General features: G+C 55.3%; 50 protein-coding genes and 1 tRNA gene. 21 read left to right on the top strand and 30 right to left on the bottom strand.

Going from position 1 to position 56,083, the window contains the following annotated elements; all coding sequences use genetic code 11:
• The first annotated feature begins 472 nt into the window (after positions 1-472).
• Positions 473-793: a trp operon repressor gene (locus M0Q23_07685; GenBank protein ID MCK9528505.1), complete on the top strand. Its 321-nt coding sequence runs from the start codon at positions 473-475 to the stop codon at positions 791-793.
• Positions 794-839: 46 nt separating this feature from the next.
• On the opposite strand, the gene M0Q23_07680 is transcribed toward M0Q23_07685, so the two are convergent.
• Positions 840-1,703: an RluA family pseudouridine synthase gene (locus M0Q23_07680; protein MCK9528504.1), complete on the bottom strand. Its 864-nt coding sequence runs from the start codon at positions 1,701-1,703 to the stop codon at positions 840-842.
• Between the two features lie 284 nt (positions 1,704-1,987).
• Here M0Q23_07680 and xth point away from each other — a divergent pair, with 284 nt between their 5' ends.
• Positions 1,988-2,776, top strand: a complete 789-nt coding sequence (gene xth / locus M0Q23_07675) for an exodeoxyribonuclease III (GenBank protein MCK9528503.1) — start codon at positions 1,988-1,990, stop codon at positions 2,774-2,776.
• Between the two features lie 9 nt (positions 2,777-2,785).
• Positions 2,786-3,247, top strand: a complete 462-nt coding sequence (locus tag M0Q23_07670) for a hypothetical protein (GenBank protein MCK9528502.1) — start codon at positions 2,786-2,788, stop codon at positions 3,245-3,247.
• Here M0Q23_07670 and M0Q23_07665 read toward each other — a convergent pair.
• Complete coding sequence (locus tag M0Q23_07665) at positions 3,241-4,599, bottom strand: diadenylate cyclase (protein ID MCK9528501.1); 1,359 nt, start codon at positions 4,597-4,599, stop codon at positions 3,241-3,243. The two genes, M0Q23_07670 and M0Q23_07665, sit on opposite strands and share 7 nt — an antisense overlap.
• A gap of 196 nt (positions 4,600-4,795) precedes the next feature.
• Between M0Q23_07665 and M0Q23_07660 the strand changes: the two genes are divergently transcribed.
• From M0Q23_07660 to M0Q23_07645, 4 genes are all read left to right on the top strand, one after another.
• A complete protein-coding gene (locus tag M0Q23_07660) occupies positions 4,796-5,890 on the top strand; it encodes a bifunctional oligoribonuclease/PAP phosphatase NrnA (GenBank protein MCK9528500.1) in 1,095 nt (364 codons plus the stop codon).
• Entirely contained in the window at positions 5,887-7,251 is a 1,365-nt protein-coding gene (locus M0Q23_07655) for a glycosyltransferase family 4 protein (GenBank protein MCK9528499.1), read from the top strand. The genes M0Q23_07660 and M0Q23_07655 overlap by 4 nt, the downstream gene beginning before the upstream one ends.
• The gene (gene glgP, locus M0Q23_07650) at positions 7,248-11,555 is read left to right on the top strand and encodes an alpha-glucan family phosphorylase (protein ID MCK9528498.1); all 4,308 of its coding nucleotides are present in this window, start codon (positions 7,248-7,250) and stop codon (positions 11,553-11,555) included. Before M0Q23_07655 ends, glgP begins: the two co-directional genes overlap by 4 nt.
• Before the next feature lie 63 nt (positions 11,556-11,618).
• Complete coding sequence (locus M0Q23_07645) at positions 11,619-14,318, top strand: glycogen/starch synthase (protein MCK9528497.1); 2,700 nt, start codon at positions 11,619-11,621, stop codon at positions 14,316-14,318.
• Positions 14,319-14,345: 27 nt separating this feature from the next.
• Here M0Q23_07645 and M0Q23_07640 read toward each other — a convergent pair whose 3' ends face one another.
• From M0Q23_07640 to M0Q23_07625, 4 genes are all read right to left on the bottom strand, one after another.
• Complete coding sequence (locus M0Q23_07640; GenBank protein MCK9528496.1) at positions 14,346-15,587, bottom strand: glycosyltransferase; 1,242 nt, start codon at positions 15,585-15,587, stop codon at positions 14,346-14,348.
• A 109-nt stretch (positions 15,588-15,696) separates the two neighbouring features.
• Complete coding sequence (locus M0Q23_07635) at positions 15,697-17,142, bottom strand: replication-associated recombination protein A (protein MCK9528495.1); 1,446 nt, start codon at positions 17,140-17,142, stop codon at positions 15,697-15,699.
• 105 nt (positions 17,143-17,247) lie between these two features.
• Positions 17,248-17,502 carry a hypothetical protein gene (locus M0Q23_07630; GenBank protein MCK9528494.1) on the bottom strand — a complete coding sequence of 85 codons (255 nt, stop codon included), beginning with the start codon at positions 17,500-17,502 and terminating at the stop codon, positions 17,248-17,250.
• A gap of 82 nt (positions 17,503-17,584) precedes the next feature.
• A complete protein-coding gene (locus M0Q23_07625) occupies positions 17,585-18,949 on the bottom strand; it encodes a TrpB-like pyridoxal phosphate-dependent enzyme (protein MCK9528493.1) in 1,365 nt (454 codons plus the stop codon).
• A 272-nt stretch (positions 18,950-19,221) separates the two neighbouring features.
• Here M0Q23_07625 and gltX point away from each other — a divergent pair, with 272 nt between their 5' ends.
• The 5 genes from gltX to M0Q23_07600 all read left to right on the top strand — a co-directional run bounded on the left by gltX (position 19,222) and on the right by M0Q23_07600 (position 25,062).
• On the top strand, positions 19,222-20,682 hold the full coding sequence (gene gltX, locus M0Q23_07620; protein ID MCK9528492.1) for a glutamate--tRNA ligase: 1,461 nt from the start codon (positions 19,222-19,224) through the stop codon (positions 20,680-20,682).
• 26 nt (positions 20,683-20,708) lie between these two features.
• Positions 20,709-22,037, top strand: coding sequence for a phosphoribosylamine--glycine ligase (gene purD / locus M0Q23_07615; GenBank protein ID MCK9528491.1), 1,329 nt, complete (start codon positions 20,709-20,711; stop codon positions 22,035-22,037).
• Positions 22,038-22,075: 38 nt separating this feature from the next.
• A complete protein-coding gene (purH, locus tag M0Q23_07610) occupies positions 22,076-23,641 on the top strand; it encodes a bifunctional phosphoribosylaminoimidazolecarboxamide formyltransferase/IMP cyclohydrolase (GenBank protein MCK9528490.1) in 1,566 nt (521 codons plus the stop codon).
• A 279-nt stretch (positions 23,642-23,920) separates the two neighbouring features.
• The gene (gene purE / locus M0Q23_07605; GenBank protein MCK9528489.1) at positions 23,921-24,424 is read left to right on the top strand and encodes a 5-(carboxyamino)imidazole ribonucleotide mutase; all 504 of its coding nucleotides are present in this window, start codon (positions 23,921-23,923) and stop codon (positions 24,422-24,424) included.
• Positions 24,421-25,062 carry an L-threonylcarbamoyladenylate synthase gene (locus M0Q23_07600; GenBank protein ID MCK9528488.1) on the top strand — a complete coding sequence of 214 codons (642 nt, stop codon included), beginning with the start codon at positions 24,421-24,423 and terminating at the stop codon, positions 25,060-25,062. The genes purE and M0Q23_07600 overlap by 4 nt, the downstream gene beginning before the upstream one ends.
• Before the next feature lie 41 nt (positions 25,063-25,103).
• Here M0Q23_07600 and M0Q23_07595 read toward each other — a convergent pair whose 3' ends face one another.
• The 4 genes from M0Q23_07595 to M0Q23_07580 all read right to left on the bottom strand — a co-directional run bounded on the left by M0Q23_07595 (position 25,104) and on the right by M0Q23_07580 (position 28,153).
• Positions 25,104-26,021 carry a zinc-ribbon domain-containing protein gene (locus tag M0Q23_07595; protein MCK9528487.1) on the bottom strand — a complete coding sequence of 306 codons (918 nt, stop codon included), beginning with the start codon at positions 26,019-26,021 and terminating at the stop codon, positions 25,104-25,106.
• A complete protein-coding gene (gene hpt / locus M0Q23_07590) occupies positions 26,018-26,566 on the bottom strand; it encodes a hypoxanthine phosphoribosyltransferase (protein ID MCK9528486.1) in 549 nt (182 codons plus the stop codon). The genes M0Q23_07595 and hpt overlap by 4 nt, the downstream gene beginning before the upstream one ends.
• A gap of 50 nt (positions 26,567-26,616) precedes the next feature.
• A complete protein-coding gene (locus M0Q23_07585) occupies positions 26,617-27,447 on the bottom strand; it encodes a hypothetical protein (protein MCK9528485.1) in 831 nt (276 codons plus the stop codon).
• A gap of 94 nt (positions 27,448-27,541) precedes the next feature.
• Positions 27,542-28,153: a SagB/ThcOx family dehydrogenase gene (locus M0Q23_07580; GenBank protein ID MCK9528484.1), complete on the bottom strand. Its 612-nt coding sequence runs from the start codon at positions 28,151-28,153 to the stop codon at positions 27,542-27,544.
• Positions 28,154-28,330: 177 nt separating this feature from the next.
• Between M0Q23_07580 and M0Q23_07575 the strand changes: the two genes are divergently transcribed.
• From M0Q23_07575 to M0Q23_07545, 7 genes are all read left to right on the top strand, one after another.
• A complete protein-coding gene (locus tag M0Q23_07575; GenBank protein MCK9528483.1) occupies positions 28,331-29,674 on the top strand; it encodes an NAD(P)/FAD-dependent oxidoreductase in 1,344 nt (447 codons plus the stop codon).
• A gap of 87 nt (positions 29,675-29,761) precedes the next feature.
• Entirely contained in the window at positions 29,762-31,900 is a 2,139-nt protein-coding gene (locus M0Q23_07570) for a sigma 54-interacting transcriptional regulator (GenBank protein MCK9528482.1), read from the top strand.
• A 317-nt stretch (positions 31,901-32,217) separates the two neighbouring features.
• Positions 32,218-33,222, top strand: a complete 1,005-nt coding sequence (locus M0Q23_07565; GenBank protein MCK9528481.1) for a hypothetical protein — start codon at positions 32,218-32,220, stop codon at positions 33,220-33,222.
• Positions 33,223-33,227: 5 nt separating this feature from the next.
• A complete protein-coding gene (locus tag M0Q23_07560; protein MCK9528480.1) occupies positions 33,228-34,025 on the top strand; it encodes a ketoacid-CoA transferase in 798 nt (265 codons plus the stop codon).
• 124 nt (positions 34,026-34,149) lie between these two features.
• Positions 34,150-35,238 (top strand): TRAP transporter substrate-binding protein DctP, encoded by a 1,089-nt coding sequence (gene dctP, locus M0Q23_07555; protein ID MCK9528479.1) that lies wholly within the window; start codon positions 34,150-34,152, stop codon positions 35,236-35,238.
• A gap of 70 nt (positions 35,239-35,308) precedes the next feature.
• Complete coding sequence (locus M0Q23_07550) at positions 35,309-35,824, top strand: TRAP transporter small permease subunit (GenBank protein MCK9528478.1); 516 nt, start codon at positions 35,309-35,311, stop codon at positions 35,822-35,824.
• Complete coding sequence (locus M0Q23_07545) at positions 35,821-37,146, top strand: TRAP transporter large permease subunit (GenBank protein ID MCK9528477.1); 1,326 nt, start codon at positions 35,821-35,823, stop codon at positions 37,144-37,146. Before M0Q23_07550 ends, M0Q23_07545 begins: the two co-directional genes overlap by 4 nt.
• 231 nt (positions 37,147-37,377) lie before the next feature.
• Here M0Q23_07545 and M0Q23_07540 read toward each other — a convergent pair whose 3' ends face one another.
• Entirely contained in the window at positions 37,378-37,692 is a 315-nt protein-coding gene (locus M0Q23_07540; protein ID MCK9528476.1) for a hypothetical protein, read from the bottom strand.
• Between the two features lie 111 nt (positions 37,693-37,803).
• Here M0Q23_07540 and rpsT point away from each other — a divergent pair, with 111 nt between their 5' ends.
• Positions 37,804-38,073 (top strand): 30S ribosomal protein S20, encoded by a 270-nt coding sequence (rpsT, locus tag M0Q23_07535; GenBank protein MCK9528475.1) that lies wholly within the window; start codon positions 37,804-37,806, stop codon positions 38,071-38,073.
• Here the strand turns inward: rpsT and lptE are convergent.
• The 19 genes from lptE to M0Q23_07440 all read right to left on the bottom strand — a co-directional run bounded on the left by lptE (position 38,070) and on the right by M0Q23_07440 (position 55,082).
• Positions 38,070-38,588, bottom strand: coding sequence for an LPS assembly lipoprotein LptE (lptE, locus tag M0Q23_07530; protein MCK9528474.1), 519 nt, complete (start codon positions 38,586-38,588; stop codon positions 38,070-38,072). The genes rpsT and lptE overlap by 4 nt on opposite strands.
• A gap of 39 nt (positions 38,589-38,627) precedes the next feature.
• Positions 38,628-41,213, bottom strand: coding sequence for a leucine--tRNA ligase (leuS, locus tag M0Q23_07525; protein ID MCK9528473.1), 2,586 nt, complete (start codon positions 41,211-41,213; stop codon positions 38,628-38,630).
• A gap of 497 nt (positions 41,214-41,710) precedes the next feature.
• On the bottom strand, positions 41,711-43,165 hold the full coding sequence (locus M0Q23_07520; protein MCK9528472.1) for a TrkH family potassium uptake protein: 1,455 nt from the start codon (positions 43,163-43,165) through the stop codon (positions 41,711-41,713).
• Entirely contained in the window at positions 43,162-44,526 is a 1,365-nt protein-coding gene (trkA, locus tag M0Q23_07515) for a Trk system potassium transporter TrkA (protein MCK9528471.1), read from the bottom strand. The genes M0Q23_07520 and trkA overlap by 4 nt, the downstream gene beginning before the upstream one ends.
• On the bottom strand, positions 44,526-45,098 hold the full coding sequence (locus M0Q23_07510) for a hypothetical protein (GenBank protein ID MCK9528470.1): 573 nt from the start codon (positions 45,096-45,098) through the stop codon (positions 44,526-44,528). Before M0Q23_07510 ends, trkA begins: the two co-directional genes overlap by 1 nt.
• A complete protein-coding gene (nusB, locus tag M0Q23_07505) occupies positions 45,088-45,522 on the bottom strand; it encodes a transcription antitermination factor NusB (protein ID MCK9528469.1) in 435 nt (144 codons plus the stop codon). Before nusB ends, M0Q23_07510 begins: the two co-directional genes overlap by 11 nt.
• Before the next feature lies 1 nt (position 45,523).
• Positions 45,524-45,988 (bottom strand): 6,7-dimethyl-8-ribityllumazine synthase, encoded by a 465-nt coding sequence (gene ribE / locus M0Q23_07500; GenBank protein ID MCK9528468.1) that lies wholly within the window; start codon positions 45,986-45,988, stop codon positions 45,524-45,526.
• 64 nt (positions 45,989-46,052) lie between these two features.
• Positions 46,053-47,252: a bifunctional 3,4-dihydroxy-2-butanone-4-phosphate synthase/GTP cyclohydrolase II gene (locus tag M0Q23_07495; GenBank protein ID MCK9528467.1), complete on the bottom strand. Its 1,200-nt coding sequence runs from the start codon at positions 47,250-47,252 to the stop codon at positions 46,053-46,055.
• A 31-nt stretch (positions 47,253-47,283) separates the two neighbouring features.
• The gene (locus tag M0Q23_07490) at positions 47,284-47,916 is read right to left on the bottom strand and encodes a riboflavin synthase (GenBank protein MCK9528466.1); all 633 of its coding nucleotides are present in this window, start codon (positions 47,914-47,916) and stop codon (positions 47,284-47,286) included.
• 17 nt (positions 47,917-47,933) lie between these two features.
• Entirely contained in the window at positions 47,934-48,449 is a 516-nt protein-coding gene (gene nrdR, locus M0Q23_07485; GenBank protein MCK9528465.1) for a transcriptional regulator NrdR, read from the bottom strand.
• Positions 48,446-48,889, bottom strand: a complete 444-nt coding sequence (locus tag M0Q23_07480; protein MCK9528464.1) for a cytidine/deoxycytidylate deaminase family protein — start codon at positions 48,887-48,889, stop codon at positions 48,446-48,448. Before M0Q23_07480 ends, nrdR begins: the two co-directional genes overlap by 4 nt.
• A gap of 94 nt (positions 48,890-48,983) precedes the next feature.
• Positions 48,984-50,234: a serine hydroxymethyltransferase gene (locus M0Q23_07475; protein MCK9528463.1), complete on the bottom strand. Its 1,251-nt coding sequence runs from the start codon at positions 50,232-50,234 to the stop codon at positions 48,984-48,986.
• An 83-nt stretch (positions 50,235-50,317) separates the two neighbouring features.
• The gene (gene rpiB, locus M0Q23_07470; GenBank protein ID MCK9528462.1) at positions 50,318-50,761 is read right to left on the bottom strand and encodes a ribose 5-phosphate isomerase B; all 444 of its coding nucleotides are present in this window, start codon (positions 50,759-50,761) and stop codon (positions 50,318-50,320) included.
• Positions 50,758-52,017, bottom strand: coding sequence for a beta-ketoacyl-ACP synthase II (gene fabF, locus M0Q23_07465; protein ID MCK9528461.1), 1,260 nt, complete (start codon positions 52,015-52,017; stop codon positions 50,758-50,760). The genes rpiB and fabF overlap by 4 nt, the downstream gene beginning before the upstream one ends.
• Positions 52,018-52,020: 3 nt before the next feature.
• On the bottom strand, positions 52,021-52,272 hold the full coding sequence (gene acpP / locus M0Q23_07460; protein MCK9528460.1) for an acyl carrier protein: 252 nt from the start codon (positions 52,270-52,272) through the stop codon (positions 52,021-52,023).
• Positions 52,273-52,391: 119 nt separating this feature from the next.
• The gene (locus M0Q23_07455) at positions 52,392-53,150 is read right to left on the bottom strand and encodes a beta-ketoacyl-ACP reductase (GenBank protein MCK9528459.1); all 759 of its coding nucleotides are present in this window, start codon (positions 53,148-53,150) and stop codon (positions 52,392-52,394) included.
• Between the two features lie 3 nt (positions 53,151-53,153).
• On the bottom strand, positions 53,154-54,089 hold the full coding sequence (gene fabD / locus M0Q23_07450) for an ACP S-malonyltransferase (protein MCK9528458.1): 936 nt from the start codon (positions 54,087-54,089) through the stop codon (positions 53,154-53,156).
• Positions 54,090-54,352: 263 nt separating this feature from the next.
• The gene (gene rpmF / locus M0Q23_07445) at positions 54,353-54,529 is read right to left on the bottom strand and encodes a 50S ribosomal protein L32 (GenBank protein ID MCK9528457.1); all 177 of its coding nucleotides are present in this window, start codon (positions 54,527-54,529) and stop codon (positions 54,353-54,355) included.
• A 7-nt stretch (positions 54,530-54,536) separates the two neighbouring features.
• Entirely contained in the window at positions 54,537-55,082 is a 546-nt protein-coding gene (locus M0Q23_07440) for a DUF177 domain-containing protein (GenBank protein ID MCK9528456.1), read from the bottom strand.
• A 590-nt stretch (positions 55,083-55,672) separates the two neighbouring features.
• On the opposite strand from M0Q23_07440, the gene M0Q23_07435 reads away from it, so the two are divergent.
• Positions 55,673-55,747, top strand: a tRNA-Glu gene (locus tag M0Q23_07435).
• Positions 55,748-56,083 lie beyond the last annotated feature (336 nt).

The following is a 56,083-nucleotide window of genomic DNA, read 5'->3' as shown; positions in this document are numbered from 1 at the left end:
CTTCCATGCGTTTGATGGCCCGGTTTTTCTCCATTGAGGTTGACAGTGCTATGTCGGCAAAGGTGAAATTGACTTTCATGTTTTTGAAGCCCATGGAATTCTCCCAAGAGTGAGTTTTATGGGCGAACTATGGCAGGAAAACGTTTGAATGTCAAGTCATATTAGTATGATAGCTTTGAATAGCATAGTTTTTCAGGGCCTATGTGAACGTGAAGGAAAGGGATAATGAGGGAGTTGTGCAAAGGTCTCATGATACATTACCCGGAGTCATGACGCCCTTGTGGACAAGCATTCTTTATGCTAATGCATTGTAATAGCTGATCCTTCGGATTAACCCCCCGTGGAGTACGCGGCCGCCATACCGTCCGGGGGAACTATGGAGCGCGACACAGGACTACAGTGTGACCGCGGGGCCTGCTGGTGGGAGTGCCTGTGAATGGCCCGGTTGGTTCGCTGGTTTCAGGGAATGATCATGTCGGAGAAAGAACTTGTAGAAATAGTCGCCGGTATTACTGACGTGGGCGAAATGGAGCGCTTTCTTCATGAAATATTGACTGATAAAGAACGCCATGTGCTGGCCCTGCGATGGAAACTTCTCAAGGACCTCCATGCCGGCAGGACACAACGGAGCATAGCGGCGGACTATCGGATCAGTCTGTGCAAAATAACCAGAGGATCCAAAATTCTCAAAGAACAGGAATCGATCATCCGCCGGATTCTCGATGAGCGCGGTTCGAAAACACCCCCCCCGAGCGGACGGGACGGAGATGGAGGAGGGTATCAATCTTCCTGAAAGATGTCTCGCTCTTCAGGGTGTGCCGCCGAGCCGTAAAGATCTTTTACAAAGCCGTCGCGTTTGACGGATCAAGCGGTTTTTTTCGAGGCCACGCAACATAGTCCTTCCTATGGCCCGTGAAGGGACATTGGAACTGCAAAGAAGAAGCCTCCAGTTGGAGACCCTCACGGTTTTTGTTTCCCCGCCCGTACCGGGGGTCTCCCATGACAGGAAAGCCGAGCATGTCAAAATGCCGGCGGATCTGGTGGCGGCGACCGGTTCGGAGAAGGATCGCCACTTCTGAAGTCTGCCGTTTTTCGTCACAGGCAATGACTCGAAATTCCGTCACGGCGGGCTTGCCGTCCAGGGGCCTGTCTATGGTTCCACAGGTTCCTTCCTGACCGATGTTTCCCCGAAGAATAGCCCGGTACTCCCTGCGGACGGCATTTTTTCGGAGGAGGCCCGACAGGGCGGCCGCGGCTCCTTTGTCGTGAGCGATGAGAACGAGACCAGCGGCCTCCCGGTCAAGCCGATGGACGGGAAGAGCGGGACGGGGCGGACGGAAATGGAGTTCAGCCTGACGCAGAAGGGTACAATGGTCACCGAACCGGGTTCCCTGGGTCAGGAGACCCGGGGGTTTGTACCAGACACTGTACCGTTGTTCGTCAGCCACGCACCGGGCCCGCGGGGGAACGAGCCCGAGAAGGGCTTCATCATACCGGAATTCCAGGCTGTCTCCCCGCTGAAGTTCGAACCCCGGGTCACGCAGCCGGAATGCTTTCCGGCCCCGTCTTTGAAACCACAGGGCGCCCTTGAGCAGGGCGTCGTCGACCTGTTCCCGGGACAGCCCCGACAGGGACGACAAAACGTCGCCCAGGTGCCGACCGCCATCCGATTCTATGGTTTTTGTAAGTCTGAATGTGCCCATGGCTTCACAGGGGATGGCCTCGTCACTCGATCATGAAAACGAAGATGCTCCCGCGGTACCACCCGCACGGGAGAGGCCGTCAGGATTCCCACCGTATCCAGTCTTTTCCCGGGACTTTTACTATCACCTGCCGGGGAAAACAAGGAATTTTCCTTTCCGGGAGCCGCTTCATGCCGGCGTTTTTTCTTTCATTGATGTCACACTGATGGTACAAAGAAAAATTCCACTGCGTTATAAACATTCCGTACGGCCTGTGACGGAAAGAATCGGCCGGGAGAAAAAACATGAAGTCCTTTCGCGTCGCAACGTTTAACGTCAACTCGATTCGAGCCCGTCTTCACATCGTTCTTCCCTGGCTTGAGAAGCATCGACCCCGCTTTTTGTGTCTGCAGGAAACGAAAGTTGCCGACGAAGCCTTTCCTTCCGAAGAATTCGGCAAAGCAGGATATCATGTTATTTTCAGGGGTGCTAAACGCTATAACGGCGTGGCCATCGCCTGTCTCGACAAACCGGTTTCAGTTTCCTTTGGTTTCGATGACGACGGTCCCCCTGACGAAGATCGTATCATTCAGGCAACCTATGATGACGGCGTCACGGTTCTGAATCTTTATGTCCCCCAGGGGAGGGACCGGGAACATCCCCAGTTCGATTACAAGCTTGTGTGGTTTGAACGCCTGGTGCGATATCTTGAACGCTGCGCTTCGCCGGAAGAACCGCTTGTTCTATGCGGTGATCTCAATGTCGCCCGGGACGGAATCGACGTCCATGACCCGAAACGTCTCCTGGGGCATGTCGATTTTACACCGGAAGTCTGGGACCGGTTTGACCGTCTGCTTGCCTGGGGGCTGGATGACATATTCAGGAAGCACAATCGGGGTGTCGAAAAACAATTCACGTATTTTGATTACCGGGTTCCGGGCGCGCTGGATCGTCAACTGGGCTGGCGGGTCGACCACATTCTCGCCACCCCGCCTCTCGCGGCCCGATCGCAGGGAAGTTGTATAGACCTTGAGCCGAGAAGGATGGAAAAACCGTCGGACCACACGATTCTCGTGGCGAAATTCTCGAAATAGGAGTGTCTGATGGCGGAAAAACGATATGCTGAACGCACAAATCGTGCGCATGATCCAAAGGGGTCGCGCTACGAAATGAACCAGCGGGTCAAGATGGTTCTTGTCAGACACGGTGTGAATCTGACCCTTCTGAGATGGTCCAGTTCGCAGAAAACAACCTATTTTTACGGAACACTGAAGAAGGATACCGATGAGGACTTCACCGTTCAAACCCTGGAAGCGCTGGTCAAGGAACTCTTCCACATGCCCCGGGGGCACCGGGTTCGATTCTATCTTGACAACTGGGACATAGGTTCCGATGCGGAAGCCTTGAGAATAACCAAAAAGAAAAAACCCGTCGAGACGGATACTCTGGCTGAACGGGCCGGGACGACGGTCTTCATCCACGATGCCGCACGGTACCGGAGGTATCCGGCGGAACGGAAAGAGCCTGAAAAACCGGAACAGGAGTCCGGTGATTCTGATCACTGAATGCCCTGTTCCAGGTTTGCTTTCGGTTCCACCCTGACGGTTACCGTCACCGACGGGATTCTTCTGTCCGGAAAGGACAGGTTGCCCTGCTGTATTATCTTAGGTGACAGTCGCGTGGTTGTCTTGATCGGGTCCAACTGAATCGCTTCGGTGCTGACCTGGAGATCAGAGGGGCTGTGCCGTGTGGCCAGGACTTTTACCGTTTCAGGGGACACGTCGATACCTTTCAGTACCAGGTTTTCGTCGAGGGCGCCCGAGGTTGGAACATGGATCGGGACGTCCCGGGGGACAAGCTTATAGGCCGTCAAAACAAGTGACTGCGGCTGAATGTCCGCCACGGAGAGATTTGAAGGATGTACAATGCTGCGGTTGTTCAGGGGAATCACCTGCTGTCCCTCCACAACGGCCGACATGTCGACAAGCATCCCCAGGGAGGCTGTGTCAAGAAGATCGAAGGCTTGCTTGGATCCCGTGAATGATACCGCTGTCTCCCGCGGTTCCTGGCTTTCAATGGTCCAGTCCGCCGGGAGGTTCCGGTAGGAGACGGGGATAACGAAATCCCGCCGGATGATTTCCGTCTGAAATCCAAAGGCAAGCCACAGTATTGCCGCGAGACCCAGGGCGATCCCCTTTTCCCAGGTGTTGGAACTCAGCCATCTCCACCTGCTTTTTTCCGGGAGGCGGAGGGATTGGCTTCCATAGAACGTTTCGATTTCATGTTTGATCAGTTCATGATTCCACAGAGGATGAATTGAGCCGGCCTGGGCAATGGATATGGTGCCCCGTTCTTCGGACACCACAATGCACAGGGCGTCGGTCAGTTCGGAAAGACCCAGGGCCGCCGTGTGCCTGAGCCCCATGCCTCCGATTTTCTTGCTGTTTTTTGAAAGAGGGAGGTGGCAGCCGAAAAGTTCGACATGATCCTTGTCGATAATGACGGCACCGTCATGTCCGGGGGAATTGGTGTCAAAAATACTTTCCAGCAGAGCTGTGCTGATCATGCCGCCAAGGGGTATTCCCCCTTCGATGTGGCGATCCAGATGATCACGTCCTTTGATGATTATCAGTGCTCCTCTCCGTTGCCGGGCCAACCGCATGATTGCGGTGACCAGGTGTTCAACGGGGGCGTTCAGCATGGGGCTTCCCGCTGTGCGGGGTCTCCAGATTGCCAGTCGTTCAAAGAAACGGCGCAGATCCTCCTGGAAAATAATGATCATAATGATAAGAAAAACGGCAAAAAAACCCCGCAATACGTACTCTGTCAGGTACATGTGGAAAAAACGGGACACCATGTACACCACGCTCAGGATGATGATGCCGAAAAAAACAAAGCGGGAAGCCGTTTTCTTCAACCAGATGAGAATACCGTAGGTCAGTACGGCAATAACTCCGATGTCGAGAATGTCCGATACCCTATGGTATTGAAGAGATGCAGGAGGTATTCTTTCACGATTGACTCCCTTTCATATTCCACGTTATAGTATGCGCCATAGGTTTCGTGTTGACAAATGAAAAATTCTTCCCTCTGGCGTGAAAGGAAACAGGCTCATGGCCCCGGACCAGGGAACGGTGGAAGGTCCTGCCCATAACCTGCTTGGCATGGCCTCGGGTAAGCGCTCCATTCTCATCGTGTGTCACAACAATCCGGATCCGGACAGCATGGCAGCCGCCCAAGCCCTCAAGACCATCTTCCTGAGTCAAAACCATAAGAGAAAAGTCGTCATCGGCTATGGCGGAATCGTCGGCAGGGCTGAGAACCGCCAGATGATACGCCGGCTGAAAATAGAGATTACCCCCATCAGAGATATTGATTTCAAAAAGTTTTCCCTCGTCTGTCTTGTGGACAGCCAGCCCCGGACCGGTAACAACGATATCCCGCGGACGGTGATCCCCCACGTTGTCATTGACCACCACCCCCTTCGGCCGGCCACGAAAAAGAGTCCATTGTACGATGTGCGGCCGGGATACGGAAGTTCTTCAACGATCCTGACGGAGTACCTCATAGAGCTTGGCCTTGTGCCGGACCGCAGACTTGCGACGGCACTGTTTTACGGGCTCAAGACCGATACGGGGGGGCTGAGCCGCTCGGTGACGAAGCCCGATCTTGCCGCCCTCAACTACCTGTTGCCCCTCACGTCCCCCCGCACCCTTGCGGCCATTGAAACTCCCCCTGTTCCAAAAGGTTATTATCTCAAGTACGTGGAGGCCATAGAGAATGCCGTTCTCTATCAGGACGTCATCGTCACAGACCTCGGCAGGCTCAACAATCCTGAAATTGTGGCGGAGATGGCCGACTTTCTCTTGAGAATGGAGACAATCCGGTGGGTTCTTGCCTTCGGTGAATACCGTGACGAACTGATTTTATCGGTGCGAACCTCACGTAAAGGCTGGTGGGCCGGCAAGATCGCCCTGCGCCTCGTGCGGGGAATAGGTTCCGGAGGAGGGCACGAAAGAGCCGCCGGAGGCACTGTTCTTTTCGGGAAGATGTCCCGGGAGGAACGCAACAGAATAACGGGACGGCTGGTGGGCCGTTTTCTGAAAGCGGTGGTGGGGTCCGCGGGAGTTCCGGGGAAACCGCTTTTTGCCGGTCGATCCCAGGAGGGTCCCCCGGAGACGAATAACAGCGGCAGGGAAAGAAAATGAAAATCCTCATGTTCGGCTGGGAATTTCCTCCTTCCATCAGCGGCGGGCTGGGAACGGCCTGCCGGGGCCTCACGGAGGGGCTCCTCAACCAGGGCGCGGGCATTCTCCTCGTTGTGCCTCAAACCGTGAAAGGACGACACCACGAATCCCTGAGGGTCATCGACGGGAGAGTATCGGTGCCCCTTGACCGGAACGATATGCCGCTGTCCGGGACGCCCGTTGGCGAGGTGCTGGAACGGTCCGTGGGAAGTCTCCTTGCCCCCTATATGACGGAGGAATCCTATCGGGATGCCCATGACCGTTCCCGGGAGACGGAGGGAATGGAGAACGGGTCCGACAATGATCTCGAGGCTGAATACCGGTACGGATCGAATATGCATGAGGAAGTGTATCGCTATGCCCGGATCGCCCGAACCATTGCCCGCGCTGAAGATTTCGACATCATCGCCGCCCATGACTGGATGACCATACCTGCGGGAATGGCGGCCCGGGAGGTTTCGGGAGTTCCGCTGGTCATCCATATCCATTCCCTGGAACCGGACAGAAGCCCGTTGCGGGTTAACGAGGTCATGTACGGTATTGAACGTTTCGGCATGCTTGCGGCGGATCACGTTATCGCCGTCAGTCACTATACAAAAAAGAAAATTGTGGAACAGTACGGGATCGCGGAACAGAAAATATCGGTGATCCACAATGCGGCACTACCGCTTATGCAGTCCGGGGAGCGGTGGGAAATGCGGGCCGAGAAAGCGATAAAGCCTCAGCGGCGGGGAAGAAACGTACTGTTTCTGGGGAGGGTGACGGGCCAGAAAGGACCCCGGTATTTTCTTGACGCGGCCCAGAAGGTTCTTGCGGAAGATCCGGACATCCGTTTCATCGTGGCAGGGTCCGGTGATATGATGGGAATGATGCGGCAGGGTGTCCATGACAGAGGGATCGCCGGCAGTGTTGTCTTCACCGGTTTTTTGAAGGGAGATGAGGTGGCGGAGGCGTACGCGATGAGTGACCTCTACGTCATGACCAGTGTTTCGGAACCCTTCGGCATCACGGCCCTGGAGGCGATCGATCAGGGCATCCCCGTTATTCTGTCCAGGCAATCAGGTGTTGTGGAGGTCCTCCGCCGTTGCCCCGCCGTTGATGCGACGGATACCGATACCCTGGCGCGGACGATCCTGGATGTGCTGAAGGACGACAATCTTCGGGAGTCCATCGTCAGGGACGGGAAAGAAGATATGGCGGGATTGACCTGGGCCCGGCAGGCGGCTCTGATGATGGAACGATACCATATGGTGAAAGACAATGAACAATCTGAAACATACCGGGCAGGAATCCCGGGTGGTGGAGAGACAGGGAAAACATGAAGATCGGTAAGACACAGGACCGTGCCCCCGGGGACAACCCGATGACGCGTTGCCTTTTCGAAGTCAGTTGGGAAGTCTGCAACAAGGCCGGCAATATTTACAGGGTGTTGAAAACAAAGACCGTCCCGGCCCTGGAAAGTTTCGGCGACGGCTATATTCTCATCGGTCCCGACCGGGGGACGAACCCTGATTTTGAGGAAACCGATGAAAAACTGTGGGACCATGTGCGATATGACGCCGCGTCGAGAAACCTGTCCTGTCGGTGCGGGCGCTGGAAAAAAGTCCCCGGATCACCTCGGGTGATTCTGGTCGCATACAATGAAACCTATGACGTGGACAAACTGCTTTTCGGACTCTGGCAGAAATTCGGGGTCAATTCCATGATGGGAGGATGGGATTACAAGGAACCCGTTCTGTTCGGGACGGCCGCCGGCGCAATGATACAGATTCTCCATGAGCGGCTGCTGGGACACTACGAACAGTTCATTGCCCATTTTCACGGGTGGACGTCCGGCGCCGGGATTCTGTACCTGAACGAACATGTTCCTGAAATTGCAACGGTATTTACGTTGCATTCAACGGTCGTTGGAGAAGCGCTGGCCGATTCCGGAGAAGCCCCGGCGCGGATCATGGCCACTGTTTCCGCCGGCGACATGGCATCGAAGGCACATGTTTCAGCCGAGTATTCCATCGAGGCTGTCGCGTCGGGACAGGCTGACTGCCTCACCGCGGTAAGCGATGTGGTTGCCGAGGAAGCGGTCTATTCTCTTGGGCGGACACCTCGGATCATTCTGCCCAATGGTCTTGACCTGGACAGTATTCCTGACTGTCTCGATGACGTGGAACGAAGGGAAACCTGTCGCGACAGGTTTTTTCAGTTTGCCTCAAAGTTTCTTCAAAAAGAGCTTCGACCCGATGAGGCATTTCTGCTTCTCGTTTCAGGCCGTTATAACTATGAACGCAAGGGGCTGGGCCTCGTTCTCGAATCGTTGAAGTCCCTGAACGACGCTCTGCGGGAGGATCCGGAGGCTCGAAACGTCGTAGCCTTCCTGGCAATGATCAGCAGCCACCAGGGTGTGTCGAGCCAGGTCCGGCGAATCATCGACGGGGCAGAGAGTGCCGCCCGCTCAGGCATAAACCGTATCTGTACCCACCACTTGAGCGATCCCCAGAATGACCCGATCTGGATCAGGTGTGAGGCGCTCAACCTGCTTAACAGTCCCGACGATCGGGTGAATATAATCTTTATGCCCGCTTATCTCGACGGCTACGACGGACTTTTGAATAGTGCCTATGACGACATACTCAAGGCCTGCGACCTGGGCGTGTTCCCCTCCCTCTACGAGTCCTGGGGATACACGCCCGCGGAAAGTGCCGCCTATTGTCTCCCCACGGTGACCACCGATCGTTCCGGATTCGGTCTCTGGGTTCGGAAGAACATCGATGATGCCGGCAAAGGCGTCATTGTTCTTGACAGTCGGGAGCACACCCGTGACGAGATTGTCGCGTCGCTTGCGCAGGTATGTTCCACCGCGCTGTCCTGGTCTCCCGACGAGCGTCACCGACAGCGTAACCGGGCCCGTTCCGTCGCCGGCCGGGCGGACTGGAGATCCCTGTATTCCTTCTACGATGAAGCCTACGTTGAAGCGGTCAGAACGGCGGTCAAGCGGATTCACGGGCTGGATACAAGCGATTCGGGGCGGGAAATTACCTACCCGGGCACAGATTCACTGCAGCCCCGTTATCGAAGTTTCAGCGTTGCCGCGCCATTGCCCGAACCCATTCAGCACCTCCGGGACATCGCCTATGACCTCACCTGGACCTGGACTCCGGAAATCGAGGATATATTTGCCCGACTCGACCCCCAGCTCTGGGCCGAACTGTCGCGCAACCCCGTGGAAATGCTTGAACGGGTGGGTGAAAGCCGTCTCCGGGAAATGGCGGAAAACGAGTCGTATCTCCGCCACTATCGACGGGTATCGAGTCTTCTCGACGAGGTCCATGCCGATTCGGAATCCTTTATGGGAGACGAACCCTTCTTGACGGCGCGAAATCCCGTGGCCTATTTTTCTACCGAGTACGGCCTCCATGAAAGTCTGCCCATATACTCCGGAGGTTTGGGAATCCTGTCCGGTGACCACTTGAAATCGGCGGACAACTTGAAGTTCCCCCTGGTCGGCGTGGGCCTTCTCTACAAACACGGCTATTTTTCCCAGACTCTTGACAGGGAGGGCAACCAGGTTGCCCTCTACCCTGAAAATGACTTTTCGCGGATGCCTCTTCGAATCTGTCTGAACGGCGGACGAAGCGGCGATCCCGTCAAGATCGACGTCGACCTTCCGGGACGGAAACTCTATGCTCAAGCCTGGCAGATTACGGTGGGTTCGATACGACTCTATCTGCTTGACACGGCCATTCCCGACAACAACAGCCAGGACATGACCATTACGTCCCGGCTTTACAGTGCCGACCAGCGGCTTCGCATCGAGCAAGAAATCATGCTGGGAATCGGGGGAGTCCGACTTCTTGAAAAACTGGGAATCCGGCCATCGGTGTTCCACCTCAACGAAGGGCACAGCGCCTTTCTTCTTCTCGAACGAATCCGGAGACTCATTGAAAAACGGAATCTGACCTTTCACGAAGCGAAGGAAGTGGTGCGGGCAAGTTCCGTATTCACCACCCACAGCCCCGTCGAAGCGGCCAATGAGCGCTTTGAAGAGCCGCTCATGAAGAGCTATTTTGCTGATTATATCGAGGAAATGGACATCTCTTGGGATACTTTCTGGCAGCTCGGCCGTGACGAACCCGGTCCCGGGAAACCATTCATGATGCCCGTACTGGCCTTCAATCTTTCCTGCGCGTCCAACGCGGTAAGTCGGCTTCACTGTCGGGTGGCACGGAAAATGTGGAAAAAGGTCTGGTCAGGCTTCGACGAGGACGAAATACCCATCAAGGCCATCACCAACGGGGTACACATGCAGAGCTGGGTAGCACCCGAGATGAAAGAATGTTACGAGCGCTATCTCGGTATCGACTGGCTTTCCAAGGATTTTGAGAAGCTGGGGTGGGACCGGACCGATGAGATACCCGACAAAGTGCTGTGGCAGATCCACGGCGACCTGAAAAAGAAGATGGTCGATTTTCTGAAGCATGAATGTTCCCGCTACGGCGAGCGGCAGGGAATCCACCGGGCCCTTGTCCGGCGGAAAACGGAAAGCCTTGACCCGGATGCCCTTATCATAGGATTTGCCCGGCGGTTTGCCGCCTACAAACGGGCTCTCATGATTTTCGAGGATGGTGAACGCCTGTTGCGTATCCTGAATAATGCCCCCGGACCTGTTCATTTTGTCTTCACCGGCAAGGCTCACCCAAGTGACGAGGCCGGCAGGGCCCTTCTCAAGCAGCTCTACACCTATACATGGGACGAGCGATTTGTGGACAAGGTACACTTCATTGAAAACTATAATGTGGGAACGGCTCGACAGCTCGTGCAGGGCGTCGACCTGTGGCTCAATAACCCTCTTCGGCCCCGCGAGGCAAGCGGAACGAGCGGTATGAAAGTCGTCGTCAACGGAGGGCTCAATCTCAGTATTCTGGACGGCTGGTGGGATGAAGCGTATGCGGGCGATAACGGGTGGTCCTTCGGTGGCGGCAGGGAGTTCAGCAATGTCGACACACAGAATATGGCAGACAGTGACTCATTCTATGACATTCTTGAATCATCGGTTATTCCGACCTATTTTGAAAAAAACGGCAGCGGGCTGCCGGAACGGTGGATCGCCATGATGAAAGGATCCATCCGGAGCGTCGTTCCGCACTTTAATACCCACCGCATGATCAAGCAGTACTGTGAAGAGATGTACCTGCCGGCGGCCCGGCGGGCGGAACTCCTGGAAGCGAAAGGATATGAAAAGGCACGGGCCCTGGCTGACTGGAAGCAGAAGATCCCCTTCCGGTTTTCCCGGGACCATATCAGGTGGTATAAGGTGAGCGGATTCACGGGAGACCGCCTGAACGTGGGGGAGACCTTCCGGGTCGAGGCGGGAGTTTCCCCGGGCAAGCTGTCGGAGGAGGAAGTCCGGGTTGAACTGGTTATTATGGAAGCACGGGAACAGGACGTCCTTACCCGGCAGGACGTGGTGGTCATGACGAAGACGGACGCGGATGAAGCGGAAGGAACGCTTGTATTCGCGGGAGAATACCGGGCGGAAAAGGCGGGAACCTTCGTGTACGGTATCAGGATCATTCCGGTTCACCCCGACCTGTTCTCTTACCAGGAAACGGGTCTGGTCCACTGGGCCTGAACGTGTCCTGCGCACCATCCAGAGGTCGGTTACGATAAACAACGCGCCGAAGGACGAATCAGCATGCCCCTCGTAACCATATATTTTCAGCTTCATCAACCCTTCAGGCTCCATCCTGAACGGGATAAATTTCTCTGGGAGGAAATGAACCGGGATGTGTTTCGCAAGGTGACCGCCAAGTGCTACCTTCCGGCCCTGTCTCTTTTCGAGGACATTACGGCTACGGAGAAGAGCTTCAAGGTCACCTTCGGTATGAGCGGGACTTTTCTTGAACAGGCCGAACTCTATGCTCCCGATGTCATCAGGGCTCTTCAACGCCTCTACGACGTCGGGGAGGGGGAACGGGTGGAGTTTTTGGATGAAACCTACTACCATTCTCTCACGTCGCTCTTTGAAGATCCCGGGAAACAGGAATTCAGGGACCAGGTATCGCTTCACCGCGATATCATGAAAGAATATTTCGGCATCACGCCAACCTCCTTCCGAAACACGGAACTCATGTACAACAACAATATTGCCGACGCTGTTTTTGACATGGGATACCGGTCGATTCTCTGTGAACAGCGAGGCGACATGTACATCGATGACGGCCCGGTAATTCCGATGGATTCCGTTTTTCGGGCGGCAGGTAACGACCTGGTCGTCCTGCCCAGAAACAGGGACCTGAGCGACGACGTTGCCTTCAGGTTTACCCACCGTTTGCTTACCCCGGAAGATTACGCCGCCGCCATCGCCCGCATCGACGGCCCCGCTGTGCTGCTCGGTTATGATTTCGAACATATCGGGGAACATCTCTGGGAGGACACAGGCATTTTCGCTTTCTGGAGAAAACTGCCGCGGGCCCTGGCGGCTCACCCGTCCATTGTAATGGCGACGCCCACCGGGATCGCCGATCGGTTCCGGGGTGTCGACTGTCCGCGAGCCGATATTCCGGGGCTTTCCACGTCTTCATGGGCGGACGCGACCCGGGACACGCACGGATGGCTGGGAACAATGACCCAGTACGAACTGTTCCGGAACATTGAAATGCTCGAGGGGGAAGCCCGCCGGGCGGGGGGAGAGCTTCTTGCCCGGTGGCGGCATCTTACCACGTCGGACCATGTGTACTTTCTTCACGAACGGATAGGCGCCGATCATACGGTTCACGCTTACTTCAATCCTTACGGGGGCTCCATTACCCAGGCGGCCCACGTGCTGACGAGAAAGATAGATGACTTCGAGGTGGCTATCAGGCGTTTTGAAGTGCTGAAACGCAGGGAACGGGCAGCGGTTCTCATCGTCGCTCCCGAAAGCGGCAGGCTTCCGGAGGAGATGGGTCCCTTGGCATCCTATATCTCAAGTAAAAGCGGCGGGCTGGGTGAGGTGGTGTCGGCTCTCTGCGAGGGTCTCTGCGAGCGTAATGTCGATGTTCACCTGGCGACGATCAATCTCAAGAAGCGTTTTCAGCAGGAAAGCGGGATCAACGAGGAGACCTGGCGCAAGATCCGCTATCATCAGGAGCACGACCGCATTCACCTGGTGAGTTCTGCCGTGTTCGCCGATCTTCCCGGTGCCTACGCGGGCGATCCGGCCCTGAATGCCGCGGAATTTCAAAGAGGTATCATTCACCACATCGTCAAGGAAGTCCTCGGTAAAAGCCGGGGCAGGCTTATTGTTCACAGCCATGACTGGATGGCCGGCGGCACCCTGTCGGCCTACCTGAAATCGCGAGGTATTCCACTCCTTCATACCGTCCACAACAGCTTCACCGGCCACATTCCCCTGGGGATGTTCACAGGAATTAACATCAATGAGCTGTCCCCTTTCTTCTATTATTCAGAAGATCATGGAAGGCGTTCTGTGGACGCCCAGGCCACGGCGATCAAGAACGCCACCATGATCAATTTTGTGGGACAGCGATTTCTCGAGGAAATGGTATACGATTATTTCATCGATCGGCCTATTATCCCCCCGAGTGTCAGGGATGAAGTCAAGGCGAAATACAATGTTGGTGCCGCCGTATCAATCATGAACGCTCCATCGCGCACCATGTATCCCGAACAGTGTCCGCATCTGGTGCGGACCTACGGGCCGGATTCAGACGTGCTGAGCGCGAAACGGAAAAACCTCCTGGAATTTCAGAAACGGTCGGGCCTGAACCTCAACCCCGAGGCGATTCTTTTTTTCTGGCCTTCCCGGCTCGATTCCCAGCAGAAAGGGGTCACCATACTTGAAGAGATTCTGCTTCGCTTCGTCATCGACAACGGTGATGCCCAGGTAGCCATCGTTGCCAGCGGCGTCGGCGGAGACCGCTACCACGAAGAAACGCTTGGAAGAATCGCCTGGGTTTCAGGCGGAAAAATCTCATTCCATCAGTACCGGGAGGATCTGTCCATGCTGGGGTTTGCTGCGGCGAATGATGTGTTCGGTGTGTCTCTCTATGAGCCCTGCGGCCAGATCGACCAGGTGGGAAACCTCTTCGGGGCAACGGCCACGAACCGCGATACCGGTGGCTATCACGACAAAATAAGGGAATTACGTCTGAAAATCGACGGTTCGCCCCAGGACGTGGGTAACGGGTTCCTTTTCAGAGATTATGATCCCGGAGGGCTGCTCTTCGGTCTGGAGAAGAGCCTCCACTTTCACCGGAAGCCTGCCGTGGAGAGAGAACCCCAGATCAGACGCATTATGCGGGAGGCCAGGGAAAACTATGATCTGGGGAACATGGTTGCCAAATATATCCGGGTTTACGAGAGGCTGAACGGGGACAGGCCTCTGGTGTGATCTCCTGCTCCCGGCGAGAAGCCGCTCCTAGGTAACGCCCTCATTCCAGACCGTGCGGAGATAGTCCTTCTGGTATTCAAATTTTTCCGCCTGCTCCTCTACGATGGCTTCGGCCTCGGCGGAAGACATGTCCATGGTGCGCGTCACGAAGGAGGCGACCTGGCCGTAGTAGAGAGGTGTCATCACGTCGATGAGCTTGTAGCGGTTTACTGTCCACTGGTGAAAGGTTGCCGCCAGTTCGTAGAGAATTTTCACCCAGGATTCCGTAGAAAGGTGAAAAGCGGAAGGTTCCATGGAAGCTGCCTCCGTCAGGGCGGCAAAACTCTCCTCGCTCAGGATGTCTTTCCAGAGTGATGAAAACTGGCTGTAGCCGATCTTGAATTTCTCGATCATGGTATCTGTGTTCACCGTGACGGGTTCCGGTCCCATAGTTCCCTCGAATCCGAACGTATCCACCGGCTCGCTGCCCCGGATCTTTTGCCAGACGTCTTCGTTGTTTTCCATGAGGGTAAAAATCGTCCACAACACCTGGCGGAACATGGGGCCCAAGTGAAGGGCCGGATCCTTTGCGTCGTGGATCTTGACGCCCAGGTTCGACTGACATATCCGGTAATTATTTGTTATGGCGTGGGTGGTCATCCAGATATCAATGCCGAATCGAGCCACGTCGGTGTCCCACACGTCCTGATTTATGTAAAAACGAGTGAGTTCTCCCGAGAGGGCGAAATCCCCACCGATCGGCTGACGCACCCGCTTGCCGTACAGGGCCCTGGTCAAGCTGTAGACGATGTTATTGGTGATGGTTCCGTCGTACTTGTGTCGCTCGTAGACAGGGGCCACGAACTGGTAGTCCTGGTCGAGTATGGGGCTTAAGAGGTACTTGATCCAGTCCGGTGTGATGCTTCGCAAGTCTGAATCCACGACAACGCAGGCCCGGGCATTGAGTTGATCCGATGCCTCGAAGATGGATCGCAAGGCTGTCCCCTTGCCTGCCGGGCCCCGGTATATAGAAACAACCTTTTCCTGCCAGGGCTTTATCTGGAACTCCTTGGCAACCTCCCGTGTATCATCGGTTGATCCGCCGTCGGCGATGAAGAGGACGCTTCGCTTGTCCTTATAATGCCGGGCAAGGCCGTGGGTAATCATCTGGATTACGTGTTCTATGGTCTTTTCGTTATTGAAACAGGGAATTCCAACAAGAATGTCGGCTTCTTCTATTTCCTCCAGGCGCTTCGCTCCATAGGCCCTGAGGGCGGTATTATAGTGCATGGGTCCCTCCCGGTTGTGATTCTTTCGGCGTCAGGCAAGCAATTTAATCAATCATATCAAATAATCAGAGAGGTGACAACGGGCAATTGATGAAAGAGGTATCCTGCGGTCAAGTATCATTCCGCGATGTATCCCTTTTTTCGTCCGGTGATGCCTCGGTCCGGTCCCTGATAGTTTTCCATAACCGCAGCCGTTCGCGAATCCGGGCTTCATAACCCCGATCGGTGGGGCTGTAGAAGGTCGATCCCCGCAGCTCATCGGGAAGCGATGCCTGGTGTACCTGTCCATGGGGATAGTCGTGAGCGTACTTGTAGCCCGTACCGTATCCCAGGTCCTTCATGAGCTTCGTGGGAGCGTTTCGCACATCCATGGGAACCGGGAGAGAACCCGTTTTTTCTATGGTCTGCCGGACATTTCCCATGGCCCGGTACAGGGCATTGCTCTTGGGAGCCGTCGCCAGGTAGACCGCCGCTTCGGCCAGGGCCAGGTCGGCTTCGGGCAGACCCAGGAACCGGAAGGCCTCCATGGCGGCAAGGGACACCGGGAGCGCCGTCGGGTCGGCGAGGCCCACATCTTCCGAGGCGAACCGCACCATTCTCCGGGCTATATATAAAGGATGTTCGCCCGAATCGAGCATCCGGGCGAGCCAGTAAAGAGCCCCGTCGGGGTCACTGCTCCGGAGGCTCTTGTGAAATGCGGATATGAGATTGTAATGCTCTTCTCCCGTCTTGTCATAGCGAAGAGAACGTCGCTGAAGGGCCTTCTCGGCCACAGCCAGGGTTATGCATCCCCTCGAAGCCGGATCTTCAGCAACCAGTGCAGCCGCCGTCTCGAGGCTGTTGAGGGCTGATCGGGCGTCACCGTCCGATGAGCGCGCCAGGTAATCGAGGGCCTGCGGGTCAAGCGAAAGCCCGCGCCCTCCCAAGCCCCGTTCTGAATCATCCAGGGCCCGTTTCATGATTTCGGCCAGGTCCTCGATGGAGAGTGGATTGAGAACCAGAACCCGCACCCTTGAGAGAAGAGGGGCGATGATCTCAAAAGAGGGATTTTCCGTCGTAGCCCCCATGAGCGTAATGAGCCCCTCTTCAACGTAGGGAAGAAAAGCGTCCTGCTGGGCCTTGTTGAACCGGTGAATCTCGTCGACGAAAAGAATTGTCTGCCCGTCGCCGTAGCGCAGCCGTTCCTTTGCCCGATCGATGACGGTCCTGATTTCTTTTACCCCCGAGAGAACGGCCGAGAAGGTCTCGAAGCAGGCTCCCGTTTCCTGTGCCACGAGACGGGCAAGAGTCGTTTTTCCCGATCCCGGGGGACCCCATAAAATAATTGAGAACAGGCGCTCCTGCCGGAGCAGGCGGCGCAGGATGCCGTCCATTCCCAGGATGTGTGCCTGTCCCACATACTCCGAAATCTTTCCGGGGCGCATCCTGTCGGCCAGAGGAGCCTGCGGGGACATTGTCCCGCAGGGTGAAGTCGTTCCCGACTCCTCGTCGGGGAAAAGCTTCATTTCCAGGGTGTTGTGCCCTTTTTTAGTACTCTTGTCGAAGCGGGATGACATGACGTTTCCTCCGGGGAACTGTCCGCATACCATGAATGTACCAATGTACCATTGAAGGAACCTTCGCACAATTTCGCCTGAGGATCAACGGCATTCATGCCTCAGTTATCTGTTTTTCTTGAGGTTCTCTGCAATCTCAAGGAGGGTTGAGAGGCGATCCTTCGGGGCAGTCCCGGTGAACCGCCCCATCTGCTCGGGAGAAAGCTCTTTCGCCAGCCATGATTCCACGGGAATCGACGGGTACCAGCAGTCAATGAGGCGGGAACAGGGCAGATCGCCCCGCTCGACCCGGCAATAGCCGAACGTAATGTCGCAACCCAGGCGCGGGCAGCGCGTCATCAGCTCATCGTAACGATTCATGGTGTTTCAGGGGGTGTGAAAAGGCGCGGACGGACCAGCCCCGTCCAGGGGGGGACCGCCCGCGCGCTGTTGCCGGGGCATTTCATCGGGGCTTGGGAAACTGTGCAACCGTGGCCCGGGCCCTATCAATGTCTTCTTCGGGCATATTATAGTTTACCAGCTTGCCCGTCAGATAGGCGTCGTAGGAGGGAAGATCAATCAGGCCATGGCCGCTCCAGTTGAAAAGAATGACCTTTTCCCTGCCTTCCTCCTGAGCTCTTCGCGCTTCTTCAACAACCGCCGCGATGGCGTGGTCTGTCTCCGGAGCGGGAATGAAGCCTTCCGATCTGGCCCACCTGACGCCGGCGTCGAAGGTTTCCATCTGATTGTAGGCCCGGGCTTCGACAAGACCCTCTTTGACCAGATGACTGACAATGGGTGCCATGCCGTGAAAACGGAGCCCGCCGGCATGGATGGGGGGAGGGACGTAATCATGGCCGAGGGTATGCATTGCCAGAAGGGGTGTTTTCATGGCCAGATCGCCGAAATCATAGGCGTAGGGTCCCCTGGTCAGCGTTGGACACGAGGTCGGTTCTGCCGCAATAACGGATACTTCCTTGCCGTGGATTTTGTCCCGCACGAAGGGGGTAGAAAGTCCGGCAAAGTTGCTGCCACCACCGGCACAACCGATGACTACATCGGGATAAAGACCGATTTTCTCGAACTGGCGCTGCGCTTCCAGGCCGATGATGCTCTGGTGAAGCAGGACGTGGTTAAGAACGCTTCCCAAGGAGTAGCGGGCATCATCCGTGTCGTAGATGTCCTCGATGGCCTCGCTGATGGCAATGCCGAGACTGCCGGGAGAATCCGGATGTTCGGCCAGGACGCCTCGTCCCACCTCCGTTATGTTGCTGGGACTGGCAAAGCAATTGGCGCCCCAGGTCTGCATCATCAGTCGCCGGTAGGGTTTCTGGTCGTAGCTGACCCGGACCATGAAAACCCGGCACTCAATGCCGAACATGTTACAGGCCATTGCGAGAGCGCTTCCCCACTGGCCGGCGCCGGTTTCAGTGGAAATTTTCTTAATGCCGAATTGCCTGTTGTAGTAAACCTGAGCCACGGCGGTGTTCGGTTTATGAGACCCGGCGGGGCTCACTCCTTCGTTCTTGTAGTAGATCTTGACGGGAGCGTCGAGGAGCTTCTCGAAATTGTGGGCCCGATAGAGGGGGCTCGGTCTCCAGAGCAGTAATTTTGCGAGAACCTCGTCCGGAATATCGATCCATCGATCAGGACTCATTTCCTGTTCGATGAGATTCATGGGGAATATACGGGCCATATCGTCCGGTGCCAGAGGCTGGCCGGTTCCGGGATGAAGAGGCGGACTCATGGGTGTCGGAACGTCAGCCAGGACATTATACCACTGCCGGGGAATTTCATTGTCCTGTAAGATAATTTTTGTTTCCTGCATTGACTGATCTCCTTAATGTGAATTCTTTGATAAAAAAAGCCATGGGCGGCACTGACGGCGCCGTCCATGGCTTGTGCCGGTAATGGAACGTCATCGTGTCACGGTACTCACGCTCATGTTGTTACTACGCATAGAAACACAGTGAAGAATCCTTGTCAAGCAGAAAATGAAATGTTCTAAAAGTATTTTGACAAGCAGGATAAAAGATATATAATCTCGATTTTTCCATGATCAGCGCCGTCGGCGCGGAAGGGTATTTCAGGACGTACGCAATGAGCACAGACGACAGCAGTATGCGGGGTGATGTTCGGGTCCGGTTCGCGCCCAGCCCCACGGGCTATCTCCACGTGGGAGGTTTGAGAACGGCCCTTTTTAATTATCTCTTTGCCCGTCGGAACAAGGGCACCTTCATTCTGAGGATCGAGGATACAGATCAGAAACGCTCCATACCGGGGGCCGTGGAAAAACTGATATCCACACTCAGGGCTGTGGGAATCGATTATGATGAAGGTCCCGACGCGGGGGGCGCCTGCGGGCCCTATGTCCAGTCGGAACGCATAGACCTGTACCGGGATCACGCGGAACAACTGATCGAATCGGACATGGCCTACCGGTGCTTCTGTGACGAAAACCGGCTGGAAGAGCTTCGCAGACACCAGAAAAAACTCAAACAGCCGACCATGTATGACGGATACTGCCGGGATCTTTCACCCGACGATGGGGCGAAAAAGCTCGATGCCGGCACGCCGTTCGTCATCCGTCTCAAGTTCCCCCGGGAAGGGCGGACTGTCTTCGACGATGTGGTGCGCCGGAGAGTGGCCGTGGACAACATCCTTGTGGATGATCAGATCCTGATCAAGTCCGACGGTTTCCCAACCTATCACCTGGCCAACGTGGTGGACGACCATTTCATGGGTATAACCCACGTCATCCGTGGAGAAGAATGGCTTTCGAGTGTCCCCAAGCACATCTTCATGTACAAGGCCTTCGGTTGGGACGTTCCTACCCTTGTCCATCTCCCCCTGCTTCTCAATCCCGACCGGAGTAAACTGAGCAAACGACAGGGTGATGTAGCCGTGGAAAGCTATCTCGACAGGGGCTATCTTCCGGAAGCCCTGATTAATTTCATCTCTTTGCTTGGATGGCATCCATCGGATGACCAGGAAATATTTTCACTGGAAGAACTGACGGCGGCCTTTTCACTGGAGAGAATCAACAAGGCAGGCGCGGTGTTCGACGTTGACAAACTGAACTGGATGAACGGCTGGTACATTCGCAACAGTGATATATCGGTCATCGCCGAGCGGTCTCGCCCTTTTTTCGAAGCCGCGGGTTTCGACGTTTCGAACCGGGACACCTTTGTCAAGGTGGTCACCGTCGCCCGGGACTACGTGTCGTTCCTTGAGGAAATAGTGGACCGGGGTCGAATGTTTTATGAAGACCTGGTTTTTACCGACGAACAGCTGGAACTTCTGGGCCGGGAGCAATCGAGACGCATTTTTGCCTCCCTGGCGGACGCGCTTGGAGGACAACCAGAATGGACCCGTGACGACAGTGACGCCTTCATCAGGAAATCTATGGGAGAGCTGGGGCTGAAGGGTAAACAGTTTTTTTTCCCTCTTCGGCTTGCGCTGTTCGGCAATACCCATGGACCCGATATTCCGACACTCATCGACATTCTTGGACCTGTTGAGACAATCCGGCGCGTGCGTCGGGCAATGGAAACCGGCTGACGGCGGTAACCGCGGAGGGAGCATCGATGGTATCTGTTCTTTTGATTGGACATGGAGCCAGGGAACACGTCATTGCCGAGACCTTCGAAAGGTCGGCCCGATGCGGCGCCATCTATTCCTGGATGAAATCCAACAATCCCGGCATTGCCGCCCTGTCCACTGAAACCCGTCTGGGGCACTACGGTGACCTTGATGGTATCGTTCAGTTTGCCAGGACCGGAAAGGTCGACTTTGCCCTTGTCGGTCCCGAAGACCCTCTCAACAGGGGGGCTGTTGACGCGCTCCTGGAGGCCGGGATCCCCTCGGTCGGTCCGACGAAATCCCTTGCCCGACTGGAAACATCAAAGATGTTCACCCGAAATCTCCTGGAAAAATACGGAATTCCGGGTAATCCGCTCTTTCGGACCTTTTCTTCAATGGATGGAGTAGAGGAATTCATCGGGGGGTTCGCTTCCGGGGCCGTGATAAAGCCCGACGGCCTCACCGGAGGGAAGGGGGTCATGGTGGAAGGGGATCACTTCACCGGCATTGAACAGGCCCTGTCTCTCTGCGAAGCGATCCTGAAGCAGTATGGTTCGGTGCTCGTGGAAGAAAAACTGGAGGGTGAGGAGTACTCCCTCCAGTGCTTCTGTGACGGGAAAACAGTGGTTCCCATGCCCGCCGTGCAAGATCACAAGCGACGTTTCGCCGGTGACGAGGGGCCGAATACGGGCGGCATGGGTTCCTATTCCGCCGGCGACCACAGCCTTCCCTTCCTCCGCCTTGAAGATATTGCCGAGGGGCGGGCCATCACGGAACAGGTTGCCGACGCCGTCTATCGCGAGACGGGGTCGCCCTACAAGGGAATCATGTACGGCGGCTTCATGGTCACCGCCGGGGGCGTACGGCTTCTGGAATACAACGCCCGTTTCGGGGATCCCGAGGCGATGAACGTTCTGCCCCTGCTGAAGACGGATTTTGTTGATCTCTGCATGGCTGTCATCGACGGTACGTTGTCCGGGCTTCCCATAGAGTTCGAAAAGAAGGCAACGGTCTGCAAATATGTGGTTCCCCGGGCTTATGGCTTGCCGGCGGACCACCCCGACGGAGACTCGCGGGCGGCGAAAATAATCATCGGTCGAACATCGGGCGTGCGTGTGTATTATTCCTCCGTGGATCAGCGGGACGATGGTCTCTACATGACCTCCTCCCGGGCCTTGGGTGTGGTTGGTATCGCCGACGATCTTCCTGCGGCGGAGAAACGAGCCGAGAGAGCCGTCGCGTCAATCAGCGGTCCCGTGGACCATCGTTCCGATATAGGGACCGCGGCCCTGATCAACCGACGCATCGAGCATATGAAAAAAATCAGGGGCTGAAGTACGGCCGTACTCAACGCCGATACGAAAGGAGTGTTATGAAAAACAATATCAGACGGGTATTGATCAGCGTGACGGACAAGAGGGGCATTGTTGACTTTGCCGTGGAACTGGCGAAATTTGATATTGAGATACTGTCCACGGGGGGGACGGCCGCACGGTTACGGGAGAACGGCATTGCTGTTACGGATGTGTCCGATTATACAGGTTTTCCAGAAATGATGGATGGGCGGCTGAAGACACTCCACCCCAACATCCATGGAGGAATCCTGGCTCTCAGAAACAATGAAGACCATATGACCGCCCTGAAAAAACACGGCATGGGCCTCATCGACATGGTGGTCATCAATCTCTACCGTTTTCAGGACACGGTGGCCCGTGAAGGGTGTACCCTTGAAGAAGCCGTGGAACAAATCGATATCGGAGGGCCCGCCATGCTGCGGGCGGCGGCAAAGAACTGGCCCTATGTGACTGTTGTTACCGATCCCGCCGATTATGATCCCGTGCTGCGGGAAATGAAGGAAACGGGAGGTGCCCTTTCGAGAAACACCAATTACGCGCTGGCCGTGAAAACCTTCCAACTGACAGCCCGTTATGACGGCGCCATATCAAACTATCTGGGCAGGACCGGTCCCGACGGGGAGACACGGGATTTCCCCGACACGTTGACCCTCCAGTTCGAGAAGGCCCAGAATCTGCGGTACGGTGAAAATCCTCACCAGAAAGCGGCTTTTTATCGGGAAGGCGACCTGTCTCTGTCATCCATCGCAGCGGCCCGGCAGGTTCAGGGCAAGGAGCTTTCTTATAACAATATCATGGACAGTGACGCCGCCTGGCAAGCAGTTTCAGACTTCACAATGCCCGCGGCGGTCATCATAAAACACGCCAATCCCTGCGGTGCCGCCACAGCGGACGCGAGCCTTCGGGAGGCCTATGTAAAAGCTGTGGAAACAGACCCCGTTTCAGCCTTCGGTGGAATCGTCAGTTTTAACAGACCCGTAGACGGGGCAACAGCCGAGGAGTTGGCGAAGATATTCCTCGAGGTCATTATCGCGCCGGGATTCGAACCGGCGGCCCGGGAAATTCTGGCCGACAGGAAAAATGTGCGCCTGCTCGAGATTCCCGCGACAACGGGGGCGGAACCGCCTGCTCTTGATTTCAGGCGTGTCACCGGGGGGCTCCTGGTACAGGAACGGGACGCCGTCGTTGACGACGTTCGGGCCGCCCGGGTTGTGACGAAACGTGCCCCGACGGAGGAAGAATACCAGGCTCTCGATTTTGCGTGGAAAGTTGTCAAGCACGTGAAATCGAACGCTATTGTCTTTGCCGCGAAGGATCAACTCGTAGGGGTGGGAGCCGGCCAGATGAGCCGGGTGGACTCGGTGGAAATCGCGCGCATGAAAGCCCAGCTCCCCACGGAGGGAACGGTCCTCGCATCGGACGCCTTTTTCCCCTTCCGGGACGGCATAGACATGGCGGCAAAGGCGGGCGTGACGGCCATCATCCAGCCCGGCGGCTCCATCCGGGATGAAGACGCCATTGCTGCGGCCGATGAACAGGGCATGGCGATGATCTTTACGGGACGTCGCCACTTCAAGCACTGACGAATGAGAAAGCACAATCAGGCATCCGGTTGTAATGCCGGAGGCCCGGTTGCGCTCTCTCCTCTCCGTTCATTGAGGGCTTGACTGTTTGCTGGAGAATTATTGAAAAACTATCGATTTTGTCATTTCGACCGCAGGGAGAAATCTTGCAACATACGGTCTCCGTCCGCATCATTCCTCGGGATGTGCGCGCCGTGCCGTAAGGAACTTTTTGTAAAGCCGTCCTCTATCAGACGTTTTTCGATTTTTTACGAGTGCATCATCTATCGGGAGGAGGAAATGTCTTCAGAACAAACACCGCTTGTCAGCGTCCTCATGGGGAGTGATTCAGACTACTCCGTCATGAAAGAAGCCCTCAACCTGCTGGAACAGTTTGATATTCCCTGCGAGGCCGTTCTGACCTCGGCACACCGTTCTCCTGAACGAACAGGCCGGTTCTGTGCCGAAGCTGTGGAGCGCGGGGTCCGGGTCATTATTGCGGGCGCCGGTGCCGCCGCGCACCTGGCCGGTGTTATCGCCTCGTTGACGACACTTCCCGTTATCGGTGTTCCCATCGACTCCTCACCGCTGAGGGGTCTCGATGCCCTGCTTTCCACGGTGCAGATGCCGGGCGGTGTTCCCGTGGCTACCATGGCCATCGGAAAAGCAGGCGCCACAAATGGCGCTCTCATGGCAGTCCGGATACTTGCCCTGAATGACGCATCGCTCCAGGTGAAACTGAGGGACTATGCGCAGCATATGGCGCGCGGTCTGGAAGAAAAGCAGAAGACTCTCGGCTCATGAGCAGGCTGATCATACCCATCGGCCCCGCCGACCCTGCCGGGAACGCCGTCGATGAAGCTGTCATTATCCTGGCACGGGGGGGAGTGGTTGCCTATCCAACGGAAACCTTTTACGGTTTGGGTGCCGACGGGACCAATGAAAGCGCTATCGGACGGATTTTCGAGATCAAGGGCCGGGGCCGGCAGATTCCCCTTTCCGTGATCATCGGTGACCGGTCGGATCTGGGGCGTCTGGTTGCAAAGATTCCCGAAGGGGCACGGAAACTGGCCGACGCGTTCTGGCCCGGTGCCATAACCATACTTTTCGACGCCCTGCCGGACGTACCGGGGATTCTGACGGCGGGTACGGGGAAAATCGGGGTTCGTCTGTCGAGCAATCCCGTGGCCGCGCTTCTTGCCCGTCGGTTGGGCCGTCCGTTGACGGCCACCAGCGCCAATCCCTCAGGATTCCCGGAATGCACTTCCGCCGATGAGGTTCTGGCAACCCTCGGGAATAGCGTGGATGCCGTAATCGATGGAGGCGTCACTCCGGGGGGATCCGGGTCCACAATTATTGACGTGACCGTCGAGCCGCCGCTGGTTATCAGGGAGGGGGTTCTGGCGGTGACGGCAATCGACGCGGTTCTCGGGAGGCGATAACCGGCCGTTTCTCCCGACCCGATGCCGATTTCAAGACGCGTTCAACGCCTGTCTTCCCGACGGGGAAGCGTGATATCCACCAGCTCAACAGCAAAATGGCCCGCTTCTTCCGGGGGATTGATAAAGGCGAGCATGAAAGGTATGGGACCGCCCGGAGGGATCGTTACGCCCCTCTGATCCCTGCCGGAAGGCATCAGAAGCTCGCGCTCGATCTCTTTCTTCGTAAGGTTGCGCAATTCACCACCGGAGAGCAGGTTGCCGCAGTAGGCTTCCGTTTCAGCAACTGTACGTTTGTCGGCAGCCATCAATGTGCCCCGCACCCGTATCGCGGACAGGGGGACATCGTTCCTGTTGACGGCGATTCCCTCGATAAGAAGAATTTTACCGGTGATCCAGTTATTGTGAACTGATTCCTGGATATCCACGAGTTCGATGTTCTGCCGGACCGCATCCATCGACAGGGTTGTGTCCCGTGATCCGATCCATTCCTCGAGTGACGAAAATACCTTTGCGAATCCGGCTGTTACCGATGTTCTGACGGGGGGGCTCTGCCAGAAAACGAGCGTCGCGACAACACCTGCAAGACAGATTACCAGGAAGATGAACCAGCCCGAGACGAGCGGGCTCCGTTGCCCCGGGGCCGGCAGTGTATCGTAACCATCGGGCTCTTCCATTGGTGCAGTGTCGGTAACGTCCCGCTTTCCCTTCAGCCCGTCATCGGGTTCGGCTTCTCCGCTCTTGATGTCATCGAGCAGTTCAGCAATGCGCCTGAAGTCACTTTCTTCAGGAAGGCGGGGCTGTCCGGTCACCGGGTCTTCGCCAACGGCCCGGATGGGTCCGGGAGGGGATGAAAATATATGACCGCACCGGGTACACCTGAAACGAACCGGCCGCTTTTTGTTAACCACTTCGTCACTGACGCGATACCGACGTTCACAGCCGGGACATTGAACAATCACGGGTCACCTCCCGGGATAGCGGTTTCATCCAGCAGGTATATGTCGGGAAGACACCGGTATTGTTCATCATAGTCAAGTCCATAGCCTACGACAAATCCATTCCGGACGGAAAAGCCCACGTAGTCGGCTTGAAATTCCGTTTCCCTGCGCTCTTTCTTGTCGATCAGTGTGCAGGAACGCAGGGAACGGGGAGTTCTTCCCTTGAGCCGTTCGGCAAAAAAAGCGATCGTTATCCCCGTATCGATTATATCCTCGACGATGAGAACGTCCCTGCCCCGCACGGGGATTTCCATGTCCATCCTGATTTCAGCGACGCCCCGGCTTTCGGTTCCGGAACCGTAGCTTGCCAGCCGGGCGAAATCGATGACATGACCGACCGAAATATGACGGGAGAGGTCGGCAAGGAACATAAAGGCACCCTTCAGAATCGCTACGATCACCAGGTCTTTCCCCTCGTAGTCACGGCTGATTTCAGCGGCGAGCTCCCGAACCCGTTCCGCGATACGGGTTTTGTCGAAGAGAATACTCCCCCGGATGCTGTTCATGGTTTCCTCCCTGACCATTCTTCATAAACCAACCGGGGTTGGCTGTCAATTCAGAGACATGTTTCCACAACCCGCGACCGGTAACAGGAGATGAAGGCATCGAGGTGTTCTTCAATCAGGTTCTCCGCCCTTCGAAGTTCATCCAGTGACCCGAAGCATGAGGTGAGACTGAGGAAGATTGTGTCGAACCTGGACCGCTCGCATCCCAGGGCATCGTAATCGATATGACTGATCATGTACTGGGATCCGTCAAAGTAATATTTCCCCAGACGGTTCGTGTCGGGCGACCGGAAAGGCCAGGTTACCTTGAAAGAAAAAAAACGCCGCACCAGGTCATGCAGGGGACCGCGGGCAAGACCTTCCGGATCGGGCATTTCCCCCAGGCCCTCGGCAATAAAACGGAAGTATTCCTTTACCAGGTCAATGTCAGTAATGACAAGACCATAAAGGTACCAGTCATCCAAAGCGTTGACCACGGCCCGCTGTTCCGCTCTCGTCAGGAAATGGTAGCTTGGACAGAAGTGGCCGTCGCACAGGTCGCGCCCGTAAAAAGAAACATCCCGCAGATCCGTTCCCCCGTTCTGAAAGGGATGAAGAAGACATCCGACCCTGCGCCGGGTTTCGTCAAGATATCCAAGATATTCGCAGCAATAAATGACTTCGTAACGTTTCTCCTGTGATTCGATGGACTGAATACGTGACGCGAACGGTTCCAGGTCGCGGCGGTCCCGGACTTTTTTACGGAACAAAGAGGTTCGCTGTTCCAGGCGATGGGCCAGAGCTTCCCGGGAGCTGTCCCGGTAATTATACAATCCGCAGCAGGCGCCGCAGGACATACCGGGACCCGGTTGGCAGAGATGTATGTCTTCGGGTTGAAGCACGCTGAAACAGCCCTTTCTCCGTGATGCGGGCCCTATACTGCGAACGGGCGGGGAAAATCAAGTTCCGCGTTCAAGGTGCCCGCCTGGAGGACCGCTACCGGGTACCGAGGGTGACCAGGTAAACGACGGTTTCCCTCTCGCCGTCGAGAGCCATGATGTTGTTGACATCCCCGTCGCGAAAGGCTCCGATGGGAACGCCGCCCAGTCCGAGGGAGACGGCTTCCAGGAGAATATTCTGTGCTGTGTGGCCCGCCTCCATGTATATGTATCGGGTGCTCCGATTACCGTAGGAATTGAGGATGCGGTCCGGAACGGCGGTTATGACCAGTGCGACATCGGCTGTCTCGATCCACTCCTGGCCCAGGCATGCCCTCGTGAGAGGGTCAGCGAAGTCTCCCTGTTTTTGTACCGACAGGCTGTGGAACTCCGGCAGGTATCGGTAGATGCCCCGGGGTAATCCTTCCACGCTGTGTACGACGGCATAGAGTTCCAAAGGATAGGTGGCGCCGGCCGACGGGGCCGTTCGAAGATCCCGTCCCCGGAGGTGCTGTGTTATCCCCTGTCCGGCAAAAAGAAGCTGGCCGAGTTCGGCCCGGGTAATGCCCCGGGTCGAAAAACGGCGGACGGAACGTCGCTGTTCCAGGACTTCCTCCAGAATCATTCCCCTGAATGCCGGTTTCGGCAGTGAAATAACTGAACCATTCATGACGGCTTCCTCTTCCTTTCCTGCGCAGATCCCGTTCGGTGTATGCCGACCGCACCGTGCCCATACTACCTCATTTTTTCGGATGGTTCAAAAGAACCGCTGAAAACAGGGGGTCTTGCCTCAACGGAATGAGAAGTGTATGAAGAAAGATCATAACGGAACATTACAGGAGGGACCATGAACGCTGTTGTCAGACCCCGGGTGGTCATCGTGGGCGCCGGTTTCGGCGGTCTCTGGGCCGCTCGAACCATCGCGAACGAATCCGTTGAAGTTGTTCTCGTTGATCGGAACAACTATCACACGTTCCTTGCGCTGCTGTACCAGGTGGCTGCGGCACTGCTCGAGGCGGGGGACATATCCTATCCTGTGCGCAGTATTTTCAGAAAGCTGCCCAACGTGAGTTTCGTGCTGGCCCACGTTCATCGTATTGACGTTGACCGGGGGCGTCTCAAGACGGACGGTCCGGACATTCCGTTTGACTACCTGATTGTAGCCACGGGGAGCATCACCGACACGCTCGGAGTGGACGGCGTCGCGAAGCACGCATACTTTCTGAAGACACTTGAAGAGGGGGTGGCTCTCAAGAATCATATCATCTGCTGTTTTGAAGCGGCCGCCGGGGAACCCGACGAGGCTGCGCGTGCACGTCTTCTCACCTTCGTCATCGTGGGCGGCGGCGCCACGGGGGTCGAATATGCCGGAGCCCTGAACGAACTCGTGAGGGGGCCTCTTTCCCGGGATTATCGGGACATTGACTTCAGCGAGGTGAAAATCGTTCTGCTGGAAGCGGCGGACCGTCTCGTCGGCGGCATGCCCGGAGACATACAGGCATACACAGCGAAGAGATTGGAAAAGATGGGAGTGGATGTCCGGTTTCGGGCCAAGGTGGACCGGGTTACGGGTGAGTCGGTTACCCTTGATGGCGGCGAAACCATTCCGACCCGGACGGTGGTCTGGACAGCCGGTGTTCGGGGAGAACCCCTGCCGGAATATTCAGGGATAGCGACGGAGCGCGACGGTCGGGTTCCCGTTCTTCCCACGTTGCAGGTTCAAGGCCATCCTCACATGTACGTCGTGGGCGATCTTGCTTCGCTGAAAGACCGGGACAGACCCCTTCCCCTGGTCGCCCAGGTCGCCATACAATCGGCGGTAGCGGCTTCACGGAACATCATCCGGCAGGCAGCGGGGAAGGAGCCGCTGCCCTTTTCATACCATGACCGGGGATCCATGATAACCATCGGCAGAAACTCCGCCGGGGTCGCCATAGGCCCCCGGACCTACAGGGGGTTTTTCGCCTGGGTTCTCTGGCTTACCATTCACCTGTTCTATCTGATAGGGTTCAGGAACAGGATTATGGTGTTTCTCAACTGGGCCTGGGATTACCTGCTTTACGAACGGGCAGTGCGCTTCGTTTTTCCGGCGGAGACGGCTGCTTTTGAGAAACGGTCGGCCTGCTTTGCCCCCGGAGCCGATTCCGGGGAGCCGGAGCATGAGCGGGGCGCATGGGACGGAACACATTGAATCAATATCAAAAATTGTGTAAAGGGAATGAATCATCAGAAACCGGGGTCAGAGTACATATACATGACGAGAAAGAGCGAACGAAACATGACGGGACCGGGTGAAGACCGGTATCGCCGAATCTTTGAAGGCGTCCGGGAGGTTTGTTATGAAACCGATGAGTCGGGAATTATTCTCGACATTTCATCGTCAATCACACAGGTTCTCCAGTACGGACGGGAAGAGTTGATCGGCAGGTCCATGGCGAATCTTTTCGCCGACGATGACGCGAGCCGGGAGTTTTTCGATGTCGTCAGGGAGCGCGGTTCGCTCAACGATTTTGAAGCCTTTCTTGTAAGAAAAGACAAAAGCACCACCTGTTGTTCGATCAGTGCCCGGTACATCCATGATGATCCGGGGGCCCTGTCTCCGGGGATAATCGGTTCATTCAGAGACGTCTCCCGTTGGAAACGGACCGAGAAAGACTTGAGGGAAAGTGAAGAACTGTATCGAGCCCTGGCGGAGGAATCCCTGGCCGGTGTCTACATTATCCAGGACGGTTTTTTTCGCTACATCAATGCGAACGCTGCGGACTACATCGGCCATAGCCGTGAGGACCTGATCGGTCGAAAAGCCATGGATATTGTGCATCCTGACGACCGGAAAAAGCTGAAGGCCCATGCGCTCGCCATGCTGAAAGGAGAGAGCGAAGTTCCCTACGAATATCGGGTGATAACCAGGGACGGCCAGATCCGCTGGATGATCGAGACGGTGACGTCCATTACGTACAAAGGCAGGTCGGCGGTGTTGGGAAACTCCATGAACACCTCCTGGACCCTTTCAAGATTGGATATCGGAATCGTGCAGGCCATCATTGACGCCGTCCACGACGGTGTTTATGTCTCCGACATGGATGGTTTTTTTGTAGCAGCCAACAAGGGGTTTGAAAGGATAACCGCCATCAGCCGCATTGAGCTGGCAAAAAAACACACCAACTACCTCATCGAAAAGAAATATATCAGCGAAGCCGTCAACCTCGACGTCATGAGAGACCATAAAAGCAGGTCGAAACTGATCCGTTACCCCAGCGGAAAGGAGGTGCTTGTGACTGCCGCCGTGGTATGGGACAAGAACAGGCGGCCCGTGGGACTGGTCAGTACCATGCGCGACCTGACGGAGCTGAACAGGATGCAGAAAAAGCTGGTCCACTCTACCCTCCTTGTTGAAAAGTACAAGAAAAACCTGGATATTCTGTCAGAAAAGCTGGAAGCGACCAGGCAGGAATTTATCACCCATACATCTGAAGGAAGGTATGTGCTGGAGCTTGCGGAAAAAGTCGCGGGTTCGAGTGTCACCGTTTTGATAACGGGCGAGACCGGCGTGGGCAAGGACATCATTGCCCGGTACATCCATGGGCGAAGTCCCCGGGTCGAGAAAGGCGCCTTCATCAAGGTGGACTGTGCCGCCTTGCCGGCGAATCTCCTGGAGTCTGAACTGTTCGGGTATGAAAGGGGTGCTTTTACGAGCGCCAGCGGTGAGGGGAAACAGGGTCTCCTCGAAGCGGCCGACAAGGGGACCCTGTTCCTTGACGAAATCGGAGAGCTGCCCTACGAGCTGCAGTCAAAACTCCTCAACGTGATTCAGGATAAAGAGATCAAGCGTATCGGAGGGCTGGCCGTCCATCCCGTTGACGTTCGCATTGTCGCCGCCACAAATCGCGACATCGAGGAGATGGTCCGGAATAAAACCTTCAGGCAGGATCTCTATTACCGGCTGAGCGTTGTTCCCATCCATATCCCCTCCCTGCGAGAGCGTCGAGAGGACATTGTGCCGCTGGTTCTACATTTCTTGAACCATTTCAACGACCTTTACAATGCCAACAATTATATCTTCAAGGACGCGCTGGATTACCTGAAAGACTATCGCTGGCCGGGTAATGTGCGGGAACTGAAAAATATGATCGAACGGTTTGTTATTGTACATCCCGACACGGAAATCCGGGTCGCCGATATTAGAGCAGAAGAGGCAAACCAGAGCAAATTCGAATCGTCGATCCTGGGGCGTATAAAAATGCAGAATCGGATCGGATCGCTTAAAAATGCCGTGAGGCAGTTTGAAGAAGAGTTGATCAAAGCGGCACTGGACATGCACCCTACACTGGCTGAAGCGGCGGACGACCTGGGTATCGACATTTCCACCCTTACAAGGAAAAGACGAAAATACAATCTCCGTAAAAACTCCGGTTGAAATTCGAAGCATGGTCGACATCGAACATGTGCGTCAATGCACATATGTGCGGAAATGCACATGCTTCTTTGCACATTCTCAGGGCTTTCCATAGGTAGGTCTGTCGATATTTCAAGTGATTAAGAGCTTCTGTAAAGATGGCACGACTGTTGCTTGAGTTTTAGACAGCAGGGGCACAAGAGCATATTCACCCGCTCTTCATGATGCCCGGTGATGCGGTTCACAGACAGGCGTCCTGGTTGGTTTGAGAAATCGAACAGTGAAAAGGCGGTTGAATCGACGAACCGGCAATCGACAGTATGATGGAGGTACACGTGATGGAAATACTGGAACAGGGGAACGGAGAGATATTCTCGACAATAACGCCTGATGAGTTTCGCAGACACATGCGTGACAAAGCGGACAGGGCAAATCTGGATAAACGCATGGATTTGAAGGAGGCCATCAAGCGTTTTGTCCGTACGGGTGATTATTTGTCCATAGGGGGATGCAGCATCGTCCGGTTGCCCATGGCTTTTATTCACGAGATTTTAAGACAGGGGTTCTATTTCCGGATGGCCGCCGGAACCCGGACCTTCGACATTGACCTGTTGCTCGATAACGATCGAGTCACAGAACTGGATATCGGCTACATCCTGGGTCTTGAAATGCTCGGGATCCCCCAGTACACAAGGACCCGTGTCAGCGAGAGACTCTCCAAGGGAGAGCTCAAAATTACCGAATGGTCGAATGGAACCATGGCCTGGCAACACAAGGCGGCTGCCATGGGCGTGTCATTTCTGCCGGTGCGGAGTCTGGCGGGAAGCGATTCCTTCAAGTACAGCGCCGCCAAAAAAGTCAAATGCCCCTTCACGGGTATCGACGTGATCCTGGTCCCGGCCCTGTACTGCGATGCTTGTGTGATTCACGTCCACCGGGCCGACAAATACGGGAACTGTCAGATCGACGGCATGCTCAACGAGGACCTGGACAAGGCGCGGTCAGCAAAAAACCTGATCATTACAACGGAAAAAATAGTCGACACCGACGTTTTCCGCCAGGACGGATCGAAAACAGTGATTCCCCAGTTTTACGTTGATGCCGTGGTCGAAGTTCCCAACGGAGCCTATCCCACGAACATGCCCGGCTTGTACTACCTTGACCTGGATCACCTGAAAACCTATGCCAAGGCCGCCGAGGACCGCTCCGGCGAAGCGTTGAAGAATTATTACCTTGAGTATGTGTTCGGAACGAATGACTTCAACGAATATCTTGAAAAATGCGGTGGTCTGAAGCGCATAAAAGAATTGAAAAAAATCGAATTGATGGAAAGGAGCATGTGAGGGTCATGGAGAAAAAGCCTTACAATCCTATAGAACTCATGGCGTGTGTCGCCTCGAGATATATTGAAGACGGCAGGCTGATTTTCGCCGGAACGGGCATTCCCATGCTGGCCGCTTCGCTGGCCCAGAAGATCTACTGTCCCAACCTCGTGCTTGTATATGAAGCGGGCGGCATCTCGCCGGAAGCGTCCATGCTGCCCCTGTCTGTGGCGGATTCGAGAACTACCTATCGGGCCATCAGCAGCGCCTCCATGCCGGAGGCCTTTGAAATGCTGCAGAAGGGCATTGTGACGTACGCCTTCCTGGGAGGCGCGCAGATCGACCGGTATGGAAACCTGAACTCCACCATGATCGGTGATGATTACCTGAATCCGAAAACCCGGTTGCCCGGAAGCGGCGGTGCCAACGAACTCGGGTCGCTGGCATGGAAAACCCTGATCATAATGAACCACAGTCGTCGTCGCTTTGTGGAAAAGGTGGACTTCATCACCACGCCGGGCTACCTGGACGGCCCGGGTGCTCGTGAGCGTGCCGGTCTTCCCCCGGGTAATGGCCCCCACCTTGTTTTTACTGAGCTTGGGATTTTCGATTTTGAAAAGACCAGCAAGTGCATGCGCCTGCAGTCTCTCCTTCCCGGTATCACACGGGAAACGGTCATCGAAAACACGGGTTTTGAACTGCTTTATGCCGACACCATCAGGCAGGAAGAAGAGCCCACAGCGGAAGAGCTGAAAGCATTACGCGAGGAGGTTGATCCCTGGAGGGTTGTCCTCAGCCGGGGCGACAATAACAATAGCCGTTGACGCGAATTCGCGTCGGTGGTAATGTCGGCTGTTGTAACGAGGTTGTCATCGGAATCTGATGGCAGGGGTATTCCGCTGAATCTGGCGGGGGAACGTCACGAGAGAAAGAAAAGGAGAAGAAGTTATGAGGAAAAAAGTTGCACTTTTGGCTGCCGTCGTCATGGCGATGGTATTCAGTGCGGGCATTGGTTCGGCCGCGCCGATCAAGTGGACGATGGTTTCTACCTGGACGCCGGCTATCGATCTGCTCCAGGGCGACATTAATTTCGCGAAACTCGTAAACGAGCTGAGCGGCGGCCGCCTCGAAATCACGGTGTCCTCCGCGGGCGAACTGGTTCCCGCCACGGCGGTCTTCGACGCCGTCGCCCGGGGTTCCGTCCAGGCCGGAGGCGACTGGCCCACCTACTGGGCAGGCAAGAACAGTGCTTTTGACCTTCTCGGCTCGTATCCAATGGGATTTACAATGTACGACTATGTGAACTGGTATTACCATTACGGGGGCAAGGAAGTCGTCACGGAACTGTTCGGGAAATATGGAATCGTGTATTTCATGCACTGTGTCAGCCCCCAGGAGTCGGGTATACGGACCACCGTACCCGTAAGAAACATCAATGACTATAAGGGTAAAAAACTTCGGATGTCGGGAAAGGCCCAGGGACACATCCTCGGCAAGCTTGGCGCCGCCCAGGTCATGGTTTCCGGCGGTGAAATTTACCAGGCACTGCAGTTGAAAACAATCGACGGAGCCGAGTTCAGCGTTCCTTCCATCGACTGGAAGATGGGTTTCGGCGAAGTGACCAAGTTTAACATCGCGCCAGGCTGGCATCAGCCCGCGTCGACCTTTGGAGTTCTCATCAACAAGAAAGCCTGGGAAAGCCTTCCCGACGACCTGAAAATCATTGTCGAGCGTGCCGCCATGGCGAACGTTGCCTGGACGAGCAGCTGGTATGAGGTCGGCAATATAAAAGCCCTTGAGGCCTTTGAAAAAGCAGGAACCGAGGTTATCCGTCTTACCGATGAAGACCTCAAACTCATTGAAGCGTACTCATGGGAGCATCTGATTGCTGAATCTGCGGCGAATCCCGATTACGCGAAAGTTGCAGTCTCGATGTTTCAATACATAAAAGATTTTCAGAAAACGAGGGATTACCAGAAGCCCTTCGCGCACGGAAGAAATCCCTACACTATTCCGAATCTTCCGGGGCTGAAATAAGAAGAGAATGTCGCGGGAGCATCCGGACGATCAGGATGCTCCCGCATCCAACAGAAAGAGGTTTCCGGACATGAAAGCATTGCTTGCCATATCCCGGCGGATCGATACCTTCAGCAAATGGTCGGGCGTTATCTTCAGTTACCTTTTGATTCCCCTGGTTCTTCTTGTCGTCTTCGAGGTAATTACAAGACAGTTTAACCGCCCGACGATCTGGACTTTTGAGTCCGTCAGTTTTCTATACGGGGCGCACTTCATGCTTGTTGCCGCCTATGGTCTTCTGACGAAATCGCATGTGTGTATCGACTTGGTTTCGAGCCGTTTTTCGGTCAAGATAAATGCCATATTTTCTCTGATCTGTTATGTCTTACTGTTTTTTCCCTTCATTATCGTTTTTACGTACTATGGCATTGACTATTCGTACTTCTCATGGCTGTACCTGGAAACATCATGGAGTGCCTGGGGACCGCCATTATACTATATCAAGACGGTCATCCCCATAACGGCAGTTATGCTGCTGGTGCAGGGTATTTCAGAGGTCATCAAGAACATCGGTATCCTCACCGGGGTAAAGGAGGTGGCCGAATGAGTCCCGAATTAGTTGCGATTGCCATGTTTGCAGCGCTGGTGGTCTTTCTCTTCATGGGCCACCCCCTGGCCTTCGTTCTCGGCGGCGTCGGAACCTTTTTCGGCATCGTCTTCATCGGTCCCCAATTTTTCGGCATCTTCATGGACCGGATCTATGGAACCATGGACAACTTCGTCCTTGTGGCCATCACACTCTTCATCCTCATGGGGAACTTTCTTGCCTTGTCGGGCATAGCGGATAATCTCTTCGCGTCGTTACGACTTCTTCTCGGCCCTGTCAGGGGTGGAGTGGGCCTCGCCGTGGTGGTTGTCTGCATCATTTTTGCCGCCTGCACGGGGATCATCGGTGCCTCCGTCGTTACCATGGGGCTCCTGGCGGGACCCATACTGATCCGCTACGGCTATTCACGTGAATTGACAACGGGAGTCATTGCCGCCGGGGGAAGCCTGGGGATGCTGATACCGCCGAGCATCATGCTCATCATGATGGCAGACCAGGCGTCGCTTTCGGCGGGCAAGCTGCTCATGTGCGGTGTTGTCCCGGGCGTCACGCTGGGCGTTTTATACATGATCTACATTGCCGTCCGTTGCGGCATCAATCCCGAGGTGGGTCCTCCGGTTCCTCCCGAGGAGCTGGCACTGGTTCCCATGACAAAACGGATTACCGATACGCTTCGCTATGCGGTTCCGCCGGTGATTCTCATCGTGTGTGTCCTCGGGGCCATCTTCTTCGGTGTGGCCACGCCGACGGAAGCTGCGGGCGTGGGGGCCTTCGCGGCCTTTATCATGGCCTTAGCCTACAGGAAGCTGACCTGGGAGAATTTTAAGGAAACGCTTTACCAGACGTCCCGAACGACAACGATGGTGATCATCATCATCGTCGGTGCCACCTGCTTCACCGGTGTGTTTCTCGGCCTCGGCGGCGGAAAGGCCCTTGTTAATGCCATTCTGGGCCTGGGTCTGGGAAAATGGGGAACCTACATTCTCATCATGGCCATCTACATTATGCTGGGCTGTTTTATCGACTGGATCGGAATCGTCATGATCACCTTCCCGATCTTTCTGCCCCTGGCTCAAGCGCTGGGGTTCGACCCCCTCTGGTTCACGGCCATGCTGGCCATCAACCTGCAGATGTCCTTCCTCACGCCGCCCTTCGGCTACGCGCTGTTCTATCTCGCCGGGATCGGACTGGATGGTGTGAAGCTGCCGCACATCTACCGGGGCGTCCTGCCCTTCATGGCCATGCAGATAGTCGGCATCGCGGTGTGCACGATTTTCCCGAATGTCGTTCTCTGGTTGCCCAACCTGATGATGGGAGGATAGTGAAAGGGGCAGGCCCGTTTTTTAACAGAGTATCAAATCACTTCAATGTCTTGTGCACCCTCCTCACAGGCATGAGTGATTGCCGAAGGGGTGAGAAACATTGTTTTCTCCCCCTTTTTTATGGTGAAGGCAATGGTGATGATCGCGCCTGAAATCGAAAAACCTTCGCTTCGATGGAGGACGGTTTCGTACACGGTTTCTTTGTACGAAACCGTCAAAGATTACCGGAATTCAATCATTCCCTGGATGAAGCACATGGCCTTCCCTCAGATAGAATCGCCCCCCTTCAAGCATTCGAACCACGTCGAGCCGGATAAGCTCTTCGAGGGCTTTGGGCCGGTAATCCCTCATGCCTATGTTGATGAGTTGCGTTTTTGTGTAGGGGAGTTCAACCGCCGAGGAGGGGTCAAGGGCCTTTCTCGCCTTCAGGTCGGCAATTATGAAATCGCAGGCCCGTTTCATTTTCCATCCCCCGATGCGCAACGCAAGAATCAGGACGCCTATGGCGAAAAAAATCATGAGAATGGTTTTGACAGTTTCGGACATGAGAATCTTCTCCCGAATGCGGTGTTTTCAACTTGACATAAAACGTTATCTGCTATAGTAAATTTTCTTGATTCAATCAACCCTCTTGATAAGGAAAGGACGGAAGCACAGGTGGCAACCCACAGGTCAGCGGAAAAAAGGCATCGCCAGAGTGAACGCCGAAGGGCGAGAAACATATCAACAAAATCGCACGTCAAAACAAGAATAAAATCCCTCATTGCCGCTATCGAGGCAAAGGATTCCGACGGTGCCGGAGAAAAACTGCTCACGGCGACGAAAGCGATCGATAAGGCCGTCGGCAAAGGAATCATTCACAAAAAAACGGCAAGCCGCAAGATTTCCCGGCTGACCAGGAAAGTAAACGCCCTGCTTACCGTTTAAAATCCCGACAGCATGGTTCTATAGGCCCGTTCCGCAAGGTCGGAGGACAGTTTTTTGAGCGCCGCCGACCGACTTCTTTCTGTCGTGCCCGGATCATCGCTGACGCGATACACTTCTGTTCCCGAAAAGCCCTTTTGAGACCAGAGGATATCTCCGCTCCGTTCCTCGAAGATCAAGTCCAGACTCATATGAATTCTGTCCTCTATGGCACTTTCCGCGGTGGTGTAAGTCGCGCGGGAGGTAAACACGTTGGTGACGGTTCCACGCACCAGGGCGTCACCGTCCTCGGCATTTCCGGCGATGGAGAATCGTCCGCCCCGTCTGAACCGGTCGATGAAGTCGTTCCGCAGGTAGTTTTCAATCAGCGCCTCTGATGTCGCATTGATGAAGGGGGCGACGTAGACGTGCCGTATGGACGGGTCAATGGCGTCCGCGCTTCCCGCAAAGCGATAGCCGCATGAGGCGGACACCAGTACAGCCATGATCATCAGGGTAAAAAGACAGTTTTTACCCATATCGGGCTACCCTTTCGACAAGTCCGCCGACAGGACATCCTATCGGACGACAATGTTGACAAGTTTCCCGGGAACCGTGATGACGTTGATCACTTCTTTCCCGCTGGTATGCTTGCGCACGTTCTCATCTTCCAGGGCAAGCCGGCGGATGACGTCGTCAGATTCACCCGCATCGACCTGGATCCTGCTTCGAACTTTTCCTCCCACCTGGATAACGATGGTAACTCGCTCTTCCCGGGCCGTCTCTTCATCGTAGGTCGGCCAGGCAGCGTCCGCCAGGATTCCCTGTCCGCCCATCATGTGCCAGAGTTCTTCCGTCATATGGGGAACGATGGGGTTGAGCAGAAGAATGACGATCTCGATTGCGGATCGTATGACGGAGTATGATTCCCGATCTTCCGGGTCGGGTCGCCTGATTCCGTAGAGCGCGTTGACCAGCTCCATAACGGCGCTGATGGCCGTGTTGAAGTGGAAGCGCTCTTCGATGTCACTGCTCACTTTTCTGACGGTCTGATGGTATTTTTTTCGCAGTCCCCGCAGACTCTCGTCGGCGGGATCCCCTTTTTCATCAAAGGGATCCAGGTTCTTCACATCGTCCAGATATTCCTGAACGATGCGCCAGACCCGGTTCAAAAAACGGAATGCTCCCTCCACGCCACTGTCGTTCCAGTCGAGATCTTTTTCCGGTGGAGAGGCAAAAAGGCAGAACATTCTGGCCGTATCAGCCCCGTAGGTTTCTATAAGAAATGAAGGGTCGACAACGTTTTTCATGGATTTGGACATTTTCTCGGTTTTGCCGACGATGACCTGCTCGTTACAGTGCGCGCAGACGCCGTCTTTCACTTCTTCGGGATAGAGGAAACCGTGCCGGGGGCACCGGGTGGTTTCCTTGCAGACCATGCCCTGGGTCAGAAGCCTGGAAAAGGGCTCATCGATGCCGAGGACGCCGAAATCACGGAGAACCTTGGTGTAAAAGCGGGAATAGAGCAGGTGAAGGATGGCGTGTTCGATGCCGCCGATATACTGGTCGACGGGCATCCAGTAATCGACGCTCTGTCTGTCCAGACCGGGCGTGACATGGTGGTGCGGTGAGCAGTACCGGTTAAAATACCAGGAGGATTCAACAAAGGTATCCATGGTGTCCGTTTCCCGTTTCGCCGGCGAACCGCAGGAGGGGCAGGAACAATCAACAAACGATGGTATCCGCCCGAGGGGTGACCCTCCTTCAGCGTCGAGTTCCACATCCATGGGAAGAACGACGGGAAGATCCTCCTCGGGGACCGGAACCGTGCCGCAGACGTCGCAGTTGATGATAGGTATGGGGGCCCCCCAATAACGCTGACGTGAGATACCCCAGTCCCGCAGCCGGTACTGAACGGTCTTTTCCCCCCGGCCCGTCGATTCCAGGTATCCGGCAATATCCTCCAGTGCCTGAAGATTGTCCCGGCCGTTGAAGGGCCCCGAGTTAACGAGCACGCCTGGTTCAACGTATGCTTCGGTCATGGTATCCTCTTCGACCGGCTTGTCAGGATTCTGGATGACCACTACCAGAGGAAGATCATATTTCTTCGCAAATTCAAAGTCCCGCTGGTCATGGGTGGGAACGGCCATGACACACCCCGTGCCGTACTCGGCCAGGACAAAATTAGCCGCGTAGATAGGCATTTTCCTGTCCGTGACGGGGTTGCGGCACCAGGAGCCGAGGAAAACGCCTTCTTTTTCATAATAATCTGAGGTCCGCATCAGATTGTCCTGTTTTTTTACCTTCTCTACGAAGGTGAGCACCTCTTCTTCGCGGGGCGTTCCCCGGACCAGCTCCATGGTACGGGGATGCTCGGCGGCGATGAGCATGAAAGTGGCGCCGTACAGGGTGTCCTGCCGTGTCGTGAAAACCCGTATGGGGTCCGATCCGTCTTCCATGGGGAAGACGATCTCACACCCGTAACTTTTACCGATCCAGTTCTTCTGCATTGCCAGGACCCGCTCGGGCCAGCCCGGCATCCTGTCGCAGTAATCGAGCAGTTCTTCCACGTAGTCGGTGATGCGGAAAAACCACTGGTCCAGATGTTTTTCCTGCACTTCCTCTCCACATCGCCAGCAGAGTCCCGCCTCGACCTGTTCGTTTGCCAGCACGGTCACACACCGGGGACACCAGTTGACGGAGCCGGATTTCTTGTAGGCCAGCCCCTTTTCATACATCCAGAGAAAAAAGAGCTGTTCCCACCGGTAGTATTCCGGTTCACAGGTGGACAGTTCGCGGTTCCAGTCATAGCTGAATCCCATCCGTTTCAACTGTTGCTTCATGTGCTCGATATTCTGGTTGGTCCAGGTCGCGGGGTGAATCCGGTGTTCGATAGCGGCGTTTTCCGCGGGCATGCCGAAAGAGTCCCATCCCATGGGATGGAGGACATTGAATCCCCGCATTTTCTTGTATCGGGCCACCACGTCGCCAATGGTGTAATTTCTGACGTGGCCCATGTGAATTTTTCCGGAAGGGTAGGGGAACATTTCGAGAAGGTAGTATTTTTCCCGGTCCGGGTTCTCGGACGCGCTGAAGGTCTGCCGCTCTTCCCACAGACGCTGCCACTTCTCCTCTATGCTCCGGGGATCGTATTTATTCTTCACGATTCGCTCCGCAGGGGAATTTCGCGGACGTTTTTCCCGTCCGTCAAGTCCGTTGTTTTCCTATCATACTTCACAGTAACAATCAAAGAAGGATTCGTTGAACGCAACGGTCCGAGGCCTTGATTGTGTCATTCCGAGGAGCATCGCGATTGTGTCATTTCGAGGAGTGTCTCGATTATGTCCGGGGAGTGTCTTAAGGTCCGTCATTTCGAGGAGCGAAGTAATTGTGTCATTTCGAGGAGCGAAGCGACGAGAAATCCCTGTCCCGGGCACAGCGAGGGATATTTGAGACTTCTCACATGCGTTCGAAGTGACAGGGGAACGTTCGAAGTGACCTTTAAAAATGTCATTTCGAGGAGCGTCTTAAGGTCCGTCATTTCGAGGAGCGTAGCGACGAGAAATCTTTCCTTGATATCGAAATGACACAATCGATTGTTTTTCGATACAGGTCTCGGTCCTTCAGCCGCGTGGAAGGGGTCCTATCCCCACCGGGGTTCTTATTTTTTCCAGAACTCGGGTACAAAAAGAATTATAAGCGTGTATATTTCCAGCCGTCCAGCGAGCATGCAGAAGGAAAGTATCCCCTTGGCGAGCTCAGGCAGGTTTCCGTACGTGAGTGGCGGGCTCACAGCACCAAAAGCGGGACCCACATTCCCAACGGTGGCGGCCACGGCGGAAAAGGCCGTAAGCAGATCCAGCCCGAGAGCGGCAAGGATCAGGAAAGCTGCCAGGGTGAGGCCCAGGTAGAGAATGAGAAATCCCCAGATGCTTGCCATGGTTTCCGGGTAGACGATGCGGGTCCCCAGCTTGACGGTCTTGACGGCATGGGGGTGGACAAGACGGTACAGCTCCACGTAGGCATGCTTGAGTACCAGCATGATCCGCAGGCATTTGATGCTTCCCGTGGTGGAGCCCGCCGACCCTCCGATAAACATGAGAAGCAGCAACACCGCCTTTGAAAGGGTCGGCCAGGCGGTGTATTCGGCGGTGGTGAATCCTGTTCCGGTAGTGAAGGAGACCGCGTGGAAAGAGGCGTAGCGAACACAGCCGGCCAGGTCGTCCAGAATATTGAAGCGCAGGTTGAACGTGATGGCCGCCGTTGCCGCCAGGACAACTCCCAGGAAAAACCGGAACTCGCTATTCCTGAAAACAGCGCCGATGTTGCCCGTAAAGAGACTGTAATGGAGAGTGAAATTTACCCCCGCCGCAAACATGAAGACGGTTATGATCCCGTCGATGTAGGCGCTTCCGAACTGCCCCACGCCGGCGTCGCTTGTGGAAAATCCTCCGGACGACATCGACGAAAAGGTGTGGCAGAGAGCGTTGAAACTGTCCATTCCTCCCACAAGCAGGAGGATGAATTCGATGGCTGAAAGAATTGTGTAGACAAGCCAGAGCGTTCGGGCTGTTTCAGCCACCCGGGGCTTCAGTTTATTGGAACCGCGGCTCGGCAGTTCAGCCTTGTAGAGCTGCATCCCTCCCACGCCGAGGAGGGGCAGTATGGCGATGGAGAGAACGATGATACCCATGCCGCCGAGCCATTGCGTAAAAGATCTCCAGAAGAGAATTCCCCGGGGAAGAGAATCCAGGCCGCTGAGAACGGTTGCACCCGTTGTGGTGAACCCCGACATGGATTCAAAAAAGGCATCCACGACGTTCGGAAGGATACCGGAGAAAAGGTAGGGAAGGGAACCGAAGGCGCCCGCCAGGATCCATCCCAGCGATACGATAATAAACCCGTCCCGGTGGGTCAGGGTCGGATCGTCGTTGCGTCCGGGCCTGAAGATCAGATAGAGAATGGCGCCGGTAGCGCCGGTGAGCATCAGGGAAAGAATAAGAGCAAGCTGATCTCCGTCCCCGTAATGGATGGACCAGAGGAGGGGGAACACCATGGCGAGGCCGAGAAAAAACAGCAATGCCCCCAGGATGTACAGAATATTTCTGAATTTCATCCGAAGTAGTCCAACTTGACCGTCAGTATCTTTTCGATCTGCGGAATCGCCGAGCGCAAAGTAACGAGTATGACATGATCCCCGGGAAGAATGACCGTTTCGCCCGAGGGAATGATTACCCGGTCATGTCTGATGATGGCCCCGATGATGGTTCCCGGGGGGAATTTCATTACCCTGAGGGGTCGTCCGGTGATGTCCGAAGTCTCCAGGGCTATGAACTCGACAGCCTCGGCCTTTTCATCGCTCAGCGGTGTGGAGGAAATGACTTTGCCTTTTCGGATATAGTGCAGAATCTTACCGATGGTTGCCTGCCGGGGGTTTATGACGCCGTCGATACCGATCATGGGAATCAGGTGCGTGTACTCGATTTTATTGACGAGACAGAGGGCCCGTTTTGCGCCCATCTGTTTTGCCAGGAGCGCGCCCAGTATGTTTGCTTCTTCGTCGCTTGTGAGGGCGACGAAATAATCGGCTTCCTGAATGTTCTCCTCCCTGAGCAGGTCCTGACTTGTGCCGTCTCCGTGGAGACAGATTGTCCTGTTCAGACGTCCGGAAATCACCTCGCACCGGTTCTGCCGTTTTTCAATAATTTTTGTTGTCACGCCCCGTTCCTCGAGTTCCTCAGCAAGAAGAAGCGCCGTGGTGCCGCCCCCCATGATAAAAACCCGTTCCGCCTGTTTTGTGTCTTTTCCAAAGAACCGTAACAGCGGGACAACCTTCGACGATTCCACAAAGACAAGAATGTAGTCCTTTGCCTGAAGCACCGTCGATCCCGAGGGAGCAACCAGTTGATCGTTCCTGAGGATGGAGGCGATGAGGGCGTCTTCCTCGTATATACGGCTGAATTCTTCGAGGTTTTTACCGACCATCCCGCATGTTGCTTCTATTGAGAAGGCTATGAGCTTGATACGGCCGTCGGCGAAATCGATAACTTCGGAAGCGCCGGCGTATTCCATGAGTCGCATCGCTTTTTTTACCGCTTCCCGTTCCGGGTTGATGCACAAGTCGATATTGAGGTGATCCTTGCCGAACAGATCTGATTCCCGGTCGAGGTCGATGGTTCTGATGCGGGCTATCTTGATGGGTACTTTCGACTTGGCCGAGGCGATGAGGCAGGCTACGATATTGGTCTCATCACTGTCCGTGACGGCGACGATCATTTCTGTCTGTTCGAGTTTCGCCTTTTTTAAAATTCGGGGGTTGCTTCCGCTTCCGACGATGGTCTGAACGTCCAGATTCTCCGCGATGGCCTTAAGGCGTGATTCGTCCCTGTCGATCAGGATGATGTCGTTGCCTTCCCTGGAAAGAATATCGGCGATACTGTAGCCGACTTCACCGGCACCGATAACGATTGCCTTCATTACCGTTCTTCCTTCATGGATATGGATGTGGAAGAAATGGCGCAGGGTTTCCGGATCGTTGTCTCACGAACAGCGGCGGTAACATCGTCGATATTTTCCGGAGTGTCGATGAGGTGTACAGACGTCTCCAGGCCGGGAGATTCACCTGTTTCGGAGAGGGCGTCAAGCATGCCGGAGAGGAAGATATCGACCATGGAGGCGACAGGGAACTCACACCGACCCGTTCCGGGCACGGAGCAGACAAAATCCCGGCACCCCACATGAGACATGATGCGCATGATTGTCCATCCGGTGCCGTAAATTCTGTCCCGGGTCAGCTGGTGTGTTTCACCGAGTCCAAGCAACAGGATCTTCCATTGGTGGAGAACGGGAGAGTCGGGATGAAACAGGATCGTTTCGCCGAATGATCCTGTCATGGTTCCTCGCGCAATGAATCGGGAAATCATGCCGCCCAGCCTCCAGTCTACCATGCCGGCAATCCCCCGGGGTGGCTTTTCGTTGGAGAAGAGAGCCGTGGCAAGTCCTTCCTGCCACAGATCCTTCACGGGTGTCGCGGACGTGCTAATGTTCATTTTTCAGGTGCATGCGCGAATAAAAAGCATCGAGAATCCCGTTGACGAAAGCTCCTGAATTCTCAGAACCGAATGTTTTTCCGATATCGATGGCCTCGTTCAGTGTAGCCCGCGGCGGTATTTCATGGAGGTGAAGCAGTTCGTAGATGGCCATTCTCAAGATGTTTCTGTCAACCCGGGCCATGCGGTCGAGGGACCAATGATCGGAACACTCCCTGATCATGGCATCGATTTCGCCTATGTGCTTCATGGTGCCCGTAACAAGCGTAACGGCAAACCCCCGGGCGTTGCCGGGCGCCTCGAAGTTCAGCCAGAACAGGTCCAGTGCCTCCACCGGATCCATTCCCGACGCGTCAATCTGATACAGAACCTGAAGGGCGATTTCCCGCGCCTTTCTCCGGTAACCCATCGATCCCTCGCTCACATCACAGCGCTTCCAGGAGATTCACCATTTCAATCGCCGAGAGAGCCGCGTCCCAGCCTTTATTCCCGGCCTTGGTGCCCGCCCGCTCGATGGCCTGTTCCAGTGTGTCCGCCGTAAGAACGCCGAAAGCTACGGGAGTTTCCGTTTCGAGGGATACCTGGGCGACACCTTTGGTCACTTCCGAGCTGATATATTCAAAATGCGGCGTGGCCCCGCGAATGACGGCACCGAGGCAAATAACGGCGTTAAAAAGTCCGCTTTTCGCCAGCTTCTTGGCGACCAGGGGGATTTCGAAGGCCCCGGGAACTTTGACAATCGTGATATCCGCCTCGCTGGCGCCGGATCGTTTTAAGGCGTCCAGGGCTCCCTCCACCAGACGGGCGGAGATGAAGTCATTGAAACGGCTTGCCACGATTCCGAACCTTTTACCCCCTGCTTCAAGTTTTCCTTCCTTGAGAGTAACCATGATCACATTCTCCTCCGTTCTGAAGATTATCGGGAATTTTCTGAGCCGTACCCCGCCGGGCGGATCAGGATTTCAGCAGGTGTCCCATCTTTTCCTGTTTTGTTTTCAGGTATCTCAGGTTGTTTTCATTCGGTTCCACAACGATGGGGACACGCTCGATCACTTCAATGCCGTATCCTTGAAGGCCTATGATTTTCTTTGGATTGTTGGTGAGTATCCTCATCTTTCGGACCCCCAGGTCAACCAGGATCTGGGCCCCGATGCCGTAGTCCCGAAGGTCATCCTTGAACCCCAGATGGATGTTGGCTTCGACCGTATCCATGCCCTGTTCCTGCAGGCTGTAGGCCCGGATTTTGTTGGCAAGGCCGATGCCCCTCCCTTCCTGGTGCATGTAGACGATGACGCCCTTTCCCTCGTGGTCGATATGTTCCATGGCCCGGTGAAGCTGGTCGCCGCAGTCGCACCGGAGCGATCCGAAGAGATCACCGGTAACGCACTCGGAGTGAACTCTCACCAAGACTGTGTCATCCGGATCGATATCGCCCTTGATCAGGGCTATATGCTTCATGTCGTCCACATCGTTTTCGTACACGACAATCCGGAAATCGCCGCCGTACACGGTGGGGAGGTTCGCCTCGGCGACTCTCCGTATGAGCCGCTCGTGTTGCATTCTGAAGTCGATTATGTCTGCCACGGTCACAATTTTGAGGTCGTGTTCGCGGGCAAACAGTTCCAGGTCGGGCATGCGGGCCATGGTTCCATCGTCCTTCATTATTTCACAGATGACACCGGCCGGCTTCAGGCGTGCCAGCCGGGCAAGATCAACGGAACCTTCCGTCTGTCCCGTTCGAACGAGTACGCCGCCCCGGCGTGCCCGCAGGGGGAAGATATGTCCGGGACGGACCAGATCATCGGCCACGGCGTTATCGGCGATGGCAGTTTGTATCGTTGTTGCCCGGTCGTGGGCGGATATGCCCGTCGTCACTCCCCGGCGGGCTTCGATGGATACCGTGAAGGCCGTTTCGAAACGTGATTCGTTGGTTGTCACCATGGGCGCGAGGTCGAGGTGATCGGCGATTTCCTCCGTGAGGGAGAGACAGATCAGGCCCCGTCCGTATTTCGCCATGAAATTTATCGCTTCAGGTGTTGCATACTCTGCCGCCATGCAGAGGTCACCTTCATTTTCCCTGTCCTCGTCATCCACCAGGATGATCATTTTTCCTTTTTTAATATCTTCGATTCCTTCTTTGACACTGCTTACCATTATGTTCTACCTCTATGTTCTACCTTGATTGTCATGAAAACCCGTGTTTTGATAAAAAATCCATGTCGATCCCCCTGTGGGGGTGGAGCAGCTTCTCCACGTACTTTCCCAGAATGTCCGTTTCCAGATTGACCCGGTCACCTACCTTTTTAAGGCCCAGAGTCGTTTTTTCCGCCGTATGGGGGATGACGCTCACATGAAACCTGTTTTTTTCACATCCATTGACGGTCAGGCTTATGCCGTCCACCGTGATGGAACCCTTTTCAACGATGTACCGCTCAAAGGGCGGCTCGATTTCAAAGGAACATATGATGGAGCTCGATCGCGGGGTTCGCTCCCTCATAAGGCCCACACAATCGACGTGTCCCAGAACCAGGTGCCCTCCCAGAAACGAGTTGAGCCGCAGGGCTTTCTCCAGGTTAACCCGGTCACCCGGTTTCATCGATCCCAGAGTCGTTTTTGAGAGGGTTTCGGCAGAAACATCAACGGTGAATCCGTCGGGAGTGAGGGCTGTTACCGTCAGACAGGCGCCGCTTACGGAGATGCTGTCGCCGAGACTCACCTCTTCGAGGTTCATGGATGTTTCTATACGCATCAGGGCGTCCGTCCCCCGCGGCGTCAACGCCTTGACGGTACCCAGGCATTCCACGATTCCCGTAAACATGAACCTCCGTCCTTTCCTCATTCCTGTCCGCCACGAGTGCCCGCAGGGGCATCGGCGGACCTTTTTGTCACGTTTCCGGCCTTGGTTTTCAGCACATCCTTCAGTTCGTCCATAAAATCACTGACATCCTTGAACTGTCGATAGACGGAAGCAAAGCGGACATAGGCGACGGCATCGAGTTGGTGCAGTTCCTCCATGACCTGCTCTCCTATAGCGGTGCTGGGTATTTCCTTGAGCTGCGATTCCTGGCAGAATTTTTCGACTCTGTCAACGACCGCCTCAATGTCATCCATGCTGATCGGGCGTTTCTCACAGGCTTTTTTCAGTCCCGTCAGTATTTTCAGCCGATCGAAGGGTTCCCGGCGACCGTCTTTCTTGATGACCATGGGGACCACGTCTTCCACGTATTCGTAAGTGGTGAAGCGACGGGCGCAGGCCAGGCATTCACGGCGCCGACGAATGGAATTTCCCTCTCTGCTGAGGCGGGAATCAATGACTTTGTTTTCGCTGTGAGAACAGAACGGACACTTCATTGCTGCAGCACCTCGATGCCCGCTTCTGCGAGCAGGTTCCGGGCAAGGTCGTCCGGGTAACCTTCCTCATACATAATGGCCGTTATACCGGCGTTGATGATCATTTTCGAGCAGATGATACAGGGGTGATTGGTGCAGTAGAGAACGGCTCCCTTGGTTCCTACTCCGTGAAGAGCTGCCTGGATGACAGCATTCTGTTCGGCGTGGAGTCCCCGGCACAGTTCATGACGCTCTCCCGAGGGAATGTTCAACTGGTCCCGAAGGCACCCCCGTTCGGCACAATGTGAAATGCCCGAGGGCGCGCCGTTGTATCCCGTGGCCAGGATCCGTCTGTCCCGGACAAGGACTGCTCCTACGCGCCGCCTGAGGCAGGTGGATCGCATGGAGACCAGTTTCACAATGTCCATGAAGTACCGGTCCCAGCTCGGGCGAGTCGTCATTGCGTCTCGTGGTGATTTCATGGGACTGCGGCAGGCCTTCCTCATACATCAGAATGGGTCGGATCGGCCTGTCCTTTCGCCTCCACGGCTCTTGTTACTGAGCGAGCCTGTTTGTATAGAGCGGGAAGGCATCACAAAGGGCCGCGACATCTTTTTGCACCTTCGCGATGCGTGTTTCATTATGCACATCATCTATAATCAGAGTAATCATACGGGCGATGGCCCGCATTTCGTCTTCTTTCATGCCCCGGGTGGTCACGGCCGCTGTCCCGAGCCGGATACCGCTTGTGACCTGGGGGCTTTTCGTGTCAAAGGGTATGCCGTTCTTATTCGTTGTGATGCCCGCGCGGTCCAGGGCTTCTTCCAGGTCCCGCCCCGTGATGCCCTTGTCCGTCAGGTCCACCAGCATGAGGTGATTGTCCGTTCCCCCCGATACCAGACGGATCCCCCGGGCCATGAGCTCATCGGCCATCGCCCGGGCATTTCTGACGATCTGCTCCTGGTAGGTCTTGAATTCCGGTTCCAGGGCCTCCTTGAATGCTACAGCCTTGGCAGCGATTATGTGCATCAGCGGTCCACCCTGGCTACCGGGGAAAACCCGGCTGTTGAGAGTTTTCACGAATTTTTCCCTGCACATGACCATGCCGCCCCGGGGACCGCGCAGGGTCTTGTGGGTGGTGGTGGTGACGTATTCGCAGACAGGGACCGGACTGTCGTGTACTCCGGCGGCCACCAGTCCTGCTATGTGGGCGATGTCGGCCATGATAACGGCGTCGATCCCGTCGGCAATAGTCCTGAAAGCCTGGAAATCGATGGTGCGGGGATAGGCACTGGCTCCCACCACGATCATCCTGGGTCGGTGGCGCTTTGCCAGTTCCTCTACTTGATTAAAATCAATGAGTTCTGTTTCCTTGTTCACACCGTATGAAACGACATTGTAGTAACGCCCTGAAAAATTGGCGGGGCTGCCGTGGGAAAGATGGCCGCCGTGTGACAGGTTCATACCCATGATGGTGTCGCCCGGGTTCAGGGCGGCAAAATAGACGGCCATGTTTGCCTGTGTTCCCGAGTGGGGCTGAACATTTGCGTGATCAGCGCCAAAAAGCTGCTTTGCCCGTTCAATGGCGAGGGTCTCGACGATGTCGACGAACTCGCATCCCCCATAATAGCGTTTTCCCGGGTATCCTTCAGCATATTTGTTGGTCATGATGGATCCCTGGGCTTCCAGTACGGCTTCGCTGACAAAATTTTCAGAAGCGATAAGCTCGATTTTTCCGGACTGTCGCTGCGTCTCCCTCTGAATGGCATCGGCAATTTCAGGGTCACGGTCCCGCAAAAAAGACATTCTCTTTCTCCTTGTCGCATTTCTGACTCAAGGCCAATCCCTTTTACTACAGGTTTGTCGGCAAAAGTTCAAGGTCCAAATGATCACGGAAGGGTATCTATCTTGTGGAGCCGCCCGGCATGTCGGCCCCCCTCGAATTCAGACATGAGCCAGGTATGAACGATGGCACGGGCTTCGGCGCCGCCGGTTTTTCTTCCGGCCATGACCAGTACGTTGGAGTCGTTGTGAGCGCGGCTCAGACGGGCCGTTTCCACATCCAGGCACAGGGCTGCCCGGATGCCCGGAAACCTGTTTGCCGCGATGGACATGCCGATACCGGAGCCGCAGATCAGAATGCCCCGGTCGGATTCACCGGAGACGACACTGCGGGCCACCGCACCCGCAAAGTCCGGATAATCAACTGGATCGGAACTGTTCGTGCCCAGGTCCAGCACGGCATGGCCCGCTTTGTCGAGCGCGACGATCAGCTCCTGTTTCAGTGAAAATCCGGCGTGATCCGATCCAATGGCTATTTTCACAGCTGTCATTGACTCCCGGAATCTGTTTTTTTGAAAACAATAACGGAGTTAACACCACCAAAACCAAAGGAGTTCGAGAGCGCTACCCTGATGTCCCGACGATGTGCCTGAGAAGGCGTGAAGGGAAGGTCGCATTCGGGGTCTGGGTTGTCGAGATTGACCGAGGGTGGCAGGATGCCCTCGTGTATCGCCTGTACCGTAAACAGCGCTTCAATACCGCCCGCAGCTCCCAGCAGGTGACCCGTCATGGCCTTTGTGGAACTTACCGAAAGAGCAGGGGCCTTTCCTCCGAAAACAGACTGGATTGCTTGCGCTTCGTAAGCATCGTTGAGCGGCGTCGATGTTCCATGGGCGTTTATGTAATCCACATCGGAAGGTTCAAGCCCCGCGTCCCGAAGGGCCAGTTCCATGCAGCGCGCGGCACCGGGATGACCCGGCGGCGGGGCTGCTATGTGGTAAGCATCGCATGTTGATCCTGATCCCGCTATTTCAGCGTATACTCGTGCTCCCCGGGTCAGGGCCGAAGTGTATTCTTCCAGGACCAGGACGGCGGCACCCTCACTGATGACGAAGCCGTCCCGGTCGACATCGAAAGGTCGGCTTGCTCTTTCGGGTTCATTGTTCCTGCGGGAGAGTGCCCTCATGGAATTGAATCCCGCCACGGTCAGGGGACAGACAGCGGCGTCGGTGCCTCCAGCCAGCATGACGTCGGCATATCCCTCGGCGATAGTTCTGGCGGCGTCACTGATGGAATTGTTGCCCGAGGCGCAGGCCGTCACCACGCAATTGATGGGACCCCGTATGCCGAGATGTATGGCGACATTTCCCGGCGCGAGGTTTGCGAGGACTGCCGGAATGGCCGTAGGCGATATTCTTCTGGGACCTGCCTTCAAAAGGGTTTCTTTTTCACGCTCGATGGTTTGAAGGCCGCCGATGGCTGATCCCAATATGATGCCCGTGCGGCGGGCGTTGCCTTCGTCGATCACGAGCCCCGCGTCATTGACGGCCATCCGGGCCGCCGCCAGGGCAAAGATGATGAAGTCATCCAACCGTTTGCATTCCCGGGGGCTTATAAAGGAATGGGGATCGAAGCCTCTGACTTCTCCGGCGATGGCCGTCGTAAAGCCCGTGGTATCGAATTTAGTTATGGGACCTATTCCCGATTGTCCCGCCAGGACCCTGTTCCATGTGTCGGAAACGGTGTTTCCCAGCGGATTGACCGTGCCGAGCCCCGTTACAACGACCCTCTTGCGCAATGGATTCATGTATTATGCCGATAGCCTCTTTTTCAAATAATCGATCACGTCCTTGACGTAACGAATTTTTTCCAGGTCTTCGTCGTCTATTTCGATACCGAAGATATCTTCCATGGACATGATCATCTCCACGATGTCCAGGGAATCAGCTCCCAGATCATCGATGAAAGCGGCGTCCGGGCTGTACTCTTCATCGGTAATGTTCAGCTGGTTGATGATGGTTTCTTTCACTTTTTGTTCTATCGTTTCGAGATCAAAGGCCATTCCATTCCTCCTTTTTGTTCTCCGGCCTGCCGGTATCGGCCTGCCTGATGTCCTGTTCCATCCTTATGTAATACAGATGTTCGTTGACAGAATCGAATCGTTGCTTCTTCCTGCCGTTTCTATATGTGAAGTCCTCCGTTCACGCGGATTACCTGCCCCGTAATATAGTCTCCGTCGGATGAGGCGAGAAAGGCCACAACACCGGCCACGTCCTCAGGGATGCCCAGCCGGCCCAGGGGGACCATTCCGAGAACGTGTGCCCGGGCAGGGCCTTCAAGCATGGATGAGGTCATGTCCGTGGCGATGAGACCGGGAGCCACGGCATTGACACAGATGTTCCGGGATCCCACTTCCTTGGCCAGTGACCGGGTCAGCCCCAGAATGCCCGCCTTGGATGCTCCGTAGCAAACCTGGCCCGTGTTGCCGCTTTCCGCTACGATGGAGACCATGTTGATGATGCGGCCCCAGCGCCTGCGCATCATGTTCCGAAGAACCGTCCGGCAACAGTTGAAGGTCCCCTTCAGGTTCGTTTCCATGACAAAATTCCAATTCTCGTCACTGGTGCGCAGCGCGAGGGCATTGAGAGTGACGCCGGCGTTGTTGACCAGTATGTCCACGGGAGCCTGATCGATGCTTATTTTTTCAATCGCTTCCTGAACGGCGTTCGCATCGGCCACGTCAAAGCGGATTGCGGCCGAACGCCCACCACCTTGCCTGATTGTTTCCAGCGTTTCATCCGCGGCGCCTTCGTTGTGAAGATAATTGACATAGACGAAGGCTCCCATTGCGGCCAGCCGTATAGCAACGGCTCGTCCGATTCCCCGTGACCCCCCCGTCACGAGGGCTGTCCGATTGTCGAGAATTCCCGGCATATTCATAGGTTAAAAATGTTCCAACGTTTTCTCCAGAGAGGCACGATCCTCCACATTGAACAGCCGCGCTTCAGGAACGATCCGGCGTATGAGACCGGAGAGCGTTTTCTTCGGTCCCGTTTCTATGAACGTTGTTACACCGCGTTGCGCTATTGTTTCAATGCTTTCCTGCCATCGAACGGGCGCGGTAAGCTGTTGCACCAGGAGCGATTTCGTGGTTTCCCGGCCATGGGTTCCTCCGGGGTCGCAGTTGGGGACAACGGTCACGAGGCAGTCGCTGAAAAGAACGGTGGAAAGCGCCTCGTCAAGACGAAGTGCCGCCGGTTCCAGAAGGGGGCAATGGCAGGGCACACTGATGGGGAGCATCAGCGCCCTCCCTCCAGCGGATTTTACCGCCACAAGCACCTCTTCGACAGCTCCGGCTGTCCCGGAGACTACCATCTGTCCCGGCGCGTTCAGGTTGGCCGGCCACACCTTCTCTTCTCCCCGGCTTACATTCCTGCAGATTTCTGTCAGTATCGCCCTGTCCATCCCGATGACGGTGGCCATGGCACCCGCTCCAGGAGGCACTGCTTCCTGCATGAAAGCAGCCCGGGCCTCTACCAGGGCGAGCATTTCGGGGAGCGGGAGAGCCTGTGCCGCGGTCAGGGCTGAATACTCTCCCAGGCTGTGTCCGGCCATGAATGCAGGTTTGAAGCCTCCCTGTTTTTCGAATACGCTGTAGATAGCCATGGTGGCTGTAAACACCGCCGTCTGCGTGTTGATCGTCAGGTTGAGTTCTTCCGGGGTGCCCTCGAAACAGAGCTTCCCGATGTCCCGGCCGATGGTTTCCGTCGCTTCGTCGAAGATAAGCCTCGCTTCTTCGAAAGCCTCGTAGAAGTCCTTTCCCATGCCGGGATACTGTGAACCCTGCCCGGGAAAGACCAAGGCGCAGTCATATCTCATGAGCGGTTCTTTTCCTTGTGTGACGGCTTCGTAACCGGTTGCCGGAACCGTCGGTGACGGCTTTGTAAAAAAGATCCGTGGGCAATGGGCGCGCATACCCCGAGGAATGAGGCGTACGTTGGGGTAGGGCGCAGTGACGAAGGGTACGCCGCAACGCAGCATCCGGCTATAGTGCCGGAGGCATGCCTCCGGTAACGTTTTACGGATCCGTCATGTTTCATGCGGTGATACCGCATCACCGCCGACGTAAGCCGCCATACCGGCTATTCCGTCGCTATAATTTCTCGCCCTTTGTAGGATCCGCAGCTGGGGCATACACGATGCGGAAGCTTCGGTTCGCTGCACTGGGGGCACAAGCCGATCGAAGGAACCGTCAAGGCGTCGTGGGACCGTCTCTTGTTCCGTCTCGATTTTGAGTGTCGTTTTACTGGATTAGGCATAACCTTATTACCTCTTTTTTGTTACCTTGAAGTTTCGTAAAACAGCAAAAGGCGACGGGGCCTTTGCGTTCATACCGTGTTCACAGGCACCCCGGTTCAGGTTTGTGCCGCAGACGGGACAGAGTCCCCGGCATCCTTCTCCACAGATCGTCCTGATGGGGAGCTGCAGGAATACCTGCTCGGTTAGTATCGGCTCCAGATCGATCCGGTCATTGTTATACAAGCCGACCTCAAGATCATTCATTGTGAGTTCCATTTCTCCTCCCCTGTCCTCCAGGGGCCGACCTGGATTCATGGTATAGAAAAAATCACCCGTGAGCGAAAGACCGATGGGTTCGAGACATCTGGTGCAAGACGCGGTGAGCCGAAGGTGCACGGTCCCCTTAATGGTAACCTGCCGACCCATTCGATCGACGATACAATAAAACAGTATGCTCTCAGCGTCAAATTGCCTTCGAATCTCATCCGGAGCCTGCCGCCGGAACCATCCCTGATCCCGCGAAGATTGAACACTGACCCCCTCGGGAGGGATCTCTGAAACAATAATATCCATACCATCGACCGGAACACCCGTGTAAAAGAGTGAGAACTAATTATAATCTTCAAAGGTTGTCAAGAACTATTATTAGCGGCTTCGTACATGGTCCGCATGCTTCGCTGAGCCCATTCCTTCGTGTTGTTGCGACGTACCGAAAAGTACGCCACATGCCCCAGGACTCGCGCCGTGCCGCAAGAACCTGTTGCACAGCCGTTCTCCATCGTGTGTTTTTTGATTTTTCCCAATTCCTCATCACTGTTCTGCTTTCTTGAAACTGCTCAACATGCAGCAATAGTCATACCACGATATGATTGTCGTGGCCAGAATTCACTCCAGGCTGGCGGTACGCGTGATTTCAGTGGGTTAGCCAATGGCTGGCCGAAAATACTCAGAGCTGCCTGTGAGCCTGTCCCGGAAAGGAAGACAACGCCGGTAACAGGCTGTCCTGAGTGTTGCAAAAAAGACACATCCGGTTCTGGTTGCATGAAACCCCGGGATATCAGAGAGCCACGTTTATCCTTGACAACGGGGGATATATTTTCTAAATCTTTGCGACTCGGCAGGTCCGACAGGGCGGATGATCATAGGTACTCCTTTCAATATATGGTCCCATCGTCTAGCGGTTAGGACGCCGGCCTCTCACGCCGGAAACCGGGGTTCGATTCCCCGTGGGACTACCAGAAAATTCTAGTGATTCTAATCGGTTATGAATCGCTGTCATTTGTGGCGGTTTCGTAAATGTCGCCGGAGGCATGACCTCCGGTATTATTATCCCAGATTTTCCATTAGCAGATTTTGGTCATAATAGATAGCGTTAGTCGCTTTTAGTTGTGAGATTATCCTGAGTATGTTCTAATGGAAACCACTAGAAATAGGGTTTTGATTTCATCGTGTTACGGAGGCATAGATCATGCGGCAGCTTCATGGCGATGGTTTCACCGTTGGCTTTTCAGACCGGGAGGTTACGGCGTGGGGCGGTCTGTCTTTGCTGAAGCAGATGCTTGATCGTTTACAGT

The sequence above is a fragment of the Syntrophales bacterium genome (genome assembly GCA_023228425.1).
Classification (GTDB): Bacteria; Desulfobacterota; Syntrophia; order Syntrophales; family UBA2210; genus MLS-D.
Note: the sequence above shows the minus strand (reverse complement) of the source record. Positions and strands in the feature narration are given on the sequence as shown.

Excerpts from the sequence above, each read along its gene's own strand:
- lptE (MCK9528474.1), bottom strand. The coding sequence starts at position 38,588 with ATGGGTAAAAACTGTCTTTTTACCCTGATGATCATGGCTGTACTGGTG.
- M0Q23_07475 (MCK9528463.1), bottom strand. The coding sequence starts at position 50,234 with ATGTCTTTTTTGCGGGACCGTGACCCTGAAATTGCCGATGCCATTCAG.
- fabD (MCK9528458.1), bottom strand. The coding sequence starts at position 54,089 with ATGAGATATGACTGCGCCTTGGTCTTTCCCGGGCAGGGTTCACAGTAT.
- M0Q23_07655 (MCK9528499.1), top strand. The coding sequence starts at position 5,887 with ATGAAAATCCTCATGTTCGGCTGGGAATTTCCTCCTTCCATCAGCGGC.
- M0Q23_07635 (MCK9528495.1), bottom strand. The coding sequence starts at position 17,142 with ATGTCATCCCGCTTCGACAAGAGTACTAAAAAAGGGCACAACACCCTG.
- ribE (MCK9528468.1), bottom strand. The coding sequence starts at position 45,988 with ATGGTTACTCTCAAGGAAGGAAAACTTGAAGCAGGGGGTAAAAGGTTC.
- gltX (MCK9528492.1), top strand. The coding sequence starts at position 19,222 with ATGAGCACAGACGACAGCAGTATGCGGGGTGATGTTCGGGTCCGGTTC.
- M0Q23_07660 (MCK9528500.1), top strand. The coding sequence starts at position 4,796 with ATGGCCCCGGACCAGGGAACGGTGGAAGGTCCTGCCCATAACCTGCTT.
- M0Q23_07495 (MCK9528467.1), bottom strand. The coding sequence starts at position 47,252 with ATGGTAAGCAGTGTCAAAGAAGGAATCGAAGATATTAAAAAAGGAAAA.
- M0Q23_07575 (MCK9528483.1), top strand. The coding sequence starts at position 28,331 with ATGAACGCTGTTGTCAGACCCCGGGTGGTCATCGTGGGCGCCGGTTTC.
- M0Q23_07685 (MCK9528505.1), top strand. The coding sequence starts at position 473 with ATGTCGGAGAAAGAACTTGTAGAAATAGTCGCCGGTATTACTGACGTG.
- purE (MCK9528489.1), top strand. The coding sequence starts at position 23,921 with ATGTCTTCAGAACAAACACCGCTTGTCAGCGTCCTCATGGGGAGTGAT.
- M0Q23_07570 (MCK9528482.1), top strand. The coding sequence starts at position 29,762 with ATGACGGGACCGGGTGAAGACCGGTATCGCCGAATCTTTGAAGGCGTC.
- M0Q23_07510 (MCK9528470.1), bottom strand. The coding sequence starts at position 45,098 with ATGAACATTAGCACGTCCGCGACACCCGTGAAGGATCTGTGGCAGGAA.
- M0Q23_07440 (MCK9528456.1), bottom strand. The coding sequence starts at position 55,082 with ATGGATATTATTGTTTCAGAGATCCCTCCCGAGGGGGTCAGTGTTCAA.
- nrdR (MCK9528465.1), bottom strand. The coding sequence starts at position 48,449 with ATGAAGTGTCCGTTCTGTTCTCACAGCGAAAACAAAGTCATTGATTCC.
- M0Q23_07670 (MCK9528502.1), top strand. The coding sequence starts at position 2,786 with ATGGCGGAAAAACGATATGCTGAACGCACAAATCGTGCGCATGATCCA.
- acpP (MCK9528460.1), bottom strand. The coding sequence starts at position 52,272 with ATGGCCTTTGATCTCGAAACGATAGAACAAAAAGTGAAAGAAACCATC.
- rpmF (MCK9528457.1), bottom strand. The coding sequence starts at position 54,529 with ATGCCTAATCCAGTAAAACGACACTCAAAATCGAGACGGAACAAGAGA.
- M0Q23_07560 (MCK9528480.1), top strand. The coding sequence starts at position 33,228 with ATGGAGAAAAAGCCTTACAATCCTATAGAACTCATGGCGTGTGTCGCC.
- M0Q23_07640 (MCK9528496.1), bottom strand. The coding sequence starts at position 15,587 with ATGCACTATAATACCGCCCTCAGGGCCTATGGAGCGAAGCGCCTGGAG.
- hpt (MCK9528486.1), bottom strand. The coding sequence starts at position 26,566 with ATGAACAGCATCCGGGGGAGTATTCTCTTCGACAAAACCCGTATCGCG.
- M0Q23_07455 (MCK9528459.1), bottom strand. The coding sequence starts at position 53,150 with ATGAATATGCCGGGAATTCTCGACAATCGGACAGCCCTCGTGACGGGG.
- purD (MCK9528491.1), top strand. The coding sequence starts at position 20,709 with ATGGTATCTGTTCTTTTGATTGGACATGGAGCCAGGGAACACGTCATT.
- M0Q23_07490 (MCK9528466.1), bottom strand. The coding sequence starts at position 47,916 with ATGTTTACGGGAATCGTGGAATGCCTGGGTACCGTCAAGGCGTTGACG.
- M0Q23_07565 (MCK9528481.1), top strand. The coding sequence starts at position 32,218 with ATGGAAATACTGGAACAGGGGAACGGAGAGATATTCTCGACAATAACG.
- M0Q23_07550 (MCK9528478.1), top strand. The coding sequence starts at position 35,309 with ATGAAAGCATTGCTTGCCATATCCCGGCGGATCGATACCTTCAGCAAA.
- dctP (MCK9528479.1), top strand. The coding sequence starts at position 34,150 with ATGAGGAAAAAAGTTGCACTTTTGGCTGCCGTCGTCATGGCGATGGTA.
- M0Q23_07580 (MCK9528484.1), bottom strand. The coding sequence starts at position 28,153 with ATGAATGGTTCAGTTATTTCACTGCCGAAACCGGCATTCAGGGGAATG.
- trkA (MCK9528471.1), bottom strand. The coding sequence starts at position 44,526 with ATGAAGGCAATCGTTATCGGTGCCGGTGAAGTCGGCTACAGTATCGCC.
- fabF (MCK9528461.1), bottom strand. The coding sequence starts at position 52,017 with ATGAATCCATTGCGCAAGAGGGTCGTTGTAACGGGGCTCGGCACGGTC.
- M0Q23_07540 (MCK9528476.1), bottom strand. The coding sequence starts at position 37,692 with ATGTCCGAAACTGTCAAAACCATTCTCATGATTTTTTTCGCCATAGGC.
- M0Q23_07480 (MCK9528464.1), bottom strand. The coding sequence starts at position 48,889 with ATGACGACTCGCCCGAGCTGGGACCGGTACTTCATGGACATTGTGAAA.
- M0Q23_07645 (MCK9528497.1), top strand. The coding sequence starts at position 11,619 with ATGCCCCTCGTAACCATATATTTTCAGCTTCATCAACCCTTCAGGCTC.
- rpiB (MCK9528462.1), bottom strand. The coding sequence starts at position 50,761 with ATGACAGCTGTGAAAATAGCCATTGGATCGGATCACGCCGGATTTTCA.
- purH (MCK9528490.1), top strand. The coding sequence starts at position 22,076 with ATGAAAAACAATATCAGACGGGTATTGATCAGCGTGACGGACAAGAGG.
- xth (MCK9528503.1), top strand. The coding sequence starts at position 1,988 with ATGAAGTCCTTTCGCGTCGCAACGTTTAACGTCAACTCGATTCGAGCC.
- M0Q23_07600 (MCK9528488.1), top strand. The coding sequence starts at position 24,421 with ATGAGCAGGCTGATCATACCCATCGGCCCCGCCGACCCTGCCGGGAAC.
- M0Q23_07520 (MCK9528472.1), bottom strand. The coding sequence starts at position 43,165 with ATGAAATTCAGAAATATTCTGTACATCCTGGGGGCATTGCTGTTTTTT.
- M0Q23_07625 (MCK9528493.1), bottom strand. The coding sequence starts at position 18,949 with ATGCAGGAAACAAAAATTATCTTACAGGACAATGAAATTCCCCGGCAG.
- M0Q23_07545 (MCK9528477.1), top strand. The coding sequence starts at position 35,821 with ATGAGTCCCGAATTAGTTGCGATTGCCATGTTTGCAGCGCTGGTGGTC.
- M0Q23_07680 (MCK9528504.1), bottom strand. The coding sequence starts at position 1,703 with ATGGGCACATTCAGACTTACAAAAACCATAGAATCGGATGGCGGTCGG.
- glgP (MCK9528498.1), top strand. The coding sequence starts at position 7,248 with ATGAAGATCGGTAAGACACAGGACCGTGCCCCCGGGGACAACCCGATG.
- M0Q23_07630 (MCK9528494.1), bottom strand. The coding sequence starts at position 17,502 with ATGAATCGTTACGATGAGCTGATGACGCGCTGCCCGCGCCTGGGTTGC.